Origin of the sequence: Methylobacterium sp. 391_Methyba4, from assembly GCF_029691625.1 — a bacterium.
Classification (GTDB): domain Bacteria; phylum Pseudomonadota; class Alphaproteobacteria; order Rhizobiales; family Beijerinckiaceae; genus Methylobacterium; species Methylobacterium fujisawaense.
Genome location: NZ_CP121475.1, coordinates 4,599,577 through 4,654,694, shown reverse-complemented (window position 1 = coordinate 4,654,694; position 55,118 = coordinate 4,599,577). Strand labels below are relative to the sequence as shown.

The window sequence follows — 55,118 nt, the reverse complement described above, 5'->3', positions numbered from 1 at the left end:
GTCGATGGCGGCCGGGGCCGAGAAGGCCGTGACCGCCGGCAGCAGCATCGCGTTCGAGAGCCCGTGGGCCACGTGGAAATGCGCCCCGATCGGCCGGCTCATGCCGTGGACCAGCGCCACCGAGGCGTTCGAGAAGGCGATGCCCGCCTGGGTGGCCCCGAGCATCATCGCCTCCCGGGCCGCCCGATCGCCCGGATCGGTCCAGACCCGCCGCAGGTTCGGGGCGATCAGGCCCATCGCCTGAAGTGCCAGCCCGTCCGAGAACATGTTCGCCTTGCGCGAGACGTAGGCCTCGATGGCATGGGTCAGCGCGTCGATGCCGGTATCCGCCGTGAGCCGCTTGGGCTTGGTGAGCGTCAGCTCGTAATCCACCAGCGCCGCCACCGGCAGGTAGGCGAGCCCGATGCACAGCATCTTCTCGTCCGAGGCCTCGTCGGTCACGATGGTGAAGCGCGTCGCCTCCGAGCCGGTGCCCGCGGTGGTGGGGATCGCCACGATCGGCAGGCCGGGCTCGTCCTGCTGACGGGGCGCCTTGTAGTCGCGCATGTGGCCGCCGTGGCGGGCGAGCACCGCCACCGCCTTGGCGGTGTCCATCGGGCTGCCGCCGCCGAAGCCGACCACGCAGTCGAACTCGCCGGCCTTGAGCGCGGCGAGCGCCGCCTCCACGGAGGCGACGGTCGGGTCCGGCACGGTCTCGGAGAAGATCGTGGCCTTGGCGCCCGCCTTGGTCAGCCGTTCCAGCAGCGTGTCGGTGCGTCCGCTGCCGGCGAGGTAGGGGTCGGTGACCACGAAGGGCCGCGACAGGCCGAGCTGGCCGAGCACCTCCGGCAGGAGCCGCGAGGCGCCGGCGCCGACGCGCATCAGCCGGGGCAGGGCGATCGAGGCGACCATCTCTTGATCCTTCCACCCGGCGCGTGACCTGACCTGCCGGAGCCGGCCGATCTTACGGCGCCGGCGGATTCCGCGAAACCGTCCCGGCTTACACCGCCGGCCCGGCGAACAGCGCCCCCGCGGCCTTCACCTCTCCGGCGATGAACCCCGCCACGGCGCGGATATGGGCCGCCTTCCGGTGGTCCTCGTGGATGTGCATGTGGAACGAGCGCGTCAGCGAGACCGCCTCCGGCAGCACCGGCACGAGGCCGGGATGCGCCGCCGCGATGAAGGCCGGCAGGATGCACAGGCCGGCTCCGCCGAGCGTCGCGTGGACCTGGGCCAGGAGGTTGGTCGAGCGCAGCCGCGCCGAGACCGCGGGGCCGAGTGCCCCGAGGTAGTTCAACTCGCGGGTGAACAGCATGTCTTCAATGTAGCCGACGAACGGATGGGCCGGCAGGTCCGCGAGTTCGGCGATCGGGGGCGCGGCCGCGCGGTAGGATTCGGCCGCGTAGACGAACAGCCGGTAATCGGTGAGCCGGCGTGCCACCACCCGGGCCTGCTGCGGGCCGGAGAGGCTGATCACGATGTCGGCCTCGCGCTTGGACAGGCTGAAGATCCGGGCGGTGGCCATGATCTCCACCTCCAGCCCCGGATGGCGGGCGGTGAGCCGGTGCATCCGGGGGGCGAGGAACACGCTGCCGAAGCCGTCCGGCGCGCCGATCCGCACCGTGCCGGAGACCGTCTGGGCCGCCCCCGTGGCGGCGCTCGCCGACAGGAACGCGCTCTCCATGGCCTCGGCGACGCCCAGCAGGTTCGCCCCGTCCTCGGTGAGCGCGTAGCCGAGATTGCTGCGATGGAACAGGCGGGCGCCGAGACCCTCCTCCAGGGCGCGGATCCGCCGGCCGACCGTGGTGTGCTCGGTGCCGGTGCGAGCTCCGGCGGCGCTCAGGGTCCCGGTCCGCGCCACCGCGAGGAAGAAGCGCAGGTCGTCCCAGTTGGGCCCCGTCCTGGCCATGGCCGCACTCCCGCTGTGCATCGATGCACGACGGCTGTAAGCGCATCCGGCTTTATCGCTCAAGGGATCCTGTTAGGGTGCATCAAAATCAAACGCATCATCACAGGGAGGCGCGCATGCGCACGATCGGGCACTTCATCGGCGGCCGGGCTGTCGGCGGCGAGAGCGGGCGGTTCGCCGACGTGTTCCATCCCTCGACCGGCGAGGTCCAGGCCAAGGTGGCGCTGGCCAGCAAGGCCGAGATGCGCGCCGCCGTCGAGAACGCGGCAGCGGCCCAGCCGGCCTGGGCGGCCACCAACCCGCAGAAGCGCGCCCGGGTGATGATGCGCGCCGAGAACGATTCCCTGGCTGAGCTTCTCGCCTCCGAGCACGGCAAGACCGTGCCGGACGCCAAGGGCGACATCCAGCGCGGCGTCGAGGTGGTGGAGTTCGCCTGCGGGATCCCGCACCTGCTCAAGGGCGAGTACACGGAGGGCGCCGGGCCCGGCATCGACGTCTACTCCTTGCGCCAGCCGCTGGGCGTGGTCGCCGGCATCACGCCGTTCAACTTCCCGGCCATGATCCCGCTGTGGAAATGCGCCCCGGCGATCGCCTGCGGCAACGCCTTCATCCTGAAGCCGTCCGAGCGCGACCCGAGCGTGCCGATCCGCATCGCCGAGATCTTCCTGGAGGCGGGCCTGCCGCCCGGCATCCTCAACGTCGTGAACGGCGACAAGGAAGCGGTCGACGCGATCCTGGATGATGAGGACATCAAGGCGGTGGGCTTCGTCGGCTCGTCGCACATCGCCGAGTACATCTACGTGCGCGCCGCCGAGACCGGGAAGCGTGCGCAGTGCTTCGGCGGCGCCAAGAACCACATGATCATCATGCCGGACGCCGACATGGGCCAGGCGGTCGACGCGCTGATCGGCGCCGGCTACGGCTCGGCCGGCGAGCGCTGCATGGCGATCTCGGTGGCGGTGCCGGTGGGCGAGAAGACCGCCGACCGGCTGATGGAGAAGCTGATCCCGCGGGTCGAGTCGCTCAAGATCGGTCCGTCGCATGACGGCTCGGCCGATTACGGCCCCCTGGTCACCGCCGAGGCGGTCCGGAAGGTCGCGGGCTACATCGACCAGGGCGTCTCCGAGGGCGCCGAGCTCGTGGTCGACGGCCGCGGCTTCAAGCTCCAGGGCTACGAGAACGGCTTCTACATGGGCGGCTCGCTGTTCGACCGCGTGACCCCCGACATGACCATCTACAAGGAAGAGATCTTCGGCCCGGTGCTCTCGGTCGTGCGGGCGAAGGATTACGAGGAGGCGCTGGCCCTGCCCTCGACCCACCAGTACGGCAACGGCGTCGCGATCTTCACCCAGGACGGCGACGCGGCCCGGGACTTCACCGCTCGGGTCAATGTCGGCATGGTCGGCGTCAACGTGCCGATCCCGGTCCCGATCGCCTACCACACCTTCGGCGGCTGGAAGCGCTCGGGCTTCGGCGACCTGAACCAGCACGGGCCGGACTCGATCCGCTTCTATACGAAGACCAAGACCGTGACGCAGCGCTGGCCGAGCGGCATCAAGAGCGGGGCGGAATTCTCGATCCCGACGATGCGGTAGGCCGCGACGGTCCAAGGATGGGGCGCGGGTCCCTCTCCCGTGCGGGAGAGAGACAGGGTGAGGGGCGGGGACTCTCCGGAAAGACCTGATCCCTCACTCCAACCCTCTCCCGCACGGGAGAGGGGGCACGTCGCGCATCGTGGCAGCGGATGTGCGAGCCCCGTGCAGTTGGGTGGCGAACGAGAGGAAGTGCCCAATGAGTTTCGGGCTCGACGAGGACCGGATCGCGATCCGCGAGATGGCACAGGGCTTCGCAGCCGAGCACATCGCCCCCCACGCCCTCGACTGGGACCGCGACAAGACCTTCCCGGTCGAGACCCTGCGGGCGGCCGCCGCCCTCGGCATGGCGGGAATCTACGTCCGCGAGGATCTCGGCGGCTCCGGCCTCTCCCGCCTCGACGCGACCCTGATCTTCGAGGCGCTCAGCACCGGCTGCCCGACCGTGGCGGCGTTCCTGTCGATCCACAACATGTGCGCCTGGATGATCGACGCCTACGGCGACGATGACCAGCGCCGGCGCTGGATCCCGTCCCTGATGGGGATGGAGCGGATCGCCAGCTACTGCCTGACCGAGCCGGGCTCGGGCTCCGACGCGGCGGCGCTCCGCACCCGCGCCGAGCGCGACGGCGACCATTACGTCCTCACCGGCGAGAAGCAGTTCATCTCGGGGGCCGGTGCCAGCGACCTCTACGTCTGCATGGTCCGCACCGGCGAGGCCGGCCCGGCCGGCATCTCGGCCATCGTGGTGGAGAAGGGGACGCCCGGCCTCTCCTTCGGGGCCGACGAGCGCAAGATGGGCTGGAACGCCCAGCCGACCCGCGCCGTACGCTTCGACGGCTGCCGCGTGCCGGTGGCCAACCGCCTGGGCGCCGAGGGCCAGGGGTTCCGCATCGCCATGAGCGGCCTCGACGGCGGGCGGCTCAACATCGCCGCCTGCTCCCTCGGGGGCGCCCAGGCGGCCCTCGACAAGGCGCTCGCCTATATGGGCGACCGGCGCGCCTTCGGGGCGAAGCTCACCGATTTCCAGGCCCTGCAGTTCCGGCTTGCCGACATGGCGACCAGCCTGGAGGTCTCGCGCACCTTCCTGCGCCACGCGGCCTCCGCCCTCGACGCCAAGGATCCCGCCGCCACCCAGCTCTGCGCCATGGCCAAGCGCCACGTCACCGACGCGGCCTTCGCGGTGGCGAACGACGCGCTCCAGCTCCACGGCGGCTACGGCTACCTCGCCGAGTACGGGGTGGAGAAGATCGTCCGGGATCTGCGCGTGCACCAGATCCTCGAAGGCACCAACGAGATCATGCGGGTGATCATCGCCCGCGCGCTGACCGGAGACCGCCGATGACCGACGTGATCGTCGAGCGGGTCGGCGCCCTGGGGCGCCTGCGCCTCGACCGCCCGAAGGCCCTGAACGCTCTGACCCACGGCATGGTCGGCACGATCGATCGGGCCCTCGATGAGTTCTCCGCCGATCCCGGCATCGCGGCGGTGCTGCTCACCGGGGAGGGGGAGCGGGGGCTGTGCGCCGGCGGCGACCTGCGCGGCCTCTACGAGAGCGACGGCACGCCCTTCGCCGAATCCTTCTGGCGGGACGAGTACCGCCTCGACGCCCGCATCGCCCAGTACGAGAAGCCCTTCGTGGCGGTGATGGACGGCATCACCATGGGCGGCGGGGTCGGCCTGTCGGGTCATGCCGCCCACCGGATCGTCACCGAGCGCTCGCGCATCGCCATGCCGGAGACCGGGATCGGCTATCTGCCGGATGTCGGCGGCACGTGGCTCCTGCCCCGCGCGCCCGGCGAGCTCGGCACCTATCTCGGCCTGACCGGCGAGCCGGTCGGTGCCGCCGACGCGATCCTGTGCGGGTTGGCCGACGCGATGGTGCCGTCCCGGGCCCTTCCCGATCTCCTCGACGCGCTCTCGGCCCTGGCGCCGGATGCCGGCGACGCGGGCGTGCGGGACCTGATCGGGCGTCTCGCCCGGGAACCGGATCCGGCGCCCCTGGCCGCACACCGGAGCATGATCGACCGCTGCTTCGCCTTCGACATGGTCGACGAGATCCTGGCGGCGCTGGCGGCCGACGGCTCGGATTTCGCGGCGGCGACCCGCGACATCCTGCTGACGAAGTCGCCGTCGAGCCTCGTCCTGACGCTCTGCCTGCTGCGCCTCGGGCGCGGCGCGCCGAGCCTGGAGGCCTGCCTGGAACGCGAGTTCCACGCGTCCCTGGCGGTGCTGGACGAGGGCGATTTCCGCGAGGGCATCCGCGCCGCTGTGATCGACAAGGACAAGACCCCGCGCTGGAACCCGCCGAGCCTTGACGCGGTCGATCCGGCCCGGATCGCCCGCTGGCTGGAGAAGCGGGCGGCGCCGGTCTTTCCAGAATCGCGCACTGGGGCGGTGTGATGAAGCTTCGTCTTCTCCCACTCATCCCCTCATCCTGAGGCGCCGGAGCGCAGCGGAGGCCTCGAAGAAGGGCTCCAGGGATTGCGGCGTGTTCTGGAGCCCTCCTTCGAAGCCCGCTGACGCGGGCACCTCAGGATGAGGGCGAGGGTGGGACAGGCGATAAACAACTCAGAGAGGACGGGATGGCACAGACCATCGGGTTCATTGGTCTCGGCAACATGGGCGGACCCATGGCGGCCAACCTCGTGAAGGCGGGCCATACGGTGCGCGGCTTCGATCTGGTCCCGGCCTCGCTGGAGGCCGCCCGCGCCGAGGGGATTACCGTTGCGGGCTCGGCCCTGGCGGCGGCCGAGGGCGCGGACGTGGTCATCACCATGCTGCCCGCCGGACGGCACGTGGTCGAGGTCTGGACGCAGCTCGCCGCGGCACTGCCAGCCGGCACGCTGCTGATCGATTCCTCCACCGTCGACGTCGAGAGCGCCCGCAAGGCCCACGCCCTCGCGGAGGCGCGGGGCTGCCTGTCGGTGGACGCGCCGGTCTCCGGCGGGACCGGCGGCGCCAAGGCCGGGACGCTGACTTTCATGGCCGGCGGCGCCGAGGCCGCCTTCGCGAAGGCCGAGCCTCTGCTCAAGGCCATGGGCAAGAACGTGTTCCATTGCGGCGATGCCGGCGCCGGGCAGGCGGCCAAGATCTGCAACAACATGATCCTCGGCATCTCGATGATCGGCGTCAGCGAGGCTTTCGCGCTCGGCGAGAAGCTCGGCCTGTCGCACCAGGCGCTCTACGACGTGGCCTCGGTCTCCTCGGGCCAGTGCTGGTCGCTGACCACCTACTGCCCGGTTCCGGGCCCGGTGCCGACCTCGCCGGCCAACAACGGCTACAAACCGGGCTTTGCGGCGGCGCTGATGCTCAAGGATCTCCGGCTCGCCCAGGCCGCCGCCCTGGCCTCCGGCGCCGCGACACCCCTCGGCGCAGAGGCCGCGCAGGTCTACGGATTGTTCGAGGGCGCCGGTCACGGGGGAGAGGACTTTTCCGCGATCATCAATATGCTCCGCGGGCAGGGAGGCGAGTCGTGAGCGACGCGTACGAGACGATCCTGACGGAGACGCGCGGGCGCGTCCTTCTGATCACCCTCAACCGGCCGAAGGCGCTGAACGCCATCAACGCACAGCTCACCGGCGAGGTGATCCGGGCGGCCACCGAGGCCGATGCGGATCCGAATATCGGCTGCATCGTCATCACCGGTTCGGCCAAGGCCTTCGCGGCCGGGGCCGACATCAAGGAGATGCAGCACGCCACCTACGCGGAGATGTACGCGGGCGACCGGTTCGCCGACTGGGACCGCTTCATCGCCGTGCGCACGCCGATCATCGCCGCGGTGGCGGGGTACGCGCTGGGCGGTGGCTGCGAGCTCGCCATGATGTGCGACATCATCCTGGCCGCCGACACCGCACAGTTCGGTCAGCCCGAGATCAAGCTCGGGGTGATGCCGGGAATCGGCGGCAGCCAGCGGCTCACCCGCTTCGTCGGCAAGGCCAAGGCCATGGAGATGTGCCTGACCGGCCGGATGATGGATGCCGCCGAGGCGGAGCGTTCGGGCCTCGTCTCGCGGGTGATCGCCGCCGACCGGCTCCTCGACGAGGCCATGACGGCGGCCGCGACCATCGCGGCGATGTCGCTGCCGATCGCCATGATGACCAAGGAGGCGGTCAACCGCGCCTACGAGACCACGCTGACCGAGGGCATCCGCTTCGAGCGGCGGGTCTTCCATGCCATGTTCGCCACCAAGGACCAGAAGGAGGGCATGGCCGCCTTCGTGGAGAAGCGGCCGCCTCGGTTCGAGAATACCTGAGCGCAGCCCGCCCCGGCCGATGGGGTCGGGGCGCCAAGACCACAAGACGGGGAGGGGAACGACCATGCCGAGCTTCCGGGAGGCCCGCGACCTTCTGCTGGCCCATCGCACCGATTATGGCGCTGCCGTCTCGGCTTTCGCGTGGCCGGATCCGGTGCCGTTCAACTGGGCGCTCGACTGGTTCGACGCCGTCCTCGCCGGTCCCGAGAGCCGCGACCGGGCCGCCCTGCGGATCGTCGAGGCCGGCAGCGGGGCCGAGCAGAGCCTCACCTTCGGGGAGATCGCCCGCCGCTCCAACCAGGTGGCCAACCACCTGCGGCAGCTCGGCCTGAAGCGCGGCGACCATCTGCTCCTGCTGCTGGGTAACGTGCCGGCCCTGTGGGAGACCATGCTGGCGGCGATGAAGCTCGGCGCCGTTGTCATCCCGGCGACCACGCTGCTCACCGCCGACGAGCTGGCCGACCGCCTCGCCCGCGGGCGCCCGCGGGCGATCGTGGCCGGGCCGGAGCAGATCGCGCGGTTCGCCGGCCTCGACACGGGCGGCGCCATCCGCCTCGTCACCGGGGCTGCGACGGAAGGCTGGGCGGCCTACGACGACGCGTTCGGGGCCCCGGAGACCTTCGCGCCGGACGGGCCAACCGGGGCTGACGACCCGATGCTCCTCTACTTCACCTCCGGCACGACGGCGAAGCCGAAGCTGGTGCGTCACAGCCACCGTTCCTACCCGGTGGGAGCGCTCTCGACGATGTACTGGCTCGGGCTCCAGCCCGGCGACGTGCATTGCAACGTCTCCTCGCCGGGCTGGGCGAAGCACGCCTGGTCCTCGTTCTTCGCGCCCTGGAATGCCGGCGCGACGATCCTGGTGATCAATCAAGCGCCGTTCAACGCCGCCGCCCTGCTGGCGCAGCTGGAACGCACCGGTGCCACCACGCTGTGCGCGCCGCCGACCGTGTGGCGGATGATCATCCAGGAGGATCTGACCGGGAAGCGGCTCGCCCTGCGCGAGGTCTGCGCGGCGGGCGAGCCCCTGAATCCCGAAGTGATCGAGCGGGTGAAGAGCGCCTGGGGCCTCACGATCCGCGACGGCTACGGCCAGACCGAGACCACGGCGCTCATGGCCAACACGCCGGGGCAGCCGGTGGTGCCGGGCGCCCTGGGTCGGCCCCTGCCGGGCTACCGGGTGCGCGTCCTCGACCTCGACGGCCAGCCGGCCTCAGAGGGCGAGGTCTGCCTGGAACTCGGCGCGTACCGGCCCGCGGGCCTGATGCAGGGCTACGACGACGGCCAGGGCCATCTGTCGGGAGCCGACGGCGATCTCTACCATACCGGCGATGTCGCCTTCGTGGACGATCAGGGCTGTTACACCTTCGTGGGACGTGCCGACGACGTGTTCAAGTCGTCGGGCTACCGGATCAGCCCCTTCGAACTCGAGAGCGTGCTGATCGAGCATCCGGCCGTGGCCGAGGCGGCGGTGGTGCCGGTGCCCGATCCGATGCGCCACACCATCCCGAAGGCCTACGTGTCCCTGGTGGCGGGGGCCACGCCTGGGCCGGAGACGGCGCTCGACATCTTCCGCTTCACCAATGCCCGGCTCGCGACGTTCAAGCGCCTGCGCGGCCTCGAATTCGTCACCGACCTGCCCAAGACGATCTCGGGCAAGATCCGGCGGGTGCAACTGCGCCGCCTGGAGCACGAGGGCATCACCGAGGATCCGCACCGGGGCCGGGCCTACACGCAGGCGGACTTCCCGGAACTGAAGGGTGAGGCGGAGCGCAAGCTCGACCAGACCGCGGGCTGACCGCGTCCACGCCGTCGTCGCACGCCAGCGAAGCGATCCTGGGCAGCGCGACGCCGGCCGATGGGGCGCCAGGGGATTGGCGGGCTCCGCTCGCAACGACGATGGCGCCCCGCCAAGACTGCATGTTGGCGGGTGACAAACCCTCAAGGTTTCCGTTTCCCCAAACCGAAGCCCGCGATTTACAAGGCTTCTCAAGTCTCCCGTCGACGCTGCCGCATGTCAGCCGGCCCGCGCCGGCCGATCGATAAAATTGCGCGCATCCGCTTCAGCGGCGCGGAGGCTCTGCGGCGCAATCCTGTTCTCAACAACGGGGACGGGTTCGATGGGCGCGGGGCTTCTCAAGACGGTTCGGGGGATGCTGGTCGGAGCAGCGACGCTGCTCGGCCTCGCCGCCACGGCCCAGGCGCAGACGCTTGCGAGCCTGCCGACGGAAGACAATGCCCGGGTGCTGGGCGACGCCAAGCCGATCGCGGCCTGGGTGACCTTCTGCCAGACCTACGCGGCCGAATGCGCGCTCGACCGGGGCGAACCGGCCCGGATCAGCCTGACGCCCGCGACCTGGGCGACGATCGTGTCGGTGAATCGGCGGGTCAACAAGGCGGTCGAGCCGATGACCGATCAGGACCACCTGCACGTGGCCGACCGGTGGGATCTGGCCGAGGACGGCATCGGCGACTGCGAGGACTTCCAGCTGCTCAAGCGCCATCTGCTGGCCCAGGCCGGCCTGCCGCGGCGGGCGATGCGCATGACCGTGGTGATCGACGAGAAGGGCGAGGGCCACGCGGTGCTCACCCTGATCACCGACCGGGGCGACCTGGTGCTCGACAACAAGACCAACGCGATCCTGCCCTGGCACAAGACCGGCTACGTGTTCATCAAGCGCGAGAGCCAGGACGCCGTCGCCTGGGTCTCGCTCGGCGGCGTCACCTCCCCGGTCACCACCGCCAACCGCTGAGCCGTCTCAGGCCGCCCGGCTCAGCGACGGCTGGGCAAGGCTCGCCACATAGGCCTCGACCCGGCCGATGAAGGCAGCGAGATGGGGGGCGACGCCGCGAAGGCTGGCGAGATCCCGCACCAGAATGTCCCGCGACAGCGCCCTGTCGCCCTCGCTCGGCGCATCGGCGAGATAGGAATCCACCGCGTGCTCCGCGATATTGATCGCCCCGGCCCGACCATCCTCGGCGAGCGCTCTGATCACCTGCTGGATGGCGGGCTGCATTGCGGGTCCTTTCCTGAGGCGCAGTCCCGTCCGCGACGGGCTGGCTGGCTTCTTGCAATTCGATCGGGCCCGCCGCGAATCCTGCGCGTGAGCATCCCTGAGAAGCCGGCAAAACTGACCTGAATCAAGACCCTCGGAAGGGGCGCAGAGCGGCTATTCGCTCCGTGCATGTGTTTCGGGTCAGCTCTGCGGATGCAAACGTCTCTTAAATCGGAACCGATAGGGCTCGACGCGCGTTGTCAGTCTCGCCCTGACCCATTGTGCGTCGCACGTGGTCGTGTCACCCTTCCGTCATCATCGGGCGGCGGGGGCTTGGGCCATGCGGCACGCGGATGGCGGAATCTCGTGTCAGGTGTTCGGCGCCCTGCAATGGCGGGGCTGGGCTCATGCGGTGCGCCGGGCGCGCCAAGCCGCGAGCTTCGCGCTGGTGGGCGCGATCCTCACGATGGGCGGCGCGACGACCCATGCCCATGCCCGGCTCGTTCTTCCGGATCAGGTGACCGCCGTCGAACAGGCTGGGTCGGTGCGCGCCATCGCGGGCTGGACGGATTTCTGCGCGCGGACGCCCCAGGAATGCGTGGTCGACATTGCCGAGCCCAACGCGATCCCGCTCACCATGGCGGTGTGGCGGACCCTGCAGAGCGTCAACCGTCGGGTGAACGCCCGCATCAAGCCCATCACCGATCAGGCCCATTGGGGCGTCGTGGATCGCTGGGATTTTCCCGATGACGGCTTCGGTGACTGCGAGGATTATCAGTTGCTGAAACGGCGGATGCTGGTGGAGCGCGGCCTGCCGCGGCGTGCCCTGCTGATGACCGTGGTCATCGATGAGACCAACGAAGGCCACGCGGTGCTCACGGTTCGCACCGATCGCGGCGACTTCATTCTCGACAACAAGACCGACGCGATCCGCTCCTGGCGGCGTACCGGCTACAGCTTCATCAAGCAGGCCGGTCAGGACGGGCCGGCCTGGGTCTCCCTCGAGGGCAAGGACGGCACCGCACAGGTCGCCACCGCCGAGCCCTGAATCTGGTCAGACGCCGACCAGCATCGCGGCGAGGTCAAGGGCGACCCGGCCCGAGAGCAGGCTCCAGCCGCACGCGACGATGGTCGCCAGCATCACGAACGGCATCGGCCGGCCCTCGATCCGCCGGCCGCGCACCGTGTTGCGCAGGATGATGAACGGCGCCGAAAAGGCCAGCATCGGCAGGGCGGCCACCGCCGGGAGGCCGCCCCGCTCCAGCAGGCTGAAGCTCGCCCGCCGTGCTGCGAACAGCTCGAAGGCGCTGGCGATCAAGCCGGACAGTGCCAGTCCGATGCACAGGGTCCGGATCGACTCGATGGCGGCGGGCGTGAGGACCATTATTCGCGCTCCTGATACAGGTTGCGCGCACTGTACTCATGCCGTTTACCGCTTGTTAAGCACGAGTCTTGGGTAGCGTTAATCCGTGCACAGCTGTGGGCCGGCGCAGCCCCACCGGGGATGCGGGGTCAGCCGCGTCGTCGGCTAGGCCTCTTCCTCGAGATCGATGTCGAGGATTGCCATCCGGAAGACGAAGGAATCGTCGCCATCCTCCTTGTCGTCGGCGATCACGCCGATCGATTCCTCGCCGATGAATACCTCGGCGGAGTCGCCGGTCTTCATCGCCGTGAGGCGGATGTTGTTGTTCGCGAACTTGCGGCGCAGATAGTCCTGAAGCTTCGCGGTCTCGGCTTTGGTCACGCTGATCGATCTCCCCTGGCGGCGCTGGCGCCGCGGATGGGCCGAGGGCTTGCCACGCCTCGGGCGGAGCGGCAAGCGCGACGGCGTTGCGGTTCAGATCCCGTCGCCCAAGTGGATGAACTGGTCCAAGGCGACGAACTGGTCCATCGCCCGGGCGGGATCGTCGCAGCCTGCGGTGCCGACCACCCGCGCCGGCACGCCGACCACCGTGGTGTTGGGCGGTACCGGTCGCAGCACGACCGAGCCGGCCGCCACCCGGGCGCAGGCGCCGACCTCGATATTGCCCAGGATCTTCGCGCCGGCGCCAATCATCACGCCGCGGCGGATCTTGGGGTGGCGGTCGCCGCGCTGCTTGCCGGTGCCGCCCAGCGTCACGGCGTGGAGGATCGACACGTCGTCCTCGATCACCGCGGTCGAGCCGACCACAAGCCCCGTGGCGTGGTCGAGGAAGACGCCCCGCCCGATTCGCGCCGCCGGATGGATGTCGCACTGGAACACTTCCGAGACCCGGCTCTGGAGGTAGAGAGCGAGGTCGCGCCGGCCGCGGTTCCAGACATGATGGGCGAGGCGGTAAGCCTGGAGCGCGTGGAACCCCTTGAAATAGAGGACCGGTTCCAGCGCCCGGAGTGTCGCCGGATCCCGGTCGATCACCGCACCGATATCGGCGCGGAAGGCCTGCCCGATGTCCGGATCCACCGTGATCGCCTCATGGAAGGCGTGGGCAACGAGTTCTGCCGGCAGCGACGGATGCCCCAGCCGGGCGGCGACCCGGTGGGAGACCGCGCCCTCCAGCGTGGTGTGGTTCAGGATCGTCGCCACGATGAAGGAGGCGAGCTGCGGCTCGGTGCGCAGGACATCCTCCGCCTCGGCGCGCAGCCGCGACCAGACCGGGTCGAGGTGCGTGAGGTCGTGCGACTGGTGCGTGAAGGCAGGACTGGCGCTCATAGGCGGATGCTCATGTCCGGAACTTCGGATTCGCTGTCGGTCATGCCTGCGGCGGCGGACCCGTCGCCCGATCAAGCGGAAGGGGGCGCTGTCCGGGGCGGAAACGGGCCGGGCCATCGCTGGGCCGCATGTTCGGACCTAGCGTGGTGCGCTGCACCGCCGCGATCAAGGGCCGGCGCGACCCGAAAGCCGCATTGGCCGCATGGCTGTCAGCGAACGAGTGACGTTCAGTCCGCCAGCGGCGCAGCTTGGCCGAACCGCGCCTCGATAGCTGCTGTCAGGCGGTCCAGCATCGTCTGGACCGGGATGTTGGAGGTGTCCACCGTGGCGGGTGCCCGCGCGTAGAGCGGCTCGCGGCTCGCGAGGACGGCCCGCAGCTCCTGCATCGCAGAGGCATGGTCGCCCGTCGTGGCGAGGTGCCCCTGTTCGCGGACCCGGCTCATGTGCTCCTCCGGCCGCGCGCGCAGCCAGATCGTGTAGAAGGCTTGCAGCAGAAGGTCGTAGGTCAACGGCTCCGCAACGATCCCGCCGCTCGTGGCCAGAATCAGCGGCCCGGGATGCTCGGTGAGGCGACGCAAGGCCGCCTGCTCCAGCCGGCGGTAGCCCTCCTGGCCGTAGATCGCGAAGATCTCCTGGACCGAGAGGGCGTTCTCCCGTTCGATCTCGGCATTGAGTTCCACGAAGGTCCAGCCCAGGCGCTCGGCCGCGAGCTTGCCAAGGGTCGATTTGCCGGCGCCGCGCAGGCCGATCAGCGCTACCCGCGGGCGGTTGCTCGATTCCGGTCGGCTACCGCCGGATAGGGCGTTCTTGGCGGCGGCGATCTGGGCCGGGCTGGCCTGGGCGAGCAGGTCGCGCACCACCGGCCAATCGGGGAGCCCGTCATTGCCGGTGATCAGGTCGTCCAGTCGCACGCCCATGGCGTTGGCCACCCGCCGGAGCAGGATGATGGAGACGTTGCCCTGGCCGCCTTCCAGCTGCGCGATGTAGCGCTCGGACAGGCCGGAGGTCTGTGACAGAACCTTGCGCGACAGGCCGCGCACGGTGCGCGCGTGCCTGACGCGTCGCCCGAGGTCTGTGAGAAAAAGTGATTCCTGTTCCACCACGCCGCTCATGGCGCTGTTCGCTTTCCTGCCAGCTTGAGAGCAGGGTCGGTGCCCTGCATGCCTGCCGCTTCGAGATCGATCGCGCCCTACCGTACCGTCGGGCGATAGAATGCCCGACCTCGCGCGCCTGAACCGGCGTTCCTGCCCTGAGATCCGTCGCGCGCCATGCGCGCACGGCCGCTGTTTTGCGGCTTCGGTCCGTGCCGATCCAACCACGTTGCTGGCGTGGCGCCTATGTGTTGCGGAACGGTGCGATGGTCAAGCCTTGGGCATGATCCTTGTGTGGGCAGAGGGCCGATCCGCATCGGGTTCCCCGACGCGCGGCCGCTCCGGAATGGCGGGGCTACTCGACCGGGAGAGCGGTGGCCTCGCGCACGGGGGCCGCAGCCGGGGCGCGGCGCGGCGTGGCGGCGGCGAGCATCTGCAGGGACGGGCGACGCGGCGGCAGCGGCACCTCGATCGCCTCGACCGCCGCCTCGTTGGCCGGTGCCGAAGCGGCGGCCGGGGACATCGGAGCGGATGCTGCCGTGGCCTGTGGCGAGAGCCGGAGTTCCGCGATCTGCGCCGGCGCGGCCTCCGTCGCCGCCAGGGCGCTCCCGAGACCCGCGGGTCGACGCGGCGGCAGCGGCACCTCCACGGACGGAACCGCCGCCGCCTGCGCGGCGGCCGGAGTCGCCGCAGAATTCGCGGCCGAAGCCGCGGCGGGATCTAGGGACAGGCTGGCGAGCTCGATCGTGGTGCCGGCCAGGGCGGCCGGCCGACGCGGCGGCAGCGGCACCTCGACGGCCTCGGTCGGGACCTCCGCCACTGCGGCCGCGGTGGGCGCATAGGCCAGGGCTGAGGCCGCCGCGGTGTTCCGGGTCTCGGCGGCGCCGCCGCTGAACAGGCTCGCCAGGGCGCTGGCCGAGGCCGCGACGGGCGCCACCACCGCGGCGACTTCCGTGGAAATGCCCTGGCGCTTGGCTGCGTAGTAGTAGCCGCGATTATAGTATTGATACGCTTGGCCGAGATTGCCCTTGGCGGTCCGATAGGCGCCGGCAAGATAGGCCACGCCGTAGCGAAGGTTGGTTTCGGGATCGTACAGGCCGGCCGCATCGCCGGTGTAGCCGAGACTGCGGGCAGTCGCGTGCTTGATCTGCATCAGGCCGAGGGCGCTGCCGCCCTTGGCCCGCGGATTGTAGTTGCTCTCGCGCTTGACGACGGCGTGAACGAAGCTTGCCGGCACGCCGTTCGCCTTGGCCTGCTGCTCGATCAACGCGTCGATATTGTCGTGCGCGCTCTGCCCGAAGGCGGCTGCGGGCACGACCGCGAGGACGGCGGCCAGGATGAGGCGATGCATTCCGAGACCCGGTGCTGCTTGTTCTGTGGTCAAGCTAGGTCACGGGGAAATGAGGCCGGAAAGCGGCCCCGGTTCGGCAGCCTGTGGGCGGCCGGGGTGTCGGGAGCGTTTGTGATCCGCGGGCCACAGCGACGCAACACGCGGCGGCGCGGCGATCCAAAGGGATGCCCGGGGCGGCGGCCGGGCGGTCAGGGAAGGAGGAAGCGCTCGACCGCATGGGCGAAGCCGTCCGCGTCGTTGCTGTCGGTGACCGCGCGCGCAGCCGCCTTCACCGCCGCTTCGGCATTGCCCATCGCCACGGAGAATCCGCTTTGCGCGAACATCGGACGGTCGTTGCCGGCATCGCCGAAGGTGGCGATCCGCTCCGGCGGGATGGCGAGATGCGCGCTCATCCAGGTGACGAATCGCCCCTTGTCGAGATGGGGTGGCGTCACGTCGAGGTAGTATTTCTGCGAACGGTGGATGGTGGCTTGACCGGCCAGGGCCGCCCCGATCCGGGCTTCGCAGGCTGCCAGATGGGCGTGGTCGCGGCTGACGCCGACGATCTTGGCTGCGCTCCCCATGAGTGGGCCGAGATCGGCGACGACGCGGGGCTCCGCGCCGATCGTGCGGCGTTCGAGGTCGGCATAGGGACCCTCCGGGTCGCGCAGCCACCACGCCCCCTCGGCGAAGACCCAGACGTCCAGTCCCTCGGCCAACAGCCGGTCGAGGGCCGACCGGGCCGCCGCCTCGGGGATGGTCCGTTCCTCGATGGTCGAGAGGTCCGGCCGCACGACGCTCGCGCCGTTGAACGCCCCCATCGGCAGGTCGAGCTCGAGTTCGGCGACCAGGTTCCGCAGCCCGATCGGCGGCCGGGCCGAGGCGATGCTGAAGCCGATGCCTGCCGCTCTCAGCCGCCGGACGGCCGTGACCGTCGCCTCGGTCAGGCGCTTGTCGCCGGTCACCAGGGTTCCATCGACGTCCGAGATCACCAGGGCGATTCCCGAAGCCTTGCCGGATCCTGCAATCATCCGCTCACTTCCCAACCGTATCCCGGCGCATTTCGGCCGCGAGTTCCGCGACCACCCGGTCGGCAATGGCCTCGGGCGATTCGCGGATGCCGACCGTGATCGGGTGTTCATCGGCCCCCGGGATCTCCAGGGCCGCAAACTGGCTGTCCAAGAGACGCGGCGGCATGAAATGGCCCTGCCGCTCGGCGAGGCGCTGCGCGATCAGGGTCCGGTCGCCGTCCAGATAGACGAGGCGAACCCGCTGGCTCCCGCGGGTGAGAACGTCCCGGTACGCGCGGCGGAGGGCCGAACAGGCCACCACGCCCGACTCGCCAGCGTCGAGGCGCTGCTGGATCCAAGTCGCAATCCGGGCCAGCCAGGGCGCGCGATCCGCATCGTCGAGGGCGAGGCCCGCATGCATCTTCGCCACGTGCTCCGGCGTGTGAAAGCTGTCGCCGTCCGCGAAGATCCAGCCAAGCGTCTCGGCGATCAGCGCCGCCACGGTGCTCTTCCCGGAACCCGAGACGCCCATGACAACGAGCACCTGACCGGCGGCGGCCGTTCCGGCATCCGGCGCCGGCTCCGATTGGGACGTCATCCGGACCACCCTGGCTCCGAGGCGCGTCGGGGCGCTGCCCCTCACATCAATAGGAGCGGGTTTCCAGAAGGGAAGATCGCCGGGGATGCAAACGGGCTGCGGCGCCCGCAGGAACCGCGGCGCGGCCGGGCGCGTTCACCCCGCAGACGCCGAACATTTAGGGAACATGAGTCGCATGGCTAGCACAACCGCGAAGGCAACACCGAAGGCCGGCCGGGGTACCGGATCGAATCAGGACGCTACGGAGAACCCCAAGACCGACCCGAAGGACGTGTCGAACCAGATCAAGGACCCGGATCAGTGGACGACTGGCGGCGAGCCGATGACCGGCGCGCAGGCTTCCTATCTGAAGACGCTCTCGGAAGAGGCCAAGGAGCCGGCGGCGTTCGACCCTGACCTCGACAAGGCCGAAGCCTCGAAGCGGATCGACGACCTTCGCCATAAGGCCGGCCACGCCTGAGCCAAGCCGGGCGCGTTTCCCCCGGGCGCGCCCGTCGCCGTCTACGTCCGGGCGGCGTATCCCGGCCGGAATGGACAAGGTGGCCTGTTTCGAACACCTCGTTAAGCCGGCGGCAATGGCGAGAGGTTATCCCCCATGCAGCGCGTGAGGCCGCGCGGGCAGCGGGACTGAGAAGGCACGTTCGACCATGGATGAGCCGGGCGGCGGCGAAGCAGGACGGCGTGCGGTACAGGTGCGGACGGCGTTCGGCTTGACGGATCGGATTCGTGCCGAGGCCGTACGGTTCGCCCGCGACGTCCACGGATCCACGGCAATGGAATACGCCCTGCTCGGCGGCATGATCTTCCTCGTCGCCGTCGGCAGCATCCGGTACTACGTGTCCCGCGTCAGCGTCGTCTACGGCGACATCACCGCGGCAGTCACGCAGGGAAATTGAGCCGATCGGTCGCGGGATTGTCGGCCATTGGGCTGGAACGGCCAATGTGCGGCCGCTGATGACGTCCGGATTTGTATCTCGATATTGCGACCGCGGGCGAACGCCCGGCATTCGTCGTCTCTATGCCCCGAAAAAGCTGTGCTTAACGAGGATGACTTCGCAGTCTTGGCCGTGCCGGCCGGAGTGTGGCTCACCCGCTACGGACACCTGGGCCGCCATGGGCTAGGCACGGGCTCGGCAATACCGATGGGCAACATCTGGATGCGCAAACTTCCCCTTGTCCTGCTCGCCGTCACGGCGATGTCGGGCTGCACGTACCTGCCCGCGGCGGGTCCGACGGCGAGCGCGATCCAGGCGGGGGCGGAGGTGGCCACCGCCGACGGCGGCCTGCTCGCCCGCTACGAGATCATCGACGTCACGCCCTCGGTGGTCGAAGCCCTGCGCGGCCGGCCGCTGGACAGCCTGCTCGCCTCCTTCGGCGACCACCGTCCCTCCTCGGAGCCGGTGATCGGCGTCGGCGACATGGTCTCGGTCTCGATCTGGGAAGCCGGGTCGGGCGGCCTGTTCTCCGGGCCGCTGGTGGCCGACCGCTTCTCGGCGGGCTCCAAGTCCGCCCTCATCCCCGAGCAGCCCGTCGGGCGCGACGGCGCCATCTCGGTGCCCTATGCCGGCCGCATCAAGGTCGCCGGCCGCCGCACCCAGGACGTCCAGGCGCTCATCGAGAACGAACTCGCCGGCAAGGCCATCCAGCCGCAGGTGCTGGTCTCGGTCACCCGGCCGATCAGCCAGGCGGTGACCGTCACCGGCGAGGGCGCCGCCGGCGCCCGCCTGCCGCTCTCGGGCCACGGCGACCGCATCCTCGACGTCATCGCCGCCGCCGGCGGCAACCGCGCGCCGGTCAACGAGACCTTCGTGCGGCTCTCGCGCGGCCCGGTGACCGCGACCGTGCCGCTGACCACGGTGGTGTCGAACCCCAAGGAGAACATCTACCTGCGACCCAACGACGTACTCACCCTGGTGCGCGACCCGCAGACCTTCATCGCGGTGGGCGCGCTGGGCAACAGCACCGAGCTGCCGTTCCAGGCCGACGGCATCACCCTGGCCCAGGCGCTGGCCAAGGCGCGCGGCCTGTCGGACTTCGCCGCCGACCCGGCCGGGACGTTCATCTTCCGGTTCGAGCCGGCCAGCGTCGTGCGGCGCCTCAGCCCCAGCTCGCGGCTGCTCGGCACGCCGCTGGTGCCGGTGGTCTACCGGATCGACATGCGCGATCCCAACAGCCTGTTCGTCTCCCAGGCGTTCCGCATGCGCAACCGCGATCTGATCTACGTGTCGAACGCGCCGTTCACCGAGGTCCAGAAGGTGCTCACCGCCTTCAGCGGCGTCACCGGACCAGTCTCCTCCGCCGCCTTGGCCTACTCCTACGCCAAGTAGGGAGCGGCCCGCATACGGGACAGCGGCGGAAAAAAATCGCGTTTCTCCGCGTCCTCGCGTATGGGCACAGGGTGCGGGGCGGGATCGGGGCTACGGAGCCGCATCCGCCGTCGCGCTGACCCGCCGCGCAAGGATGCCCAGAAGAGCCCGATGAAGATCGGACGTTTCGTCCCCGCCCACGGGCCGCTCCGGCCCGCACTGATCGCCTTGAGCCTGTGTCTCGCGTTCCTGCCGGCCACTCCTGCGGCGGCCGACGTGGTGATCGGCGTGGCCGTCCCGCGGTCGGGGCCCTACGTGGCGGTCGGCGAGCAGGTGCTGCGGGGGGTCGAGGCTGCGGCCCGGGACGCCAACGCCATGGGGGGACTCGACGGCCAGCCCGTCACCCTCGACGTGCAGGACGATGCCTGCGATTCCAACACCGCCACGGCGGTGGCCAACCATTTCGTGCGCGGCAACGTCCGGCTCGTGGTCGGCCATGTCTGCTCCAACGCCTCGATCGCCGCCTCCGACATCTACGCTCAGAACGGCGTGGTGATGATTTCCGCGGCCTCGGTTGCGGCGCGGCTCACCGACAGGGGGCTGCCGACGATCTTCCGGGTGTGCGGGCGCGACGACGATCAGGCCCGCCTGTCCGCCGCCGTTCTGGCCGAGCGGTTCCGCGACCGGAAGATCGCTCTCATCCAGGACCAGACGCCCGCCGCCCGCAGCCTCGCCGCCGCCACGAAGGACAATCTCAACCGCATCGGCGTGAACGAGGCGCTGTTCCTGTCGTTCTCGCCCAGCGACGCCGACGATTCCGCCCTGGCCGACCGCCTCAAGGGCGCGGGGATCGAGGTCGTCTATTATGGCGGCGACGCCGCCGAGATGGGCCGCTTGGTGAAGATCGCCGCAGACCGGGGCTACCGGCCGCAATGGTTCGGCACCTCGGCCATCGCCACGCCGGATTTCGCCAAGACCGCCGGATCGGCGAGCAACGGCGTGCTGATGACCTTCTACCTCGACCCGAGCCGGCAGCCCGCCGCCGCGGCCGTCGTGAAGGCCTTCAAGGCTGAGGGCGTCGATCCCACCGGCTCGACGATCTACGGGTATGCGGCGATGCAGGCCCTGGTTGCGGCCGGCAACTTCGCCCATTCAACCGAGGCGCGCCCCATCGCGCAGGCGTTGCATACGGAGCGGTTCGATCTCGTGCTCGGCACGGTCGGCTTCGACGCCAAGGGCGACGTCACCGCGCAGGGCTACGTGCTCTATGTCTGGAAGGACGGGAGCTTCACGCCGGCCGGGAAGTGAGAGCCCCGCCGCTCACAGCGCCTGCGCGGCCTCGACCTCGGCGCCGCGGCCGAGACCGCGCAGCAGCTCAGCGAGATGCGGGCGGACCTGCAGTTGCAGAGCGTGCAGCCGCCGCACCGCGGCGCTGAGCTGTCCCTCCCGATTCAGCATCGTGTCGGCGAAGCCGATCATGCGCGCATTCGGCCAAGCGGGCTCGCGCAGGGCGTGGAGACGCTCGACCAGAGCGGCGGCGGGGGTGGCGGGCTCGGCCTGCGCGAACAACATCAGCAGCGCCGCGGTGGAGCGCGACAGGCCGTAATGGCAATGGACCAGGAGATGGCCGGCGCCGTCGAGGTGCCGCCCGAAATCGAGGATCGCCCCGACATGCTCGGGCTCCGGCGGGGTGAGGCCTTCGCCCGGGGCGAGGCAATCGTGGAACCGGAGGGTCGTGCGGGCATGGGCGCCGTAGGCGGTGAAGGCCTCGGGCTCCGGCGTTCCGGGATCGAGCAGCGACAGGACGTGGCTGACGCCGCGGGCGCCGTGGCCGGCCAGCTCCTCCAGGCCGCAGACGGTGTGCAGGGTGACGGCGGGCTCGGTTCGCATCCCCGGCGCCTAGCACGGGCGGAGGCCGGTTTCGAGGCGCGACGGAACCGCCCCGGCGCCCGCGGCTTTCGAGTACCGGCACGGACGTGCTACCTGCGACCTCCGATCCGGCCCCGGTCGGACCGGACCTGCTCGGACGAGATGCCGTTGGACGAACCTCACCTCGCGCGATCCCCCTCGGCCGGGACCCGGCGCCGGAGCGTGCTGACCGCCGGCCTCGGCGCGGCCGCGGCGCTCACCGGGCCGCTCGCCGCCCCGGCCCGGGCCCAGAGTGCCCCGGAATTGCGCTGGCGCCTGTCCTCCGCCTACGCCAAGACGCTCGACATCCTGTACGGCGCCCCCGAGGCGCTCAGCCGGATCGTCGCCGAGGCCACCGACGGGCGCTTCCAGATCCAGGTTCAGGGCCCCGGCGAGCCGGTGCCGGCCGATGGGCTGCTCGACGCCGTGGCCGCCGGCACCGTCGAGATGGGCCATGGGCCCGCGACTCTCGGCATGGCCAAGGATCCGACCTTCGCGCTGGCCACCGCGGTGCCGTTCGGCCTGAACGCCCGGGGCGCCGCCGCGTGGTGGCTGGCCGGGGGCGCGGCCGAGCTGTTCGGCGAGATCTTCGCCAAGGCCGGGCTGGTCTGCCTGCCGGGCGGCAATACCGGCGCGCAGATGGGCGGCTGGTTCCGCCGGGAGATCAAGAGTCTCGCGGACCTCCAGGGCCTCAAGTTCCGGATCAGCGGCATGGGCGGCCAGGTGCTGACCAAGTTCGGCGTCCAGCCGCAGGCGGTGCCGGGACCGGAGATCTACGCGGCGCTGGAGAGCAAGAAGCTCGACGCCGCCGAGTGGATCGGCCCCTACGACGACGAGCGGCTCGGCCTGCAGAAGGTCGCGCCGATCTACCACTATCCCGGCTTCTGGGAGGGCGGCGCCATGCTGCACTTCTGGTTCAACGCCGAGGCGTGGAAGGCGCTGCCGAAATCCTACCAGGCGATCCTCCGGGCCGCCGCCGCCGAGGTCGGCGCCGACGTGCAGGCCAAGTACGACGCCCGCAACCCGCAGGCCCTGCGCCGGCTGGTGGCCGGGGGTGCGCAGCTGAGGCCCTTCCCCCAGGACGTCATGGAAGCCGCCCTGAAGAACGCCAACGACGTCTACGCCGAGATCGCCGCCAAGAACGCCGATTTCCGTCGCGTCTACGAGGCGATGCGCACCTTCCGCAACGAGGAGTACCTCTGGTTCCAGGTGGCGGAATACACCTACGACAACTTCATGATCCGCGCCCGGGCGCGGGGCTGAAGCGCGCGCCGCCGCAGGGGATCCGGCTCCGGCCTCGGGGGCCCCGTCAAAGATGGGGATGCCGGGGCCGCGCGCGATTGCAACGCGAGGGCGGCCGGCTCTAGCGTCCGGCACGGCTTCGGCGAGGGAGACGGCTGCATGTTCGGGACGCTGCGGGTCGGATTGGCGCTGCTCGGGGCGGCCTTGCCCCTTCAGGCCGTCGCACAATCGGCCGCCAACCTGACGGCCCTGCGCGGGCTGGTCCCGGTGGCGCGGTTGCAGGCCTCGCCCGCGGGCAAGGCGGCGCTCGACGCGAACCTGCAGGTCACCGGCGACATCCAGACCGGCGACCTCAAGCAGCCGACGCTCCTGCCGTTCCCGGAACAGCAGCAGCTCGCCCTGCGGGACTGCTTCATCACCGACGGCAACGCCGCCGGCCTCGCGGACGGTCTGGGCACGACCCTCGCGCAGGCCTACCAGGCCAAGGCGACCTACAGCGACTACAAGACCTTCACGAGCATCGCGCCGGCGGTGGCCAACCTGATCGGCTACACCAACAACGTCACCAAGTCGGATTCGAATTCCGGCAAATACTTCTTCGCCAACGCCACCACCAACGGCAAGACTCCGGTCTCCGACGCGGCTGCCGCGATCCTGGCGGAAGGCGCCGTGACCGACGTGTTCGGCAAGGCCTATGACCGGCCCGCCGGCAGCCCCGGCGCCGACCGCTACGGCAATTCGCGCCCGTTCCAGACCCTGCCGCGCCTGCGGGCCTATCGCGGCCAGGATTACTTCGGCGCTCCGTCCCACAGCCTCGACTGGTTGCGCGGCCCCGCGCAGGATCTCGTCAACAGCCCGTCCTATCCGAGCGGCCACACCACCTACGGCTACACCGAGTCCATGGTGCTCGCGCTCCTCGTCCCCGAGCGCTACCAGCAGATGGTTGCCCGCGCCGCCGAGTACGGCAACGACCGGATCATCGTCGGGGCGCATTACGCCATGGACGTGCTGGGCGGCCGGGCGACCTCGCTGCACGCCCTGGCCCATCTGCTCGCCAACGATCCGGTCTATGTCGGCCAGATCCGGAAGAATCCGGCCGTCCTCGATCAGGCGACCGCCGAGGCCGACAGGACGGTGGGCGTGACCGATTACCGGGCGCTCCTGGCCGAGGCCCGCGCGGCGATGGCCGAGGCGCTGAAGGCCGGCTGCGGCGATACGGTGGCGGCCTGTGCCGCAAAGGATACGGGCCGCTTCAAGGACCCGGCCGCCAACGCGGCCTTCTACGCGGCGACCCAGACCTACGGCCTGCCGGTGGTGCACCCGGAGACCGCCGGCCGGCAGGAGGATGTCGCCAAGATCGCCCCGGAGGCCGGGCACCTGCTTACCGCGGCCTTCCCGGCGCTGACGCTGGACGAGGCCAACGCCATCCTCACCGAGACGCAGGGACCGGGCGGCGGCTTCCTCGACGACGGCTCGGAATTCGGCGTCTACGCCCGCCTCGACCTCTACACGGCGGCCGGCAAGGCCGCCGCGCTGGCGGCGCAACGGGCGGGGACCAGCGCGACGCGCTGAGGGGCCGGCGGTCGCGCCCGCTCCCTCCACCCGGGCCGGAACGACGGCACGCCGGCGCGGCCGGCGCCGTCGGGACAGGGCCGAGGGCGCCGCCGCGGATCCCGGCGCCGCCGCTTATGGCGTCCGCTTGCGCAGAACGAACTGTCCCAGGGCCAGGAACTTCTGCGCCCGCTTGCCCGTGTCGACCTCGGTGGTGAACACGTTGCCCTGCGAGTCGATCGCGAGGTTGTGGACCCAGTGGAACTGGCCTGCCATGCGCCCGTTCCGGCCGAAGGCGCCGACCACCTCACCCGTATCCCGCGCGAGCGTGCGCACCTCGTTGTTGGCCCCGTCGGCATTGAGCAGGTAGGTCTCGTCAGCGTCCGGCCAGAGGGCCAGTTCCCAGACCGAGCCGTTGGCCCGGGTGTTCTTCTCGACGAGGATCTCCTTCACGAAGGTCCCGTCCTTTTTGAAGACCTGGATGCGGTCGTTGGTCCGGTCGCAGACATAGACCAGCCCGTCCCGGGCGATCCGCACGCAATGGACCGGGTTGGCGAATTGCCGGGACGGGGCCGCCGCCGGATCGTAGGGGCCGAGCTTGTCGTCGGTCGGCGGCTTGCCGTAGGCGCCCCACATCCGCTTGAACGCGCCCGTGTCCCGGTCGAAGACGATGATGCGGTGATTGAAGTAGCCGTCCGCGACGTAGACCTCGTTGGCCGCCATGTCGAAATCGACGTTGGCGGGCTTGCCCAGGCGGGTCGTGTCCTGGCTGTCGGTCTGCGGACCGGACTTGCCGATCTGCAGGACGAACTTGCCCTCGGGGGTGAATTTCAGGAGCTGGCCGTCCTGCTCGCCGTTGCCGGCGATCCAGACGAAGCCCTGGCCGTCGATCTGGATCCCGTGCTCGTTGGACGGCCAGTCGTAGCCGGTCCCGGGGCCGCCCCAGCTCCGCAGCAGCGTCCCGTCCTGGGCGAATTCCAGAACCGGCGGGGCGGGCCTGCAGCACTTCGTGCGCGGCGGATCGAGGCTGGCCGCCTTCTCGTCGTCGGTGAGCGTCCGCGGCCGCTGGACCACCCAGACATGATCCTGGGCGTCGACGGCGACGCCGGCCGCCTGACCCATGATCCAGTCGTTCGGCAGCGGCTTCGGCCAGGACGGGTCGACCTGGAACCGCGGCGGCTCCGCGGTCGCAGGGCCCGCGAGGGCGAGCAGGCAGGCGAGCGCCGGCAGGGCGGTGACGATTCTCATGGCGTGTCCTCCGGCGCCTGTCCCGGCGCTCACCGCCAGCATGGCGGCCGGGTCCGGCGGGATCCAGCGGGACGCACGCGCTTCGGTGACAGAGGCTGCCCGACCACCATCCGGACAGAAAAAAGGCCACTCCCGAAGGAGCGGCCCGAAGTCTAGGGAGGAAACGCCCAAGAAGGGCTGCGAGAGGGCGACGCCATCGCCTTCCCGCGCTGCACAATCTGCGCCCCTGGACGGAAAATTCAAGGGCATTCAGGACAGCAGGGCTGTCCTTTGTGTGCCCGCGCACGCATCGCCGCAGGCCTGTGTTGAAAATGTCGCAGATCGGCCGGCCCGGTCGAAACCTGCTTTGTGTCCACGGAATCCGATCGATCAGTGCGCAAGTCGCTGATGAATCGCGATTTTGCAGGATCGAACCCGGGCCCGGCCCGAGGGTTCGACTGCGGCTTTTCATCCGCGCCGTCCGGACGGACGAATTGCCCGAACGCTCTACCTTCTCCAGCCAAGTTTCCGGCGCGGCGCGCCAAGCAAGGGGCAGGTCAGCATGGCGACCCAGGGTGAGCGGATCCGGATCCTCAACGATGTCGAGCCCCGCGGAGACGGCGCCTACGTCCTGTACCTGTTGCAGCAGGCCAACCGGGCGACGTTCAACCCGGCCCTCGAACTCGCCATCGAGGAGGCGAACCGCCTCGGCCTGCCGGTGGTCGCCTGCTTCGGCCTGCTCGACGGCGCCAGCGGCTTTCCCGAAGCCAATGCCCGGCACTACGCCTTCCTGCTGCAGGGTCTCGCGGATGCGAAGGCGGGCCTGGAGAAGCGCGGGATCGGCTTCGTCATGCGCAAGGTCTCGCCCGCGCAAATCGCCATCGACCTCGCCGCGGACGCGGCGCTCCTCGTCCTCGACCGCGGCTATCTCGCCATCCAGAAGGGCTGGTACCGGGAGATCGCCGAGGCGGTGACGACGCGGATCGTCCAGGTCGAGGGCGACGTCGTCGTGCCGGTCGAGACGGCCTCGGGAAAGCACGAATACGCCGCCCGGACGCTGCGGCCGAAGCTGAACCGGCTGTGGGACCCGTTCATCGCGGCGCTGAAGCCCCGCACGGTGAAGCACAAGGCCGATCGCCTGAAGCTGAAGAGCGCGGTCGACGTCTCCGATCCGGAGGCGGTGCTCGCCGGGATGAGCCTCGACCGGGCGGTCGGGCCGGTGAAGCGGTTCACCGGCGGCGAGACGCAGGCCCGCAAGCGCCTGAAGGCGTTCCTGAAGGATGGGTTTGCCGGCTACGGCGCGGGGCGCAACAGGCCGGAGGCGGCGGCCGCCTCGCACATGAGCCCGTACCTGCATTTCGGGCAGATCTCGCCGGTCGAGATCGCCCTGGCGGTCCGGGAGGCCGGGATCGGCGATTCCGACGACCGCGGTGCCTATCTGGAGGAGCTGATCGTCCGGCGCGAGCTCGCCATGAACCACGTCTTCTACACGGAGGGCTACGACGACTACGACAAGGCCGTGCCGGACTGGGCGCGCAAGACCCTGGCCGAGCACGCGACGGACGCGCGCCCGCACGCCTACTCGGAGAAGCAGCTCGCCGCCGGCGAGACCCACGACCGCTACTGGAACGCCGCGATGCGCGAGATGCGCGAGACCGGCTACATGCACAATCAGCTGCGGATGTACTGGGGCAAGAAGATCCTCGAATGGTCCCCGTCGCCGAAGGAAGGCTTCGCCCGGACGCTCCGGCTGAACAACCGCTACTTCCTCGACGGGCGCGATCCGAACTCCTTCACCAACGTCGCCTGGGTGTACGGCCTGCACGACCGGCCCTGGCAGAAGCGCAAGATCTTCGGCACCGTGCGGTATCAGAGCGAGAACTCGCTCAAGAAGTTCGACGCCAAGGCCTATGTGCGGGCCGTGGAGACGCTCTGCGCGGCCGAGGGGTGAGGGGGCGCGCCGCCCGTCCGGCATTTTCCGGGCGCAGGAGCATCGTCGCAATCATCGCGCGACGGCGCGCCCGGTCCGTGCGGTCCCCCACCGTATTGCAACGCTTTCTTCGGCCGGATCCCGGGTCTCAGCAGCACACAGGTTTGTGAAGAAACGCTGTCCCGGCTCCGGGTGTTTCGAGCGCACTTCCGGCTCCTCGCAAACGGCCGGACATCATCCGGTGACATCTCGGTCCGACCGAGACCGGATCATCGCTATAGCTTGCGACTGAAAGGAGGACGACGATGCGAATGAAGCTTGCAGGCGCAGCACTCCTCGCGCTCGGAACCTTGACCGCCACGGTCGGCACGGCGGACGCCGCCCAGGGCTGCGGCCCGGGCTTCCACCGGGGCTGGTCCGGCTGGTGCAAGCCGAACTGGCGTCCCTACGCCTACCGCCCGGTCTACTACGCGCGGCCGGTGGTCTACGGCTGGCACCGTCCCTGGGCTTGGCGCCGGGTCGGCTGGCACCGCCCCTGGGGCTGGCACCATCATGGGGGCTGGCGCCGGGCCGCGTGGCATTACCGCTGGTGAGCGGTGGGGCCGGCACGCGCGTGCCGGCCTCCCTTGAAACGGGTCTTTCCTCGACCGTTGCGCTATAGCGTCCGCTCCGGCTGCGCGGACGAGGTGCTCTTTCATGGTCGAGATGCGGGACGACGTTGGGGACACCAAGGATGCCCCGCCGCCGCAACGCTCGCGCTACCGCCGCTCGATCATGCGCCTGCGGTCGGCCTCGATGGAGGCCTTTCCCCTCTGGCGCGGTCGCCTGCTCTTCCTGGTCGGCGGCATCGGCGTGGGTCTCGCCGCCGTGCTGATGGCCAAGGGCGCCGACCTCGCGCAGGACGGGTTCCGGCGCCTCACCGCGCCCTCGCCGCTGATCGCCCTGGTGCTGACGCCGGCGGGCTTCGCCCTCGCGGCGCTCCTGGCCCGCACGGTCTTCCCGAATTCGCAAGGGTCGGGCATCCCGCAGGTGATCGCCGCCCGGCATGCCCGGGACGCGCGCTTCCGCTTCTCCCTGATCTCGCCGCGGGTGGCGGTGGGCAAGGTGCTGGTCCTGTTCCTGGGCCTGCTCTGCGGCGCCTCGGCGGGCCGCGAGGGGCCCACCGTGCAGGTGGGCGCGGCGATCATGGCGGCCTTCGGGCGCCTGACGCCAGAGCGCCTGCCCGGGCTGCTGCTCGCGGGCGGCGCGGCCGGCGTCGCGGCGGCCTTCAACACGCCGCTGGCCGGCATCGTGTTCGGCATCGAGGAGCTGGGCCGCGCCTACGAGGCGCGCTCCTCGGGCCTGATCGTCGCCGGGATCGTCGCGGCGGGCCTGACCTCCCTCGGGCTTCTGGGCAATTACACCTATTTCGGGACGACCGATGCCGCCCTGCCGCTGGCGGCGGCCTGGATCGTGCCGCTCGTCGCCGTGGTCGGCGGCCTCGCGGGCGGGCTGTTCAGCCGCGTCGTGATCCTGTTCGCCCGCGGCCTGCCCGGGGCGGCCGGGCGGCTGATCCGGCGGCGGCCCGTCGTGTTCGCCGCGGGCTGCGGGCTGTGCGTCGCCCTCTGCGGCCTCGCCTCCGGGGGCGCGGCCTACGGGACCGGCTACGAGGAGGCCCGGGCCATCCTCCACGGGGATGCGGCGGCCGGCTGGACCTACGCGCCCCTGAAATTCGGCGCCACCGTGCTGAGCTCGATCAGCGGCATCCCCGGCGGCCTGTTCGCGCCGTCCCTGGCGGTCGGCGCCGGCCTCGGCGGCACGGTCCACGGCCTCCTGCCGGACATGCCCGTGGGCGCCGTGGTGCTGATCGGGATGGTGGCCTACCTGACCGGCGTGCTGCAGGCGCCGATCACCAGCTTCGTCATCGTCACCGAGATGACCCAGAACCACGCGATGGTGATCCCGCTGATGGTCGCGGCCCTCCTGGCCGACGCCGCCTCCAAGGCGGTCTGCCGGGGCGGGCTCTACCACACCCTGGCGGAGATCATGCTGGAGCGCGCCGACGTGCCGGCGCAGCCCGTGGCGAAGACCGGTTGACCTCACGTAAGACTATAAGCGGCGCGGGCCGGAATCCGCGGAACGGTCTCGCTTGGCGTCGGTTGAGGCAGAAGCGACAGGCCCCGCGCCGGGCCGCAGCCGGAGTGACGTCATGACCCTTCTGAAATGGGCCCTCATCTGCTTCGTGATCTCGCTGATCGCCGGCGGTCTCGGCTTCACCGGAATCGCCTCGGGAGCCGGCTCGCTGGCCCGCATCCTGTTCGGGCTGTTCCTGGTCATCGCCATCGTGATCGTGGTCATCGCCTTCGCGGTCGGTCAGGCGGTCTTCTGAGGCCGGCACCGTGCGCGGCACGGTCTGCCTCGTCACCGGGGCGACCGGCGGCATCGGCTACGAGACGGCCCTCGGGCTCGCGCGCCTCGGCGCGCGGGTCGCGATCGTCGGCCGGGACGCCGGGAAGCTGCAGGCCTGCGCCGACCGGATGCGCGCCGCGGTGCCCGGTGCCGCCGTGGAGCCGCACTGCGCGGACCTGTCCGCGCAGGCCGAGATCCACCGGCTCGCCGAGACCCTGCGGGCCGCCTATCCGCGCCTCGACGTGCTGGTGAACAATGCCGGCGCGATCTTCGACCGGCGCACGCTGACCGCCGACGGCATCGAGCGCACCTGGGCGCTCGACCATCTGGGCTACGTGCTCCTGACCCTGGAACTCCTCGATCCCCTGAGGCAAGCGTCGGCGGCCGGCGGAAGGTCGCGGATCGTCAACGTCGCCTCGGCGGCCCATTACCGGGGGCATATCGACTTCGACGACATCGAGGGCGCCCGGCGCTACCGGGCGATGGGGGCGTATGCCCAGGCCAAGCTCGGCAACGTGCTGTTCACCTATGCCCTGGCCCGCCGGCTGCGCGACAGCGGCATCACGGTGAACGCCCTCCATCCGGGGGTGGTCAACACCGGCTTCGCCAAGAACACCGGCGGCCTGTTCGGCGCGGCCTGGGCCCTGATGCGGCCGTTCCTGATCACGCCCGAGAAGGGCGCACGGACCTCCCTCCGCGTGGCCAGCGCCCCTGACCTCGATGGCGTCACCGGCCGTTACTTCTCGCACGGGCAGCCGAAGGTCTCCTCGGCCGAGAGCCGCGACGAGGCCGTGCAGGAACGGCTCTGGGCGCTCAGCCTCCGTCAGGTCGGCCGGAGCGACTGAACGGCGCGCCCATCCCGATGGACGCGCCGGCTGGCGGCACTGGCCTCGTGGAGGCGGACGAGACCTTCAGAGGAGACCTTCATCGGCGTTGAGCCCGGCAAGCCGAAAACACGTCAGGTCGAAGCACGAACGACCGACGATCCGGCGGCACACCCGCAACGCATGGTCCGCCCTCGGCCTCCCTAATGGGGGGCCTCGCCAAGGATTTCCCCCGTCTTGGGATCTAGCTCGAACTTCATTTTCTGTCCGTTTTTGATCCCTTCGCCGTCCCAATGCCCATCGTCGGCCTCGATTTTCGTGATCGACGTGTAGCCCGACGACAGAAGCTTGGCTTTGACCTGTTCCACCGGCATCCAGTCCGGCCCCGGCTGATCGGCCATGGCGGTGACGGGCGCGCTTGCGCCGAGGGCAAGGGCGAGTGCGAGCATCGTTCGCTTGATCATTGTCTGTATCTCATGAGGTCACGCAGAGAATGATCTAGGGCGCCCCAGTCATCCGGGGGGTGTCGCATCGTCATTTTCTGCCGGCCGCTTCAGTCACCGGCCCTGGCGGACGGCCGAACGATAGAATTGCCGTTCCGAAAGACTGAGCCAATGTCGCGACGCCGCTCTCGTCGCGATGCAGGAGATGGCCGAACTCAGGTCTGTCTCGCAGACGCCGCGTCCCTCGAAGGGGGCAGCCGTGCAGGCGTGGAACAGGCCGTCATCGGGACGAGCCGGGCGACCCTGACCCTCGCCCGAGAGGGCACAAGGGACGCAGCGCCCCGCGGGCGATGACGTGGGTGGTCGCAAGCGCGGCGATCTCCGCCACGAGATCGGGGGCACCGCACGTTGTCATGGCCGTCCCGGCGAGGGGCCGACCCTCCTCGCCCGGATGCTCGACCGGCCGCCGTCTGATGCGTCCCCGCGTGAGGATGCGGGATCGACGCCGCGATCCGGCTTCGCCGCTTCAGATGCGAGACCTGCGGGCCGGGGGCCCAGCGAGTCCCGTTCAGGCCGCCCGCCGCACCGTGTGGTCGCCGTGGTGCTGGATCTCGATGAACACCCGGGTCACGTCGGGGCTGCGCGCCTTCAGCGCCCGGTCGAGGCGGGTGACGAGGCTCTCGACATCCCCGGCGCTGAGGTCGTCGGCCATGTCGATGCTGAGATTGACCAGGATGTCGGAGGGGCCGAGGTGCTGGGTCAGCACCTCGTTGATGTGGAGCACGCCCGGCTCGGCCCGGGCCAGCTCCGTGATCGCCGCGACGATCTCGGGATCGGCCGCCTCGCCGATCAGAAGGCCGTGGGTCTCGACCATGAGGAACACCGCCATGCCGACGAGCACGAGGCCGATGCCCACCGACGCCCAGCCATCGAGGCTCGGCATCTCCAGGATATGCGACAGGGCCACGCCCGCGAGCGCGATGACGAGGCCGATCAGGGCGGCGGTGTCCTCGGCGAGCACCGTGAACAGGGTCGGATCCTTGCTGCGCCGGATCGCCCGCACGGCCGAATGCTGGCCCTTCTCGGCCCAGAACTGGCGCATCGCCACGAAGAAGGAGGTGCCCTCCGCCGCGATGGCGAAGCCGAGGATCCCGACATTCACCCAGAGGCCCGGCAGCCGATAGCCGAACAACTCGGCATCGACGTCCGGCTCGGGATGGCGGATCCGCTCGATCCCCTCGTAGATCGCGAAGAGGCCGCCGCCGAGGAAGATCATCAGCGCCACCACGAAGGCGTAGAAGTAGATCTCGCGCCCGTAGCCGAACGGGTGGCGGGCATCGGCCGGGCGCCCGGCCCGCTTCATGCCGACGAGCAGCAGCACCTGATTGGCCGTGTCGACCACCGAGTGCACGCCCTCGGCGAGCATCGCCGTCGAGCCGGTCAGCGCACCGCCCACGAACTTCGCCGCCGCGATGGCGAGATTGGCCCCCGCGGCCGCGTAGATCGCCCCCGTGCTCTCGTGCGCCATCCGGAACTCCTTGCGCGCGCCGCGTGCCGACCTGCGCGCCTCGTTGGAAGCCGGACCGACGAAGCCCGGCACGGCGCTGCGGCCGCGGCGAGGCAAGCGTTGCGGCAGGCCGCTTGTTCCCGTGTGGACGCGGGTGGGTGGCCCGTGCAACCTGCAACCGCTCGACGACCGCTCACGGAGACCCGGAGGCAGCATGGCCGACGCCCCCTACGATCCCGACAACATCTTCGCCAAGATCCTGCGGGGCGAGATCCCCTGCCACCGCGTCTACGAGGACGACCATACGCTGGCCTTCATGGACGTGATGCCCCAGGGGGAAGGCCACACCCTGGTGATCCCGAAGGCGCCGGCGCGGGGCCTGCTCGATGCCGATCCGGAGTCGCTCGGCGTCCTGATGGCGCGCGTCCAGAAGGTCGCCCGCGCCGTGAAGGCGGCGTTCCAGGCCGAGGGGCTGACCCTCTTCCAGTTCAACGAGCCGGCCGGCGGCCAGACCGTCTTTCACCTGCACGTCCACATCATCCCGCGGCGTGAGGGCGTGCCGCTCAAGCGCCACGAGGGCGGGATGGCCGACAACGCGGTCCTGGCCGAGCATGCCGCACGCATCCGCGCGGCCCTGGAGGGGCAGGGCTGAGAATCAGGCCGCGCTCGCCGGATCGGCCGACTGGGCCATGCTGGCGAGCAGGCGGCGCAGGGCGGCGTTCTCGGTCTCGAGTTCGCTGACGCGCTTCAGCAGCAGGGTCACAGAGGCGTCCGTCGCGGCCGCAACGGGCGCCGCGGGCGCGGCGCTGGCCGGCTGCTCGAAGGTCACGCCGATGCCGTCCTCCCGGCGCCAGCGCAGGATGGCCCGGTAGGTCCGATCCTTCTGCGGAATGTAGAGATCGAAGGCCTCCGGGAGCGTGGTGGCGTCGCTCATGACGAGCCGCGCACCGGCGGAGGACATGTCGCGCACGAGGCAATCGAAGCTCGACGAGCCGTTGTTGAAGACGATGCGACCCTTGAGGAAGACCCTCTGGCGCGCCTCTCTGCGATGCTCCGACATGCGGCCGGCTCCGAAGCTGACGATGCCGCCAGTCCTGCACGCCAGCCCTTAAGGAATCTTCGTTGCGATCGCAGAGTCGGAGCCCGCCGCGCGGCGGGATCCCTGCCGACGGGGGTCCCATCGCCGGGTCCCGGCTCGGCGCGCGGGGCGATCCGGTTTCAAGCCGGCGCGGCTGGCGCCGCCGGGCGGACGGCGTTCTTCGTGCTGCGTTGCGGAACGCCGGCGGGCGGCTCGGCCCGCGCGCCGCATGGGCGCGCTCAGTCCTTCCCGATGCCCCCGCTCACGCGATGAAGCGCCGGTCCACCGTCTGGAACAGGTAGAATCCGTTGAAGCGCACGGCGGTGTCGGCGGCTCGGTCGTCGAAGTCGAGGGGTTGCCGGCTGCCGTCGCAGAGCTTGCCGCCGAAGGTCCAGCGGCCGGCGCCGATGAAAGGCGGGACGGTGCTGGCCTCAGGCACCGCGCAGCAGAGACCCTCGACGCTCTTGAGCTGGAACAGGTTGTAGCTTCGCATCCGAAGTCCTCCGCCTGGCCGCCCTCAAAGCCAAATTTTCCCAATACGGTATTTTGCATTGCGAAGAATCGGCTTGACCGTGCTCATAATGGCACAATCGGTCGAGTTTGTGTCGGTCAAGTTTCGGGGACGTTTCGGTTCAACTCCGCGATCCAGATGCGCGCCGACCCGTCGGAGGGCGCGCGCCAGTCGCCCCGGGGCGAGAGGGAGCCGCCGGCCGAGACCTTCGGCCCGTTGGGGAGCGCCGAGCGCTTGAACTGGCTGAAGCCGAAAAAGCGGGTGAGGAACACGCCGAGCCAGCGGCGGATCTCGGGCAGGTCGTAGGCGACCCGCTTGGCCTCGGGGAAGTCCGGCGCCCAGAAGCCGCTGTCCCTGTCGCCCCAGGCGTGGAGCGCCAGGAAGGCGATTTTCGAGGGTCGGAACCCGTAGCGCAGCGTGTAGAACAGGTTGAAGTCCTGCAGCGCATAGGGGCCGATCGTGGCCTCCGTGCTCTGCGGGCTGTCATCCTGGTCCACCGGCACAAGCTCGGGGGAGATCTCGGTGTCGAGGACCGCCTGGAGGGTGCGCGCCTCGTCCGGCCCGACCTCGCCGTGGCCGATCACCCAGCGGATCAGGTGCTGGATCAGCGTCTTCGGCACGCCGGCATTGACCGCGTAGTGGCTCATCTGGTCGCCGACGCCATAGGTGCACCAGCCGAGCGCCAGCTCCGAGAGGTCGCCGGTGCCGACCACGATGCCGCCCGCCTGGTTGGCCAGCCGGAACAGGTAATCGGTGCGCAGGCCCGCCTGCACGTTCTCGAAGGTCACGTCGTAGACCGCCTCGCCCCTGGCGAAGGGGTGGTTCATGTCGGCGAGCATCTGCCGGGCGGCCGGGCGGATATCGATCTCGGCGGCCGTGCAGCCCAGGGCCTTCATGAGGGCGTGGGCATTGGTCTTGGTGGCGTTCGAGGTGGCGAAGCCCGGCAGCGTGTAGGCCAGGATGTCCGAGCGCGGATAACCGAGGCGGTCGAAGGCCTTGGCGATCACGATGAGCGCGTGGGTCGAATCGAGGCCGCCCGAGACGCCGATCACGGCCCGGCGGGTGCCGGTGGCCTCCAGGCGCTGGGCGAGGCCGGCGACCTGGATGTTGTAGGCCTCGTAGCAATCCTGGGCGAGGCGCGTCGGGTCGGCGGGCACGAAGGGAAAGCGCTCGATCCGCCGGATCAGCCCAAGATCGGCCTCCGGCGGGTCGAGCCGGAACGGGACCCGGCGATAGGGCAGGGCCTGGCGCCGGGCGTCGTCGTCGAAGCTGCCGGCCTGGAGGCGCTCCTGGGCGATCAGGTCGAGGTCGATGTCGGCGAGCGTCGTCACCGGGCCCGCGGGGAAGCGCTCGCCCTCGGCCAGCCGCACGCCCAGCTCGTCGATGCTGGTCTGGCCGTCCCAGGACAGGTCGGTGGTCGATTCGCCCTGGCCGGCGGCGGCATAGACATACGCGCAGGCGCCGCGCATCGCGGCCGCCCGCGAGAGGAGCGCCCGCGACTCGGCCCGGCCGACGGTGATCGGGCTGCCCGAGAGGTTGGCCAGCACCGTGGCGCCGGCGAGGGCCGCGCGCATGCCCGGGGGCTCCGGAACCCACAGATCCTCGCAGATCTCCACCCCGACCACGAGGCCCGGCAGGTCCTCGGCCGGGAACAGCAGGTCGGTGCCGAACGGCGCCTCGCGGCCGGCGACCCGGATGGTCTCGCCGGTGATCCCGGCGCCGGAGGCGAAGTGGCGCTTCTCGTAGAACTCCCGGTAGTTCGGCAGGAAGGTCTTCGGCACGACGCCGAGCAGGCGGCCGCCCTGGATGGCGAGCGCGGTATTGTAGACGCGGTGGCGCCAGCGGAGCGGCGCGCCGACCAGCAGCAGCGGCCGGAGATTGGCCGATTCGGCGATCACCCGGGCGGCGGCGGCCTCGACCGCGTCCAGCAGGGTCTGCTGGAGCAGCAGGTCCTCGATCGCGTAGGCCGAGAGGCCGAGTTCGGTGAAGACCGCCAGCGCGGCCCCCGAATCGTGGCACCTCCGGGCGAGGTCGAGGATCGCGTCGGCGTTGCGCTCGGGCTCGGCCGGGTGGCTCCGGCCTGTGCAGGCCGCAACCCGGGCGAAGCCGTGGCGGTAGAGGGAGCGGAAGCGCGCCGGCGATTCGGAGGTGGCTGGAGACACGGGCACCTGTCCGGATGAGGAATGGCTGCGGGTATCATATGGCATGCGGCCCGGCACGGGCGATCGGACGCGGTCGGCGCCCGCGGCGGGTTGGCTGCACGGCGCACGAACCGCTCTGTTCCCGGCATGGTTTCCGCAGCGCGGCCCGTGGCAAGCCTCCATTAACGACGAATGGCCTAACTCAGGAACAGCCGCCGCGCGTCGGCGGATCCCTGTTTCGAGTATCGTCTGAGAACCCATGCGCGCATCGGGACGGCCTCCGTACTCCCACCGTGACCCCGCCCGCCCCGTCCGCGGCGGCGACCGCTCGGGCCTCTCCCTGGGAGCCCTGGCGCACCGGCTGATGGCGCTCCGCGCGAGCCTCACCCGCCGCCTGTCCGGCTCCCCGGTCGGACTCCCCGCCCGCCCGTCCTACGGTGCCCCCGGGCGCCGGGCGGAGCCGAGCTGGCTCACGCCGCCGGGCGCGATGGTCGGCCGCGAGGCCGCCGAGCGCGTCCCGCGCGCGGCCGCGCCCGAACCGCATTGGCCGGACCAGGTCTTCGACGACCGGGCGAGCCTCGACGCCCTGGATGCGCCGGCCTTCGAGAGCCGGATCGACCGCAGCGCGTCCTCGCCGGGCGTGCTGGTGCGCCAGCCGCGCCGCCCCGCCGCCATCGCCCCCGAGGGCGTGCCGGCCGGTGCGCCGGTCGCCGCGCCGGTCCAGGCCGCCGCCCCCTCGGCCGTGCGCTACACCCGCACCCCCGATTCGGTCCTGCAGGAGCGCCGCCAGCGCGCCCTGGAGGCCGAGCGCGTCGCCCTGGAGCGCGCCCGCGCCGAGGCGCAGGCGGCCGCCCTCGCCCTGGAGACCGAGCGGGCCGCCCGCGAGGAGGCCGAGCGGGAGCGCATCGCGCACGAGCGGACCGCCGCCGAGGCGGCGGAGCGCGTCGCCGTCATGCCGGTCCCGCCCGAAGCCGCCGCGCTGGACGCGGATCCGGTGCCCCTGTGGCGCCAGCCCTTCGTCGCCCCGCCGGGCGTCCGCTTCTTCCGCACGCCGGATCGCCGCCCGGTCCGGCCCGCCGTCGAGCTGGCCGCGTCCACGGCGGTGATCGCCCCCGTCGCGGCGGCGCCTTTCGTCGCCGAGAGCGTCGAAACCGTCGCCGAGGCCCCGGCCCGCGACTGGTCCGACCTGCCCGACTGGTCCGAGGTCCAGCCCTGGTTCGACGGCGGCGACTGGTCGTCCGTCGAGGCCTGGTCGGCCCTGGAGGCGCAGTCCGCCGAGGCGCCCCCGGCCCCGGAGGCCGTCACCGCGCCGGCGGCGTCCGACGAGCGCTTCGTCTCGATGCCCCTCGACATCTCGCACCTGCGCTCGCTGCCGCCGCGGCCGGTCTACGTGCTCGACCGGCTCGTGCGGTTCGACCAGCCGCCGCGCCCCGCCGACGGGCAGGATAACGGCACGGATTCCGGCCCGCGGACCGAGGAGGCCGCCGCGATCCGGAGCGCCTTCCTGCCCCCCGCCGCGGCCCCGGCCTCCGGCCTGTCGCTGGTCTTCGGTCCCGGCAGCGCCGTAGCCGAGCCTCCGGCCGCGCCGGTCTCCGAGGCTCCGCGCCGGGTCCCGGCGCTCAGCGCCATGGCGGCCCGGGCGGCGATCCGCGCGGCCGGCCAGCCGAGCACCCTACCGCCGGCGCCCCCGGCCCAGCCCGAGGCCGTCCCGGTCCCGGTTGTGGCCCCGGTTGCGGCCGCGCCGGCCGCCGCGCGCGCTGAAGCCGAGCGCGTGGTGATCCCGATGACCCCGCGCCCGGTCCTGCTCCGGGGCAAGCTGGCGCCGCAGCCCGAGCCGGTCGAAGCCGAGGTTGAGAGCGAGGCCGAGCCCGTCGCGGACGAGCCGTCCGAGCCGGTCGCCGCCCTGCCGGCCCCCGCGCCGGTTGCGGTCCCGCTCGTCGCGCCCCGCGCCCACCTGATCCCGGCCGGCCGCCATCTCGAGATCGCGCCGATCGAGAACGCCGATTACGAGCTGCCGTCCCTCGAACTGCTCGCCCTGCCGGCGCCGGGCGGCAGCGAGGAGGTCGATGCCGACGTGCTGGAGCAGAACGCCCTCAACCTGCAGCAGACGGTCCAGGATTTCGGCGTGCGCGGCGACATCCTGGCGGTGCGGCCGGGCCCGGTCGTCACCCTCTACGAGCTGGAGCCGGCACCGGGCACCAAGTCCAGCCGCGTCATCGGCCTGTCGGACGACATCGCCCGGTCGATGTCGGCGGTCTCGGCCCGCGTCGCGGTGGTGCCCGGCCGGAACGTCATCGGCATCGAGCTGCCGAACGAGACCCGCGAGACGGTGTATCTGCGCGAGCTCCTCTCGTCGGCCGACTTCGCCGAGAGCAAGCACAAGCTGGCCCTGTGCCTGGGCAAGAACATCGGCGGCGAGCCGATCATCGCCGACCTCGCGCGCATGCCGCACCTGCTGGTGGCCGGCACCACCGGCTCGGGCAAGTCGGTGGCGATCAACACCATGATCCTGTCGCTGCTCTACCGGCTGAAGCCGGAGGAGTGCCGGCTGATCATGGTCGATCCGAAGATGCTGGAACTGTCGGTCTACGACGGCATCCCGCACCTGCTCTCCCCCGTGGTCATCGACCCCAAGAAGGCGGTCATCGCCCTCAAATGGGCCGTGCGCGAGATGGAGGAGCGCTACAAGAAAATGGCCAAGATCGCCGTCCGGAACATCGACGGCTACAACGCCCGCATGAAGGAGGCCCGCGACAAGGGCGAGACCATCACGCGCACGATCCAGACCGGCTTCGACCGCCACACCGGCGAGGCGGTCTACGAGGACGAGGCGATGGATCTGGCGCCGCTGCCGTACATCGTGATCGTGGTCGACGAGATGGCCGACCTGATGATGGTGGCCGGCAAGGACATCGAGGGGGCGATCCAGCGTCTGGCGCAGATGGCGCGGGCGGCGGGCATCCACCTGATCATGGCGACGCAACGGCCTTCGGTGGACGTGATCACCGGGACGATCAAGGCGAACTTCCCGACCCGGATCAGCTTCCAGGTGACGAGCAAGATCGACTCGCGCACGATCCTGGGCGAGATGGGCGCGGAGCAGCTTCTGGGCCAGGGCGACATGCTGTTCATGGCCGGCGGCGGGCGCACGACCCGGGTGCACGGACCGTTCTGCTCGGACAGCGAGGTCGAGACCGTCGTGGCGCACCTCAAGCGCCAGGGCCGCCCCAGCTACCTCGACGCCGTCACGGCGGACGATTCGCCCGAGGAGCCCGCCAAGGAGGGCGGCCGGTCCGGCCGGGGCAAGGCCGCCGCGGCCGACAAGGCCGAGCGCGGCGACGAGCCCGAGGAGGAGGCCCCCGTCTTCGACATCGGCGCCTTCGCGGCGGCGACCGGCGGCGAGTCCGACGACCTCTACAAGCAGGCGATCGAGGTGGTGCTGCGCGACCAGAAGGCGTCGACGAGCTACATCCAGCGCCGTCTGCAGATCGGCTACAACCGCGCCGCCTCGATCATGGAGCGGATGGAGATCGAGGGGATCGTCGGCCCGGCCAACCATGCCGGCAAGCGCGAGATCCTGGTCGCCGGCGCAGCCCACATGTCGAGCGGCGTGTACGACGACGAGTGAGACGCGGCGCCCCGGGCCGATCCCCCATGGGGGCGGCCCGGACGTCGCATCTTCGCCACAGGGCGGGGTTCTAACGGGCCGCTGCGAAACCCGTCCCGTCCGTGAGAGCGGAGCGAAGCAGCCCAGGGCAGCGCGCCGTCCGGCACCGTGGAGCTCCTGGGTTGCCGCGCGCCGCTCGCGCAGACGACGGGGGGCGCGACGTCTTCACCCGCTCGCTGACGTCACGTTCCGCTTTCCCTTTGCCGCCGGAGCCCACGCCGTGGTTCCCCAGGAGACTCTGCCGATGATCGGCCGCCGCATCCGCACAGCCGGCTCCCTGATCGCCGCCGGGCTGTGGCTCGCGACCGCCAACCCGGCCGAGGCGCAGGTGGGCGCCTTCATCGACAGCCTGTTCGGCCACAAGGAGGAGCCCGCGCCGCAGCCCGAGGCTGCCCCGCCGGCCCCCGCGCCGGCCAAGAAGCCCGCGCCCAAGGCCAAGGAGGCGAGCAAGGATTCCGGCAAGGACCCGGCGGGCAAGGACACGAAGGCGGCCAATGCCAAGTCCGGCAAGGCCGAGCACAAGGCCGCCGAGCCCAAGGTCGCGGCGGTGGGCGCGCCGACGGCGATCGCCCCCGGCGAGCCCGCGGATGCCGCGACGCTGCTCGCCCAGGCCAACGCCTACTTCAACGGGATCAACACCCTGACGGGCAACTTCATGCAGATCGGCGCCGATGGGCGCCGGATCGGCGGCAAGCTGACGCTGGCCAAGCCCGGCCGCCTGCGCTTCGACTACGACCAGCCCTCGCCGCTCGAGGTGATCGCCGACGGCACCTCGGTGGCGGTGCGCGACCGCAAGCTCAACACGCAGGACCTCTACTTCATCGCCCAGACGCCGCTGAAATTCCTGCTGCGCGAGAAGATCGACCTCGCCCGCGACCTCACCGTCACCGACGTGGCCAACGATCCGGGCGGCGTCCGCATCAGCCTGGAGGACCGCGCCACCCTCGGCGGCACCTCGAAGATCCAGCTGTTCTTCGATGCCGACGTGAAGACCCTCTCGCAGTGGCGGATCACCGATCCGCAGGGCTACATCACGACGGTGACGCTCTCGAACCTCCAGAAGGGCAAGAGCGTCGACGGCAACCTGTTCTTCATCAATTACGGGCGTGCCGAGGACAAGGCCGTGCAGCAGCAGATCCAGCAAGCGCAGCCCTAGGGGGCGCCCTCAGGCCGCCTTCGCGCCGAGGCCGTCGAGGCCGATGGGGCGCCAGCGGTCGAGCTCCCGGTCGATCGCCCCCTCGGTGCCGCGCAGGAACTCCGCGGCCGTCAGGCCCGGCGCGACGGCCGTGAGGTAGCTCACCACCACGGTCCCGGCCCGGGTCGCCATGCCCCCCGGCCAGAACACCCCGGAATTCAGCGCCACCGGCACCACCGGCAGGCCGAGCCGTCCGTAGAGCAGCTCGACGCCGCGCTTGAAGCGCAGCGGCGCGTCGATGCCGCCGCGGGTGCCTTCCGGAAAGATCAGCACCGACCGGCCCGCCGCGACAGCGGCGCGGCCCTCGTCGATCATGGTGCGCAAGGCCTGCGTGCCGTTGCCGCGGTCGATGACGATCATCGGCGAGCGTCGCAGGAACCAGCCGACCACCGGGATCGCCAGCAGCTCCCGCTTGGCGACGATCGCCACGTCCGGCACCAGCACCAGGAAGGCGAGGGTCTCCCAGGTCGACTGGTGGTTGGCGACGATCAGGCAGGGCTTGGCCGGCAGGTGCTGGCGGCCCTCCTCCACGTAGCGCAGGCCGACGATGTGCCGGAGCCCGGCCAGGATGCCGCGCGCCCAAAGGCGCGTCGCCCGTCGGATCGGCCGCTCGGGGGACCCCGACAGGAGGAAGACCGCGAGCGGCGCGAGGAACAGGGTGGTCCAGGCGGCCCAGTAGGCGGCGAACAGGAGCGAGCGGGCATGTGCCATGGCGGCGCCTCGACGAGGGGCCCGGGACAGGGCAGGGCACGGGCATAGCGCCTGCCGGGCACCGACGCACGGCATTTCGCGCCGCCGGCGTCGAGCGGACTGTCGCGGCCCGCGAAATCGGCTATCGGAGCGCACCTCCGACCGAACCCCGGCGCCGCCCGTGCAGCTCACCGTCACCACCTGGAACATCAACTCGGTGCGCCTGCGCATCGACCTCGTGCTGCGCTTCCTGGCCGAGCACAAGCCGGACGTGCTCTGCCTCCAGGAGACCAAGTGCCCGGACGACGCCTTCCCGCTGAAGGCCCTGCGCGGCTCGGGCTACGAGCACGTGATGTTCGCCGGCCAGAAGGGCTACAACGGCGTCGCGATCCTCTCCCGCTTCCCCCTGCACACCCGCGCCGTGATGGGGTTCTGCGAGCGCCAGGACGCCCGCCACATCTCGGCGGTGCTGGGGCCGGAAGCGGGGGCCGCCGCCGGCATCGTGCTGCACGATTTCTACGTCCCGGCCGGCGGCGACGTGCCGGACCGCGACCTCAACCCGAAATTCGCCCACAAGCTCGACTTCCTGTCCGAACTGCGGGCCTGGGGCGGCAAGCGCGTCTCCGGGCCGGCGATCCTCGTGGGCGACCTCAACGTCGCGCCCCTGGAGCACGACGTCTGGTCGCACAAGCAGCTCCTCGACGTGGTGAGCCACACGCCCGTGGAGACCGAGGCGCTGGAGGTCCTGCGCGGGGAGGCGGGCTGGATCGACGCGGCGCGCCACCTCACCCCGGAGCCCGAGAAGATCTACACGTGGTGGAGCTACCGCTCCCCCGACTGGTCGGCGGCCAACAAGGGGCGGCGCCTGGACCACGCCTGGGTGTCCCCGGACCTCGCCGGGACGGTCCGCAAGGTGGAGGTGCTGCGCGAGGCCCGCGCCTGGGAGCGTCCCTCCGACCACGCGCCGGTCACCCTGACCCTCGAACTCTGATCCGGCGCCCGCACGGAACCGGGGTGCGGTCCGAGCATTGCCCGCTCACGAACCCGTGACGTGAGCGAGCCCCGATGCGCAAGATCCTGATCGCCTTCCTCCTCCCCAAGGTCGTCTCCTTCCTGCGCCGCCGCTACGGCGGCCCGCATTCCGGGCGCACCCGCGCCTTCTGAGACGGTTCGGTACCCTCGCCCGGCCTGTGACGGCCGGGCGCAGGCGGCGGCCCTGGAGGCAGCCCTAGATCCCGTGGATCGCCCACGACCCGGAGCCTCCCCGATGACCGACGATCCGCGCGAGGCCGGGCCGCAGCCGCCCTTTCCCGGCGACCAGCAGCAGCCCCGGCCGGGCCTGACCTCCAAGATGACGCCGCGGCCCGACCACGGCGAGGACAGCTATGTCGGCAAGGGGCTCCTCACGGGCCACGCGGCGCTGATCACCGGCGGCGATTCCGGCATCGGTCGGGCGGTGGCCATCGCGTATGCCCGCGAAGGCGCCGACGTGGCGATCTCCTATCTCGACGTCGAGCAGGAGGATGCCGAGGACACGAAGGCCTGGGTCGAGAAGGCCGGCCGGCGCTGCCTGCTCCTTCCCGGCGACATCCGCGACGAGGACCATTGTCGCGACCTCGTGGCGAGGACCGTGGCGGCGTTCGGGCGCCTCGATGTCCTCGTGAACAATGCCGCCGCCCAGGTGGTGAACGACAGCCTCGACGACGTGAAGGCTCCCGACATCGAGGGCTCGTTCCGCGCCAACGTCTTTGCCATGTACCACCTCGCCCAGGCCGCGGTGCCGCACATGAAGCCCGGGGGGGCGATCGTGAACAGCACGAGCGTGCAGGCCAAGGTCGCCGATCCCAGCATGCTGATCTACGCCGCCACCAAGGGCGCGATCGCGAGCCTGACCATCGGCTTGTCGAACCTGCTGGCGCCGAAGGGGATCCGGGTGAACTGCGTCGCCCCGGGGCCGGTCTGGACGCCGATCCAGCCGATCGTGAAGAGTCCGGAGCAGATCGAGCAGCTCGGCGCGCAGACCCCGCTTGGCCGCGCCGGCCAGCCCGCGGAACTCGCTCCGGCCTACGTGCTGCTCGCCTCCCGCGAGGGCAGCTACATGTCCGGGGCGCTGGTGCCGGTCACCGGCGGCATCCCGATGCTCTGAGCGCCGGGTCCGCGCGGAGGCTCGAGCCCATCTTCGCATCCCGAGAGGAGGGGAGCCGCCTCGGTCGTGTCGGCGCGCCTGGCGGCCGCCGCGGACCGGCCGGCGGCCGACAGGCGCGACGGCGCCCGCGCGATGCATCGGACATTGACGGCGGATCGGTTTTCAACGGCGGGAGGGACCTGTAGGTGTCCCGGGCTTGGCCTGCGGCGGTCGCACCGCTGCGGACCCGAACGCCGCGTCGCGCCATCCGGGTGCGGCCGCCCCCGACGGAGACGACGATGAGCGATGCCCAGACCCGGACCGCACTGGTGACGGGGGCTGCCCGCGGCATCGGGCTCGCCACCGCGACCCGCTTCCTCGCGGACGGCTGGAACGTCGCCCTGCTCGATATCGACGGTCCGGGCGTGGCCGCGGCGACGGAGCGGCTCGGCCGTCCGGAGGCCGCGCTGGCGGTGACGGCCGACGTCTCCGAGCCCGAGGCGGTCGCGGCGGCGATCCGGCAGGTCGGCGACCGGTTCGGGCGGCTCGACGCCCTGGTCAACAATGCCGGCATCGCGATCTTCAAGCCGCTGATGGAGACCACCTTTGCGGACTGGTCGCGGGTGCTCGCGGTCAACCTGTCCGGTCCTTTCCTGTGCACGCAGGCCGCCGTGCCGCTCCTGTCCGAGCGCGGCGGGGCGATCGTGAACGTCACCTCGATCTCGGGCCTGCGCGCCTCGACCCTGCGGACGGCCTACGGCACCAGCAAGGCGGCGCTGGCGCAGCTCACCCAGCAGCAGGCCGTCGAGTTGGCGCGCTGGGGCATCCGCGTGAACGCCGTCGCCCCCGGCCCGGTGGATACCGCGATGGCCAAGGCGGTCCACAGCCCCGAGATCCGGGCGGATTACCACGACACCGTCCCGCTCGGCCGCTACGGGCTGGAGACGGAACTCGCGGAGGCGATCGTCTTCCTCTGCTCGGAGCGCGCCTCCTACATCACCGGCCAGCAACTCGCCGTCGACGGCGGTTTCGAGGCGACGGGCATCGGCCTGAAGACCCTGCGCGGCGGACGGAACGCCTGAGCCCGCCGCAGGGCCGGATCTCCCGGTTTCGGACAGGGTTCGTTAACCCTGCCGCCGTAGCCCCGAAGCTTGGTCAACAGGCGCGGGTGCCATGCCGAGACTCGGCTCCATGATCCTCGACGGTCTAGCGTTCCTCCTGGCCGCGATCGCCCTCACGGCGGTCGTCGTCGGCTACGAGCGCAATCTGCCGGATCCGGGCGCGTCACTCGCCGAAGGCCCGCCTGCCTGGATCGATCCGGTCACGACGGGGGCGATCACACCGGCGGCGCCGGGCGCGGCGTCTCGCTGGGCGGACGCGCAGCTCCTGATCCCGGCCGCGGACACGGATCGGCCGCACCACGCCGACGGCGGCGCCTGGGTGAACCCGCCGCGCCGCTGAGACATCCGCCTCGGGTCGGCGACCATCACAACTGATCGTTAACTATGGTTGCCGAACCTTCCACCGCACAGCGAAGCGGAGAGGCATCCATGACGCGCGACGGAAACCGCCCCCATCCCAGCGCCCTGGCGCGGTACCCGGTTCCGATCGAGCTGATCTCGGCGCTGTTCCGCGCCGACGACGCGGAGCGCGACCGGCTGCTCGCCCCGATGCCGGCCTATGGGCGAGCCCGGATCGCGGCCTATTGCGCCGACAACGCGCGGCTCGCGGCGCTCGGCCTGAAGGTGGCGCGGTCCTGCGACGAGGCCACGCTCGTCAAGGCGGCGGGCCAAGCCGTCGGCGCCGACCTCTACGCGCGCTCACGGGCCGCCGCGCCGACCCCGGTCCGGCTTCAGGCCGCCTGACCGATCCGTCGCGCGTGGGCCCGTCCGGCCGATCCCGTCGGGTTGATGAATGGCCGGACCTGTCCCGGTTCACGGCGACCGGCGCATCCTCCTGCCATCGGTCCGGTGCGTCCGGCCCGCTGGTTCAGGAGATCGTGTCATGATGCGCTCCAAGATGCTCGGCCTGGTCGCGGTGGTCACGGCGGGGCTCGCCACCGCCACGGCGGCGAACGCGGCACCGTTCGGCTACGGCCCCCCCGATGCCGGGGTTGTGATCGAGCGCGTGGCGGGCGGCTGCGGTCCCGGCTTCCACCCCAATCCCTGGGGCCATTGCCGGCCCAACGAGCGCGGCTGGGGCTGGGGCGGTCCCCGCGGGCCCTACGGGCGGCCGGGCTACGGCGGCTACGAGCGCGGCTATGGCGGCTATGACGGCCCGCGCCGGTTCCACGGCGGCTGGTAGCCCGCGCGGCCGGCTCGGGACCATACCCCGGATCCGGGCCTGGTTGCCGACTTGTCCCGCCGGAACGGACACCCGCATATTCACGACGGGATAGAGCCGTATTAGTCTCTTCCGGGACGACACATAGTGTCCCGGAGATTTTTCGATATGCGCCGCTATGTATTTGCATCCCTGATGATTGCCGGCGTGGCGGCCGGTGCCTCGCCGGCCGCTGCCCTGTCGACCAAGGAGTGTTCGGCAAAGTATCAGGCCGCCAAGCAGGCGGGGACGCTCAACGGGCAGAAGTGGAACGACTTCCGCAAGGCCGAGTGCGGCGCGGCGGCCGATACCGCCCCGACGACCGCCCCCAACCCGGTCTCGCCGACCGCGACGACCGCCGCGCCCGCGGCCCCGCCGGCGGCCGGTTCGCGCGCCGGAACGACACCGGCCGCCGCCGCCGGATCGGCCGCCTTCCCCCGCGCCATCGATCCGAAATACGCCAAGGAATCGGCCGGCAAGGCCCGCATGCACACCTGTCTCGACAGCTACAACGCGGCCAAGGCCGCCGGCACGTTGGGCGGCATGAAGTGGATCGAGAAGGGCGGCGGCTACTATTCGGCCTGCAACAAGCAGCTCAAGGGCTGAGCCGCTTCGCGGCCGCGGCCCGAGCGGATCCCGATCCCGCTCGGACTTGGCGCCCGACAAGACAGGCCCCGACGGTCGAAGCGATGCGACCGGCCCCCTCATTCTGGCGGGGAGGGGGGCCGGGTTGGGATTGGTGGAGAGGGCACCGGATCGCGCGACCCGGCGTCGCCCCCACCTTCGGTTCCTCACCGCGAGGGGAGGCGAGCATGCAGCGGCCCGAGATGGGGAAGCATCCGAGCCCGCAGAGACGCCGCCGGCGCCACGACCGGCGCCGGCGGCGCTGTCCCGACCGGACCGACGGTGCCTAGTAACTGAAACCCTTGCATACCCTGACACTGTGTGTGTTAGCGCCCTGCAAACGCTCATTGAATCGAGTTAGAGACATGCTACGCATCCATTGAGGCATAAAACAGTCACTCTGACTGGTTCCGCGTGGCAAGGGCGAGACCGAGGCCAACTTCCCGATCGGCAGAAATCGGCTGCTTTTCCACAGCTAAGCGTAGCATTTCACGGCTCCCGACCAGGACGACCCGCGCGATCGCGCGGGTGACGGCGGTGTAGATCAACGAGCGGTCCAGCAGGCGAGACGATACAATCGGGATCACGACGTTCTCGAAGGCCGTGCCCTGCGCCTTGTGGACCGTGACCGCATAGGCGTGGTCGAGATCGTCGAGGTCGCGTCCGGCCAACCGCTGCTCATTGCCATCGAAGTTCACGGCCACCCCATCATCGTCGATTTCCGTAACGGTGCCCAGGCTGCCGTTGCGTAGGTCCCGACGGTAGTCGTTCCTCAAGAACAGCACTGGCTCTCCGGCAATGAACCGGCCGCGCTCCCCAGGTGGGCATCCGAGGGCCACCAGATGGTGGAGCTCAGCATTAAGAGCGACCGTTCCGCTCGCACCGGTTTTGAGAGCCGAGAGTATCGTGGCCCCTTCGACCCCGCCGAGCTCGGCGAGGGCGTCCTTCACGTGGTCCGCAATTGCGTGGGGCTCGCATTCGAGCAGCGTGACGCCGCCGACGTCAGGGGAGAAAGGCTGAAGCCAAGGGAGCCGTCCGTCGCGTATGGCAGCCGCGACGGCAGGGATGCCGGAGGCGGCGGTCTGCCGCCGAATGGTCCGTAGTTCGACCTTCGGGATCTCCGGGATGCCGACGAGCGCATGCAGCGTCAGGCCGAACCCGATCGGCGCCAACTGTGCCTCGTCGCCGACCAGCAGGAGACGGCCGCTTGGCGGCATGACCCGCAGGATCCGGTAGAGCGTCGGAAGGTCGAGCATCGAGCTTTCGTCGATCACGACCAAGGCTTCGGGCCCGACGGCGATCTGCTTGGCCTCGACGGCCTTCAGAAAGGCTGCGATCGTCGAGGCCTTCCTACCCGTCGCCTCCGTCATCCGGACGGCGGCACGGCCGGCGAGCGCCATCATGTGGATTGCTCGCCCGAACCGCTCGGAGGCGGCTACGATCGCCTTGAGCACGGTCGTCTTGCCGACGCCGGCGCCACCGACGACGAGACCGAAACGGCTTCTCAGGGCGAGGTGGACGGCATCCCGTTGCTCGCAGCCCAGATCGACGCCGATGGCGCCTGCCGCCTCGTCCAGCCAAACGTCGAGTTCCGGAGCGGGGACCTCGCGGGCGATCAAATCCTCGCTCACCTGCCCCTCGATCATCCGGGCGATCGCGCCGGCGACGTAGGCCTCCATCATGGCCGCGCCGGCCGGCTGCAGGCCTTCGCCCATCCGAACGGCGACGCCGAGGGCTACCGCCTTGGATACGGCCTCGGAGGCGCGCGACGCCGAACATCGCAGGAGTCGAGCGACTAGGCGCACGACCTCGGCGTGGCGGGTCAAGGTGTGATGCTCGTCGAGCCGCCGGTAGAGGGCAGCCTCCACGGCCGCGATGCTCCGATCGTCGGCGTCGAGCGGCAGACCGAGCCGATGCGCCACGGCGTCGACTTTCTCGAAGTCGGCCACGGCCATCATAAGCCACGGGTTCTCCCGGAGGCGGAGCGGAGCCTCGAGGCCCCAAAGGGCGACGATCTTGCGGGCGAGGCGTCAGTCGAATCCGTTCTCCCCGAGCCAGACGACGACGTCGCCTTCGGCTTGCCGATCGCGCCACGCCACTACGAGGTCGTGGGCCCGCTCGATCCCGAGGATCGGCTCAAGGGCGACGAGGTCGCCGTCGGTCAGTGCGCGGCCGAGATCGTCGCCGAGAGCAGCCTGGAGCTTGCCGGCGGTCGCGTAGCCAATCCCTACGAAAGCTGGATCCTCCGCGAGGTGGCGGACGAGAGCCGTACGATCGCGCTCCGGATCCACCCACGATCTCCACTTCGAGACCGTGCAGCAGGGTGCTGCACAATTCGGCATATCGAGGACGAGCCCCCGATCCGACCGCGCCACGATACCACCGTGCTCGTTCCGGCGAAGGGGCAAGCGCAAGCGTCGCTTCGCGACCCCTTCACCTCCACTGCGCGCGGTGGTCTTCGGGGCCCAGGTCGGCTCCGAGGGACGGTCTCTTTCCGATCCCACCAAGGGACTGCTTCAGACTGATGTTGACCTTGGCGCAGAATCGATCCGGCCGCGGCATGCTCCGATTGGGCCAGCAATCTAGTGGGCCAAATCTGACGCTTGATACTTGGTCGCGGCGTCCGCAACGGGTGGGTTGCAGATGGTCCGCTTTCAGACGACGAACGGCCCGGAGCGGACCTATTTGAGAGGACGGTCGCCGACTCTTTTCAGAAGCCCGAAACGGCGGCGTTTAGGCTGCACATTGAGGAATTGCTCCACAATCGATACTTAATCTCAGATGTGCGCAAGAGCGCTCTAACGATCATTGCCGCTTGCCACGATTAGACCAAGGCTTGGTATTACATATAGGTTTCTTGCGCCGACACCATCGAGATAGTAGCTGCCTGTCCTTTTGACCGCATCCTCTATTCCTTTTGGCCAAAAAAGGGCATTTTCAGCACCGCAGTACAAGTTAGGTATAGCCCCTTCCGAGTACCAAGCCCTTGGAACTGGCGTGGGCTTCCATTCGCCTCTATAATAGTTTGTCTTCGCTGCATTTGCGGGATCGCGTATATCGGAGAAAAATTTGAGACCCTGTTCTTCGATCTGCCTTATTGTATCGTCGCGCAGTCCTATTGCATAAGCGCCCTGGTAGCTAAGGAAGCGATTGCAGGCTCCTTCTACGAAATACCAAGTCTGGTGAAACTTCTTAGGAATAGATCGTCTTAGATAAAGCTCTCTTTGTATGGTAGAGCAGCCGATTGGCAGGGTAATTATAAGCGCCATGCCCAACATGGCTGCGCGAAGCGATAGCATGAACTTGCCTACAGCAAAAACGTTCAAGTCGGCAAACGAAACCTAGCCGAATTTGAACGGCACTCGCTACAGGGGTAAATTCACGGCTGCTTACTGGGAACGTCGTTGGTCTTTCGAACGGCCGGGCTGGGTCGGAAGCGGGAGGGCTTCTCAGGGTGGGTTTCTGCCGGTCTGCCAACGGACGATAAGGTAAGGAAGCGGACGTGGTTGCTCCGCCTGCTCCAAACCCATTGCAGACTCTTCGTGGCCATGGCTGAATGTCCTACATGGCGGCTGAACAGTACGAAACGATCTACCATGAGGTGTCCGGTGGCGCGGAGCTTCTGCGTTGGTTCGGTCGCGTGCCGAGCTTCCACGACGCTGAGATTTTGAGCCTCGATCTTCGACGCAAAGGGCAGAGCACGCTACGCCTTCATGGTTGGATCACAACGGACAAGGTCGGCGAAGGTGGCTTCCTTGTGCTCGAACGGCAGGCCATCGTGTCGTTTGCCCTCGAAGGGATCATGGACCTGCAACTCGATGGTTTCAGCCAACAGAACGTCATCGGTGGGCTGATCCTGCGCCGCGCGCCTGACCGCCCAGAGCGGCGGGGCTATCTTGCTCTCGATCCGCTACCAGGAGACATCGAGATCGAGCTTGAGCCCTGCTACGGCTTGGATGGTTTGATCCGTGCGCGCTCTGTCTCAATCACCCTCCAGCCGGGCGCGCCAAATACCATGGACGCATAAAGCTCATTTTTCAACTTTAGCTAGCTTCAGTGGGTGGATGAGACACTGGAATTGGCCGAACGTAAGATAGATCGCGGTCTCGGAGCGGCGCGATGTATGAAGCTTTGCTGATAGTTATTGGCGTCGCGGTGGCTCTGGTTGTTTTAGCCGCAGTTTTCTACCTTTCTCAGAAGCCGCGCCGTCTTGGTGGAAGGCGATGGCTGGCAAGCGCGTCAGGCGAACGCGACGACCCTACGAAGCATTGGCCCGGCGACCCTAACTCGATGCCGTAATACTGCGAAGAGCGCTGCCGAACCGACCGCTTCCCGCCCCGAGCCGTAGCCGCCGAAGGGTTGACGAATGACCGTTCTGGAGAAGTGCTGTCGGCGGTCCCAGCGGCCGAGTTGGGTCGCGAGCAGGAGGGCAGCTCCGGGTGGTTTTCGGCTAGTCCGCTTGCGGGCGAGAAATACTCTTAGCAGACGTCACTTTTCCTTCCCCTCGCTAATCATGAGCGAGCCATTGGCTGCGGTCGGTATCGCCTTCTGAACGAGAGCCACTTCCAAAGCACGTCAGCTAGACTGCCAGTTGCTCCGATCGCTAGTAGGGCGGCCATTGCGGGTGCCCCTGCGAACCAAACTCCAACGCTGGCCGAAATCAGCGTGATGAAAGCGAAAGCGTTGCTGATGACAAGATAAGTCCGTGCGACATCAGATGTGCTTGGATCCCAAGCGACGTAGCCCATCGCAACACGTGCCTGTTCTTCAGTGACGAAGCTTGAATTTGCGGAACGCATATTGGTTCGCGCAGCCTGCCAGAACCATCCGGCGAGGATGAGCGAAATGAAGGACACTACCCAGATCGCTACCCCCACGACGGTCTCTCCTGTTCGGGACACAGAGTGACGGATCTGCCCTTACGATTTCACGACGTGACTGCGATGGATGATCACCATTCGGCCAAGCCGGTTTTATCCGGGGACCGATGAGTGTCCGCTTCTGAAGGGTTTCAACGGAGATCGTAGCGGCCGAGTTGGGTCGCATGCGGAATGGCTGCTCGGGGTGGTTTCGCGCCGGTCTGCGTTCGGGCAGTGATTGATGGAAGCGGACATCGCCTACGCGCCCGCTCACGACGCCTAACAGACGCGAGCGCTGCTGCTGGCCTGGATCGCGCATGGTAGGTCGAGCTGATCAGCGATCTCGACATCCACGCCCTCTCGCGATGCTATGGGCGCGTGTTCGCCAGCTGCGCGCTGGTGGTCCCCGGCGCGAACCGAACCTACCGTCTCACCGCGGACGACGCCGCCTACTACTTGCGCCTCTACCGGCCTACCGGTCGATCCGCAGCCGAGATCGCGTTCGAGATGTGCTTGCTGAACGAGGTCCGGCCAACGCCGGGCATCGACGTGGCGCGACCGGTCCCGACCGCCGATGGTACGGATTGCGCGCGCGTCCCGTTCGAGGGCGTGGACCGTGTTGCTGGCCTGTTCCACGCTCTCGACGGTCGGCCGCTCGCCGACGACCCGGAGGATGTAGCGCTGTTCGGCTCGGCGCTGGCGCGGCTGCACGGGGCTCTCGCCGGGATCGAGGCCGGCGGTGCGCGTCCGCTTGATCCGGCAACGCTGTGCGCGCACCCCGTGGCAGTGCTGGCGCACATCCCCGGTGGCGAGGCCGTACGGCGCGCCGTGGACCGATGCCGGGCGGAGATGCTGGCCGATCCTGCTACGCATGATCTACCGGTGGGAAACTGTCACGGGGACGCCCGGCTGGCCAACGCCGTCGCCCAGGACGGCACGATTGGCTTCTTCGATTTCGACGATTGCGGCTACGGTCCCTACGTGGTGGATCTTGGGACTGCGACTTGGCATTTCGTGCGCGGTGATCCGGCGAAGACGGCGGCACTCGTCGCCGCGCTTTTGGCGGGCTACGAACGCGTACGCCCGCTGTCCAGGATGGAGCGGCGAGCCCTGCCGCACTTCGTCAAGCTTGCCGAGATCCGCGCGCTGCTGTTCCTCGCGGGGTTCTGTATCCTCGCGGAGGATCTCTGGCCGCGCGTCCTCGACCAAGCGACGACCATACTGGATCGGAGAGTGACGCTCTGACGCCGCGTCGCGCGCGACCGTCCGCTTCCCACTCCGAAGTGAAGTTTCTGAGCGTCTAACGAACGTCCGCTTCCTGGGAACGCGGCCAGCACCTCCGGCGACCGGGATGGGTCGATCTCCGACAGCCTTGGTCGAGAGGCTGCACGGACTCATGGGAGGGACAGGCGCAGCACCACGCTGACGGGCCGAGAGGTGGAAATCCCTTTCCGTCCCTTTTATCCTAGAGTCGTGCGACCTCATCGTCGGAGACAACGTTGAAGCCAGGAGGCTCCATGACACGGGCTGGGAACGATGCACGGCTGTCCCTCGACTATGTGTCCGTCGAGGATCTGAACGCAGCTCTACGCGTGTTCCGCCGGCTGCCGTTGGAGCTGCTGGGCTTTCTGGTCCTGTTGCCGATCGTCCTCATCGGACTGTCTCGGCTCGGTACGGCCCTCAATCCACCCTACGGTCTTTACATCTTCGGGTGGGATCTCGTGACCTGGGGCCTGCTCCTGATGCTCGCCCTGCTGTTCGGCCTGCTCTGGTGGCGGGGACGACAGGTCGGGCGCCTCTTGAACGACCGGGACATCCTCGCTTCGCCAGTGATGAGCCTGCTGTCGGTGCCCGGTATCTTGGCCCGGCGAGCCCAGACACTCGGCATGGAATGGACCGGCTTCTACGGACCGCTCCGTCCAACACGGAAGTGAACCAGCGCCAGCACTGACCGGGTCCACGCCTATGGGCACGGATTGGGACCGGTCGACGTGGTTTCCGTGTGGCCCGCCGCCTCCGCGAGCCGCACCGGTATGATCCGCACCAGACCGCGCCAGACCACGACGATCAGACCGAGGCAGACGAGCCACGACAGCAGCCAAATTTCGTATAGATCGGCCTCCATCGCGAATTCCCCATCGAGTCCGAGCCACACAGCGAGCCTGTGTGGAAACGGCAGGCTCGACATGAGCGCCAGGCGCAAGGCAGGAACCGACAGGAGCGACGCTCCAAAGATGAGCGCGGCAGCGCGGTACAGGGGTCGGGCCGCGCCGTTGAGGGTGCCCACGAGGCCACCGAGCAAGGCCGCACCGGCCCAGAACGCGAAGGGCTGTGAGGTCGGGTCATGCGCTGGGCCGACCTCCGGCCCGCCGGGTAGGCGAGGAAAGAGGATGAAGAACGGGGCGAGACCGAGGCCGATGAGCAACGCGAGGGGAGGCGCGTGGAGCAGACGCCTCACTCGGCGGCTGACGGGCTCGTTCACCGGCCGTCCCGCGCCGCGCTCAGCCACTTTCGCCGTCCGCTCTGTCGAGGGCCTTCAGGACCGCTGGATCCTTTCCGTAGCGGCGGCGCAAGCGTGCCTCGTCCGCGTCGATGGCGTCGCAGCGCAGCGCCTTCGCCGCGGCGGCGATCTCCCGACCGCGAGCCTCGTCGTAGGCGTCCTCGCCACCCCAGTGATTGCAGCCTCTTCGCCGCGTCACGTAGGCCTGAGCGTCGGCCGGGAGCCTCGGCGCGGCTCCGGCCGGCTTCACCGGTGCGGCCGACAGCGGCTGAGCCATGAGGGCAGCGGCCGCAAAGGCGACAGAAGCGACGCTTCGCGCATGGGCGGACGGTCGTCCTGGCATGTCATCCCTCTTCTTGCTGGGCTGTTCCTGCGTGTGCGCCACCGTGACAAAGCGCTGCGCGATGCGGATAGCATCGTCTTCTTCCCTGCGCGCGTCCCCGTGGCCAGCACCCGCGCCGTCGAGGCGACCGGCCCGGTTCGGTGGCGCCCGACGCCGCGGCGGCATCCACCATCTCATCCGTTCCATCACCCCGCGCCCGATGTCCGGGCCGGCATACCAGAGGGAAATCGACCGCATGCTCTCACGCCGCGACGCGCTCGCTTCCGCCACGCTCCTGCTCTGCGTGTC

General features: G+C 69.9%; 55 protein-coding genes (2 of these 55 only partly in view). 33 read left to right on the top strand and 22 right to left on the bottom strand.

The genetic code is table 11. The annotated features are described in order from the left end of the window. Together P9K36_RS21845 and P9K36_RS21840 are read right to left on the bottom strand one after the other, a co-directional pair. Positions 1-891 carry the 5' portion of an iron-containing alcohol dehydrogenase gene (locus P9K36_RS21845; protein WP_278305983.1) on the bottom strand. It extends 273 nt beyond the left edge of the window, so the window shows 891 of its 1,164 coding nt (coding positions 1-891); it begins with the start codon at positions 889-891; its stop codon lies beyond the left edge, outside the window. Between the two features lie 88 nt (positions 892-979). Continuing rightward, positions 980-1,888: a LysR family transcriptional regulator gene (locus P9K36_RS21840; RefSeq protein ID WP_043759090.1), complete on the bottom strand. Its 909-nt coding sequence runs from the start codon at positions 1,886-1,888 to the stop codon at positions 980-982. 116 nt (positions 1,889-2,004) lie between these two features. Between P9K36_RS21840 and P9K36_RS21835 the strand changes: the two genes are divergently transcribed. From P9K36_RS21835 to P9K36_RS21805, 7 genes are all read left to right on the top strand, one after another. Next, positions 2,005-3,483 (top strand): CoA-acylating methylmalonate-semialdehyde dehydrogenase, encoded by a 1,479-nt coding sequence (locus P9K36_RS21835; RefSeq protein ID WP_278305982.1) that lies wholly within the window; start codon positions 2,005-2,007, stop codon positions 3,481-3,483. 196 nt (positions 3,484-3,679) lie between these two features. After that, positions 3,680-4,825: an isobutyryl-CoA dehydrogenase gene (locus P9K36_RS21830; RefSeq protein ID WP_043759088.1), complete on the top strand. Its 1,146-nt coding sequence runs from the start codon at positions 3,680-3,682 to the stop codon at positions 4,823-4,825. Then, positions 4,822-5,883 (top strand): enoyl-CoA hydratase/isomerase family protein, encoded by a 1,062-nt coding sequence (locus P9K36_RS21825; RefSeq protein ID WP_053609918.1) that lies wholly within the window; start codon positions 4,822-4,824, stop codon positions 5,881-5,883. Before P9K36_RS21830 ends, P9K36_RS21825 begins: the two co-directional genes overlap by 4 nt. A gap of 182 nt (positions 5,884-6,065) precedes the next feature. Then, the gene (gene mmsB / locus P9K36_RS21820) at positions 6,066-6,959 is read left to right on the top strand and encodes a 3-hydroxyisobutyrate dehydrogenase (protein ID WP_278305981.1); all 894 of its coding nucleotides are present in this window, start codon (positions 6,066-6,068) and stop codon (positions 6,957-6,959) included. Beyond that, positions 6,956-7,735, top strand: coding sequence for an enoyl-CoA hydratase (locus P9K36_RS21815; RefSeq protein WP_043385729.1), 780 nt, complete (start codon positions 6,956-6,958; stop codon positions 7,733-7,735). Before mmsB ends, P9K36_RS21815 begins: the two co-directional genes overlap by 4 nt. A 64-nt stretch (positions 7,736-7,799) precedes the next feature. Further along, entirely contained in the window at positions 7,800-9,533 is a 1,734-nt protein-coding gene (locus tag P9K36_RS21810) for an AMP-binding protein (protein ID WP_278305980.1), read from the top strand. A 322-nt stretch (positions 9,534-9,855) separates the two neighbouring features. Further along, positions 9,856-10,488: a transglutaminase-like cysteine peptidase gene (locus P9K36_RS21805; RefSeq protein WP_274926765.1), complete on the top strand. Its 633-nt coding sequence runs from the start codon at positions 9,856-9,858 to the stop codon at positions 10,486-10,488. A 6-nt stretch (positions 10,489-10,494) separates the two neighbouring features. Here the strand turns inward: P9K36_RS21805 and P9K36_RS21800 are convergent, their stop codons facing one another. Beyond that, positions 10,495-10,752, bottom strand: coding sequence for a hypothetical protein (locus P9K36_RS21800; RefSeq protein WP_043358027.1), 258 nt, complete (start codon positions 10,750-10,752; stop codon positions 10,495-10,497). Positions 10,753-11,071: 319 nt separating this feature from the next. Between P9K36_RS21800 and P9K36_RS21795 the strand changes: the two genes are divergently transcribed. Continuing rightward, a complete protein-coding gene (locus tag P9K36_RS21795) occupies positions 11,072-11,779 on the top strand; it encodes a transglutaminase-like cysteine peptidase (protein ID WP_051976324.1) in 708 nt (235 codons plus the stop codon). A 6-nt stretch (positions 11,780-11,785) separates the two neighbouring features. On the opposite strand, the gene P9K36_RS21790 is transcribed toward P9K36_RS21795, so the two are convergent. The 7 genes from P9K36_RS21790 to P9K36_RS21760 all read right to left on the bottom strand — a co-directional run bounded on the left by P9K36_RS21790 (position 11,786) and on the right by P9K36_RS21760 (position 17,449). Next, on the bottom strand, positions 11,786-12,115 hold the full coding sequence (locus P9K36_RS21790; protein ID WP_043358025.1) for a hypothetical protein: 330 nt from the start codon (positions 12,113-12,115) through the stop codon (positions 11,786-11,788). 144 nt (positions 12,116-12,259) lie between these two features. Beyond that, the gene (locus tag P9K36_RS21785) at positions 12,260-12,475 is read right to left on the bottom strand and encodes a DUF3126 family protein (RefSeq protein ID WP_007565940.1); all 216 of its coding nucleotides are present in this window, start codon (positions 12,473-12,475) and stop codon (positions 12,260-12,262) included. 93 nt (positions 12,476-12,568) lie between these two features. After that, a complete protein-coding gene (gene cysE, locus P9K36_RS21780; protein ID WP_043388169.1) occupies positions 12,569-13,420 on the bottom strand; it encodes a serine O-acetyltransferase in 852 nt (283 codons plus the stop codon). A 227-nt stretch (positions 13,421-13,647) separates the two neighbouring features. Beyond that, complete coding sequence (locus tag P9K36_RS21775; protein WP_278305979.1) at positions 13,648-14,532, bottom strand: helix-turn-helix transcriptional regulator; 885 nt, start codon at positions 14,530-14,532, stop codon at positions 13,648-13,650. 334 nt (positions 14,533-14,866) lie between these two features. Further along, positions 14,867-15,862 (bottom strand): transglycosylase SLT domain-containing protein, encoded by a 996-nt coding sequence (locus tag P9K36_RS21770; RefSeq protein WP_043759076.1) that lies wholly within the window; start codon positions 15,860-15,862, stop codon positions 14,867-14,869. A gap of 188 nt (positions 15,863-16,050) precedes the next feature. Further along, the gene (locus P9K36_RS21765; RefSeq protein WP_179697169.1) at positions 16,051-16,872 is read right to left on the bottom strand and encodes a Cof-type HAD-IIB family hydrolase; all 822 of its coding nucleotides are present in this window, start codon (positions 16,870-16,872) and stop codon (positions 16,051-16,053) included. Positions 16,873-16,876: 4 nt separating this feature from the next. Next, entirely contained in the window at positions 16,877-17,449 is a 573-nt protein-coding gene (locus P9K36_RS21760) for a gluconokinase (RefSeq protein WP_278305978.1), read from the bottom strand. 175 nt (positions 17,450-17,624) lie between these two features. On the opposite strand from P9K36_RS21760, the gene P9K36_RS21755 reads away from it, so the two are divergent. The 4 genes from P9K36_RS21755 (at position 17,625) to P9K36_RS21740 (ending at position 21,063) form a co-directional block, all read left to right on the top strand. After that, the gene (locus P9K36_RS21755; RefSeq protein WP_043388174.1) at positions 17,625-17,909 is read left to right on the top strand and encodes a DUF3072 domain-containing protein; all 285 of its coding nucleotides are present in this window, start codon (positions 17,625-17,627) and stop codon (positions 17,907-17,909) included. Positions 17,910-18,096: 187 nt separating this feature from the next. After that, the gene (locus P9K36_RS21750) at positions 18,097-18,345 is read left to right on the top strand and encodes a hypothetical protein (protein WP_278305977.1); all 249 of its coding nucleotides are present in this window, start codon (positions 18,097-18,099) and stop codon (positions 18,343-18,345) included. A 261-nt stretch (positions 18,346-18,606) separates the two neighbouring features. Continuing rightward, positions 18,607-19,776, top strand: coding sequence for a polysaccharide biosynthesis/export family protein (locus P9K36_RS21745; protein ID WP_075381991.1), 1,170 nt, complete (start codon positions 18,607-18,609; stop codon positions 19,774-19,776). 150 nt (positions 19,777-19,926) lie between these two features. Then, complete coding sequence (locus tag P9K36_RS21740; protein ID WP_043387790.1) at positions 19,927-21,063, top strand: branched-chain amino acid ABC transporter substrate-binding protein; 1,137 nt, start codon at positions 19,927-19,929, stop codon at positions 21,061-21,063. 12 nt (positions 21,064-21,075) lie between these two features. Here P9K36_RS21740 and P9K36_RS21735 read toward each other — a convergent pair whose 3' ends face one another. Continuing rightward, entirely contained in the window at positions 21,076-21,645 is a 570-nt protein-coding gene (locus P9K36_RS21735) for a protein-tyrosine-phosphatase (protein WP_043387791.1), read from the bottom strand. 147 nt (positions 21,646-21,792) lie between these two features. Here P9K36_RS21735 and dctP point away from each other — a divergent pair, with 147 nt between their 5' ends. Beyond that, positions 21,793-22,926 carry a TRAP transporter substrate-binding protein DctP gene (gene dctP / locus P9K36_RS21730; protein ID WP_236952723.1) on the top strand — a complete coding sequence of 378 codons (1,134 nt, stop codon included), beginning with the start codon at positions 21,793-21,795 and terminating at the stop codon, positions 22,924-22,926. Between the two features lie 138 nt (positions 22,927-23,064). Beyond that, entirely contained in the window at positions 23,065-24,477 is a 1,413-nt protein-coding gene (locus P9K36_RS21725) for a phosphatase PAP2 family protein (protein WP_278305976.1), read from the top strand. A 114-nt stretch (positions 24,478-24,591) separates the two neighbouring features. Here the strand turns inward: P9K36_RS21725 and P9K36_RS21720 are convergent, their stop codons facing one another. Beyond that, the gene (locus P9K36_RS21720; protein WP_043387796.1) at positions 24,592-25,704 is read right to left on the bottom strand and encodes a hypothetical protein; all 1,113 of its coding nucleotides are present in this window, start codon (positions 25,702-25,704) and stop codon (positions 24,592-24,594) included. 541 nt (positions 25,705-26,245) lie between these two features. Here P9K36_RS21720 and P9K36_RS21715 point away from each other — a divergent pair. The 5 genes from P9K36_RS21715 to P9K36_RS21695 all read left to right on the top strand — a co-directional run bounded on the left by P9K36_RS21715 (position 26,246) and on the right by P9K36_RS21695 (position 30,846). Then, positions 26,246-27,634: a deoxyribodipyrimidine photo-lyase gene (locus P9K36_RS21715; RefSeq protein ID WP_278305975.1), complete on the top strand. Its 1,389-nt coding sequence runs from the start codon at positions 26,246-26,248 to the stop codon at positions 27,632-27,634. Between the two features lie 284 nt (positions 27,635-27,918). Beyond that, positions 27,919-28,206, top strand: coding sequence for a hypothetical protein (locus P9K36_RS21710; RefSeq protein ID WP_043351140.1), 288 nt, complete (start codon positions 27,919-27,921; stop codon positions 28,204-28,206). A gap of 112 nt (positions 28,207-28,318) precedes the next feature. Continuing rightward, positions 28,319-29,689 (top strand): chloride channel protein, encoded by a 1,371-nt coding sequence (locus tag P9K36_RS21705; RefSeq protein WP_274927715.1) that lies wholly within the window; start codon positions 28,319-28,321, stop codon positions 29,687-29,689. Between the two features lie 112 nt (positions 29,690-29,801). Continuing rightward, positions 29,802-29,981 carry a DUF1328 domain-containing protein gene (locus P9K36_RS21700; RefSeq protein ID WP_043351142.1) on the top strand — a complete coding sequence of 60 codons (180 nt, stop codon included), beginning with the start codon at positions 29,802-29,804 and terminating at the stop codon, positions 29,979-29,981. Between the two features lie 10 nt (positions 29,982-29,991). Then, positions 29,992-30,846: an SDR family oxidoreductase gene (locus P9K36_RS21695; RefSeq protein ID WP_278305974.1), complete on the top strand. Its 855-nt coding sequence runs from the start codon at positions 29,992-29,994 to the stop codon at positions 30,844-30,846. 182 nt (positions 30,847-31,028) lie between these two features. Here the strand turns inward: P9K36_RS21695 and P9K36_RS21690 are convergent, their stop codons facing one another. Both P9K36_RS21690 and P9K36_RS21685 read right to left on the bottom strand, forming a co-directional pair. Further along, a complete protein-coding gene (locus P9K36_RS21690) occupies positions 31,029-31,289 on the bottom strand; it encodes a PepSY domain-containing protein (protein WP_078947335.1) in 261 nt (86 codons plus the stop codon). Between the two features lie 547 nt (positions 31,290-31,836). Continuing rightward, positions 31,837-32,796, bottom strand: coding sequence for a cation diffusion facilitator family transporter (locus P9K36_RS21685; RefSeq protein ID WP_043351145.1), 960 nt, complete (start codon positions 32,794-32,796; stop codon positions 31,837-31,839). Between the two features lie 193 nt (positions 32,797-32,989). Here P9K36_RS21685 and P9K36_RS21680 point away from each other — a divergent pair, with 193 nt between their 5' ends. Further along, entirely contained in the window at positions 32,990-33,427 is a 438-nt protein-coding gene (locus tag P9K36_RS21680; RefSeq protein ID WP_043387800.1) for an HIT family protein, read from the top strand. A gap of 3 nt (positions 33,428-33,430) precedes the next feature. On the opposite strand, the gene P9K36_RS21675 is transcribed toward P9K36_RS21680, so the two are convergent. The 3 genes from P9K36_RS21675 to P9K36_RS21665 form a co-directional block, all read right to left on the bottom strand. Further along, a complete protein-coding gene (locus P9K36_RS21675; RefSeq protein ID WP_043351152.1) occupies positions 33,431-33,835 on the bottom strand; it encodes a PilZ domain-containing protein in 405 nt (134 codons plus the stop codon). Positions 33,836-34,115: 280 nt separating this feature from the next. Then, entirely contained in the window at positions 34,116-34,346 is a 231-nt protein-coding gene (locus tag P9K36_RS21670) for a hypothetical protein (protein ID WP_043351157.1), read from the bottom strand. 116 nt (positions 34,347-34,462) lie between these two features. Next, positions 34,463-36,526, bottom strand: a complete 2,064-nt coding sequence (locus tag P9K36_RS21665; RefSeq protein WP_278305973.1) for an NAD(+) synthase — start codon at positions 36,524-36,526, stop codon at positions 34,463-34,465. A 343-nt stretch (positions 36,527-36,869) separates the two neighbouring features. On the opposite strand from P9K36_RS21665, the gene P9K36_RS21660 reads away from it, so the two are divergent. Both P9K36_RS21660 and P9K36_RS21655 read left to right on the top strand, forming a co-directional pair. Continuing rightward, entirely contained in the window at positions 36,870-40,133 is a 3,264-nt protein-coding gene (locus P9K36_RS21660; RefSeq protein WP_278307319.1) for a DNA translocase FtsK, read from the top strand. A gap of 283 nt (positions 40,134-40,416) precedes the next feature. After that, a complete protein-coding gene (locus tag P9K36_RS21655) occupies positions 40,417-41,328 on the top strand; it encodes an outer-membrane lipoprotein carrier protein LolA (RefSeq protein ID WP_278305972.1) in 912 nt (303 codons plus the stop codon). Between the two features lie 9 nt (positions 41,329-41,337). Here the strand turns inward: P9K36_RS21655 and P9K36_RS21650 are convergent, their stop codons facing one another. Next, on the bottom strand, positions 41,338-42,078 hold the full coding sequence (locus tag P9K36_RS21650; protein WP_278305971.1) for a lysophospholipid acyltransferase family protein: 741 nt from the start codon (positions 42,076-42,078) through the stop codon (positions 41,338-41,340). Positions 42,079-42,238: 160 nt separating this feature from the next. Here P9K36_RS21650 and xth point away from each other — a divergent pair, with 160 nt between their 5' ends. The 7 genes from xth (at position 42,239) to P9K36_RS21615 (ending at position 47,110) form a co-directional block, all read left to right on the top strand. Next, on the top strand, positions 42,239-43,048 hold the full coding sequence (gene xth / locus P9K36_RS21645) for an exodeoxyribonuclease III (protein WP_043354519.1): 810 nt from the start codon (positions 42,239-42,241) through the stop codon (positions 43,046-43,048). Positions 43,049-43,324: 276 nt separating this feature from the next. Further along, on the top strand, positions 43,325-44,203 hold the full coding sequence (locus tag P9K36_RS21640; RefSeq protein ID WP_043354517.1) for an SDR family oxidoreductase: 879 nt from the start codon (positions 43,325-43,327) through the stop codon (positions 44,201-44,203). Between the two features lie 278 nt (positions 44,204-44,481). After that, positions 44,482-45,264 (top strand): SDR family oxidoreductase, encoded by a 783-nt coding sequence (locus P9K36_RS21635; protein WP_043385070.1) that lies wholly within the window; start codon positions 44,482-44,484, stop codon positions 45,262-45,264. Between the two features lie 109 nt (positions 45,265-45,373). Then, positions 45,374-45,643: a hypothetical protein gene (locus P9K36_RS21630; RefSeq protein ID WP_053610099.1), complete on the top strand. Its 270-nt coding sequence runs from the start codon at positions 45,374-45,376 to the stop codon at positions 45,641-45,643. 89 nt (positions 45,644-45,732) lie between these two features. Further along, on the top strand, positions 45,733-46,047 hold the full coding sequence (locus P9K36_RS21625) for a hypothetical protein (protein ID WP_043354509.1): 315 nt from the start codon (positions 45,733-45,735) through the stop codon (positions 46,045-46,047). 139 nt (positions 46,048-46,186) lie between these two features. After that, positions 46,187-46,486 carry a hypothetical protein gene (locus P9K36_RS21620; RefSeq protein ID WP_043385077.1) on the top strand — a complete coding sequence of 100 codons (300 nt, stop codon included), beginning with the start codon at positions 46,187-46,189 and terminating at the stop codon, positions 46,484-46,486. A gap of 147 nt (positions 46,487-46,633) precedes the next feature. Then, entirely contained in the window at positions 46,634-47,110 is a 477-nt protein-coding gene (locus P9K36_RS21615; RefSeq protein ID WP_043354504.1) for a hypothetical protein, read from the top strand. A 413-nt stretch (positions 47,111-47,523) separates the two neighbouring features. Here the strand turns inward: P9K36_RS21615 and P9K36_RS21610 are convergent, their stop codons facing one another. Both P9K36_RS21610 and P9K36_RS21605 read right to left on the bottom strand, forming a co-directional pair. Continuing rightward, a complete protein-coding gene (locus tag P9K36_RS21610) occupies positions 47,524-49,143 on the bottom strand; it encodes an AAA family ATPase (RefSeq protein ID WP_278307318.1) in 1,620 nt (539 codons plus the stop codon). Between the two features lie 15 nt (positions 49,144-49,158). After that, positions 49,159-49,419, bottom strand: coding sequence for a hypothetical protein (locus P9K36_RS21605; protein WP_278305970.1), 261 nt, complete (start codon positions 49,417-49,419; stop codon positions 49,159-49,161). A 1,274-nt stretch (positions 49,420-50,693) separates the two neighbouring features. Here P9K36_RS21605 and P9K36_RS21600 point away from each other — a divergent pair. The 3 genes from P9K36_RS21600 to P9K36_RS21590 all read left to right on the top strand — a co-directional run bounded on the left by P9K36_RS21600 (position 50,694) and on the right by P9K36_RS21590 (position 53,921). After that, positions 50,694-51,155 (top strand): hypothetical protein, encoded by a 462-nt coding sequence (locus P9K36_RS21600; RefSeq protein WP_278305969.1) that lies wholly within the window; start codon positions 50,694-50,696, stop codon positions 51,153-51,155. A gap of 1,210 nt (positions 51,156-52,365) precedes the next feature. Then, entirely contained in the window at positions 52,366-53,232 is an 867-nt protein-coding gene (locus P9K36_RS21595) for a phosphotransferase (RefSeq protein ID WP_278305967.1), read from the top strand. Positions 53,233-53,504: 272 nt separating this feature from the next. Beyond that, the gene (locus P9K36_RS21590; protein WP_043759045.1) at positions 53,505-53,921 is read left to right on the top strand and encodes a hypothetical protein; all 417 of its coding nucleotides are present in this window, start codon (positions 53,505-53,507) and stop codon (positions 53,919-53,921) included. 29 nt (positions 53,922-53,950) lie between these two features. Here P9K36_RS21590 and P9K36_RS21585 read toward each other — a convergent pair whose 3' ends face one another. Beyond that, positions 53,951-54,412: a hypothetical protein gene (locus P9K36_RS21585; RefSeq protein WP_278305966.1), complete on the bottom strand. Its 462-nt coding sequence runs from the start codon at positions 54,410-54,412 to the stop codon at positions 53,951-53,953. Positions 54,413-54,488: 76 nt separating this feature from the next. Then, positions 54,489-55,067, bottom strand: coding sequence for a hypothetical protein (locus tag P9K36_RS21580; RefSeq protein ID WP_236953043.1), 579 nt, complete (start codon positions 55,065-55,067; stop codon positions 54,489-54,491). Here P9K36_RS21580 and P9K36_RS21575 point away from each other — a divergent pair. Beyond that, positions 55,066-55,118, top strand: the 5' end (the start) of a protein-coding gene (locus P9K36_RS21575; protein ID WP_043759044.1) for a hypothetical protein. 448 nt of this gene lie beyond the right edge of the window; the window shows 53 of its 501 coding nt (coding positions 1-53); it begins with the start codon at positions 55,066-55,068; its stop codon lies off the right edge, out of view. The genes P9K36_RS21580 and P9K36_RS21575 overlap by 2 nt on opposite strands.

Excerpts from the sequence above, each read along its gene's own strand:
- P9K36_RS21635 (WP_043385070.1), top strand. The coding sequence starts at position 44,482 with ATGAGCGATGCCCAGACCCGGACCGCACTGGTGACGGGGGCTGCCCGC.
- P9K36_RS21795 (WP_051976324.1), top strand. The coding sequence starts at position 11,072 with ATGCGGCACGCGGATGGCGGAATCTCGTGTCAGGTGTTCGGCGCCCTG.
- P9K36_RS21810 (WP_278305980.1), top strand. The coding sequence starts at position 7,800 with ATGCCGAGCTTCCGGGAGGCCCGCGACCTTCTGCTGGCCCATCGCACC.
- P9K36_RS21830 (WP_043759088.1), top strand. The coding sequence starts at position 3,680 with ATGAGTTTCGGGCTCGACGAGGACCGGATCGCGATCCGCGAGATGGCA.
- P9K36_RS21735 (WP_043387791.1), bottom strand. The coding sequence starts at position 21,645 with ATGCGAACCGAGCCCGCCGTCACCCTGCACACCGTCTGCGGCCTGGAG.
- P9K36_RS21640 (WP_043354517.1), top strand. The coding sequence starts at position 43,325 with ATGACCGACGATCCGCGCGAGGCCGGGCCGCAGCCGCCCTTTCCCGGC.
- P9K36_RS21580 (WP_236953043.1), bottom strand. The coding sequence starts at position 55,067 with ATGCGGTCGATTTCCCTCTGGTATGCCGGCCCGGACATCGGGCGCGGG.
- P9K36_RS21675 (WP_043351152.1), bottom strand. The coding sequence starts at position 33,835 with ATGTCGGAGCATCGCAGAGAGGCGCGCCAGAGGGTCTTCCTCAAGGGT.
- P9K36_RS21725 (WP_278305976.1), top strand. The coding sequence starts at position 23,065 with ATGTTCGGGACGCTGCGGGTCGGATTGGCGCTGCTCGGGGCGGCCTTG.
- P9K36_RS21840 (WP_043759090.1), bottom strand. The coding sequence starts at position 1,888 with ATGGCCAGGACGGGGCCCAACTGGGACGACCTGCGCTTCTTCCTCGCG.
- P9K36_RS21700 (WP_043351142.1), top strand. The coding sequence starts at position 29,802 with ATGACCCTTCTGAAATGGGCCCTCATCTGCTTCGTGATCTCGCTGATC.
- P9K36_RS21690 (WP_078947335.1), bottom strand. The coding sequence starts at position 31,289 with ATGATCAAGCGAACGATGCTCGCACTCGCCCTTGCCCTCGGCGCAAGC.
- P9K36_RS21745 (WP_075381991.1), top strand. The coding sequence starts at position 18,607 with ATGCGCAAACTTCCCCTTGTCCTGCTCGCCGTCACGGCGATGTCGGGC.
- mmsB (WP_278305981.1), top strand. The coding sequence starts at position 6,066 with ATGGCACAGACCATCGGGTTCATTGGTCTCGGCAACATGGGCGGACCC.
- P9K36_RS21680 (WP_043387800.1), top strand. The coding sequence starts at position 32,990 with ATGGCCGACGCCCCCTACGATCCCGACAACATCTTCGCCAAGATCCTG.
- P9K36_RS21750 (WP_278305977.1), top strand. The coding sequence starts at position 18,097 with ATGGATGAGCCGGGCGGCGGCGAAGCAGGACGGCGTGCGGTACAGGTG.
- cysE (WP_043388169.1), bottom strand. The coding sequence starts at position 13,420 with ATGAGCGCCAGTCCTGCCTTCACGCACCAGTCGCACGACCTCACGCAC.
- P9K36_RS21760 (WP_278305978.1), bottom strand. The coding sequence starts at position 17,449 with ATGACGTCCCAATCGGAGCCGGCGCCGGATGCCGGAACGGCCGCCGCC.
- P9K36_RS21770 (WP_043759076.1), bottom strand. The coding sequence starts at position 15,862 with ATGCATCGCCTCATCCTGGCCGCCGTCCTCGCGGTCGTGCCCGCAGCC.
- P9K36_RS21740 (WP_043387790.1), top strand. The coding sequence starts at position 19,927 with ATGAAGATCGGACGTTTCGTCCCCGCCCACGGGCCGCTCCGGCCCGCA.
- P9K36_RS21765 (WP_179697169.1), bottom strand. The coding sequence starts at position 16,872 with ATGATTGCAGGATCCGGCAAGGCTTCGGGAATCGCCCTGGTGATCTCG.
- P9K36_RS21705 (WP_274927715.1), top strand. The coding sequence starts at position 28,319 with ATGCGGGACGACGTTGGGGACACCAAGGATGCCCCGCCGCCGCAACGC.
- P9K36_RS21800 (WP_043358027.1), bottom strand. The coding sequence starts at position 10,752 with ATGCAGCCCGCCATCCAGCAGGTGATCAGAGCGCTCGCCGAGGATGGT.
- P9K36_RS21775 (WP_278305979.1), bottom strand. The coding sequence starts at position 14,532 with ATGAGCGGCGTGGTGGAACAGGAATCACTTTTTCTCACAGACCTCGGG.
- P9K36_RS21755 (WP_043388174.1), top strand. The coding sequence starts at position 17,625 with ATGGCTAGCACAACCGCGAAGGCAACACCGAAGGCCGGCCGGGGTACC.
- P9K36_RS21620 (WP_043385077.1), top strand. The coding sequence starts at position 46,187 with ATGATGCGCTCCAAGATGCTCGGCCTGGTCGCGGTGGTCACGGCGGGG.
- P9K36_RS21670 (WP_043351157.1), bottom strand. The coding sequence starts at position 34,346 with ATGCGAAGCTACAACCTGTTCCAGCTCAAGAGCGTCGAGGGTCTCTGC.
- P9K36_RS21650 (WP_278305971.1), bottom strand. The coding sequence starts at position 42,078 with ATGGCACATGCCCGCTCGCTCCTGTTCGCCGCCTACTGGGCCGCCTGG.
- P9K36_RS21660 (WP_278307319.1), top strand. The coding sequence starts at position 36,870 with ATGGCGCTCCGCGCGAGCCTCACCCGCCGCCTGTCCGGCTCCCCGGTC.
- P9K36_RS21835 (WP_278305982.1), top strand. The coding sequence starts at position 2,005 with ATGCGCACGATCGGGCACTTCATCGGCGGCCGGGCTGTCGGCGGCGAG.
- P9K36_RS21655 (WP_278305972.1), top strand. The coding sequence starts at position 40,417 with ATGATCGGCCGCCGCATCCGCACAGCCGGCTCCCTGATCGCCGCCGGG.
- P9K36_RS21625 (WP_043354509.1), top strand. The coding sequence starts at position 45,733 with ATGACGCGCGACGGAAACCGCCCCCATCCCAGCGCCCTGGCGCGGTAC.
- P9K36_RS21720 (WP_043387796.1), bottom strand. The coding sequence starts at position 25,704 with ATGAGAATCGTCACCGCCCTGCCGGCGCTCGCCTGCCTGCTCGCCCTC.
- P9K36_RS21590 (WP_043759045.1), top strand. The coding sequence starts at position 53,505 with ATGACACGGGCTGGGAACGATGCACGGCTGTCCCTCGACTATGTGTCC.
- P9K36_RS21630 (WP_053610099.1), top strand. The coding sequence starts at position 45,374 with ATGATCCTCGACGGTCTAGCGTTCCTCCTGGCCGCGATCGCCCTCACG.
- P9K36_RS21615 (WP_043354504.1), top strand. The coding sequence starts at position 46,634 with ATGCGCCGCTATGTATTTGCATCCCTGATGATTGCCGGCGTGGCGGCC.
- P9K36_RS21825 (WP_053609918.1), top strand. The coding sequence starts at position 4,822 with ATGACCGACGTGATCGTCGAGCGGGTCGGCGCCCTGGGGCGCCTGCGC.
- P9K36_RS21600 (WP_278305969.1), top strand. The coding sequence starts at position 50,694 with ATGGCGGCTGAACAGTACGAAACGATCTACCATGAGGTGTCCGGTGGC.
- P9K36_RS21790 (WP_043358025.1), bottom strand. The coding sequence starts at position 12,115 with ATGGTCCTCACGCCCGCCGCCATCGAGTCGATCCGGACCCTGTGCATC.
- P9K36_RS21715 (WP_278305975.1), top strand. The coding sequence starts at position 26,246 with ATGGCGACCCAGGGTGAGCGGATCCGGATCCTCAACGATGTCGAGCCC.
- P9K36_RS21710 (WP_043351140.1), top strand. The coding sequence starts at position 27,919 with ATGCGAATGAAGCTTGCAGGCGCAGCACTCCTCGCGCTCGGAACCTTG.
- P9K36_RS21685 (WP_043351145.1), bottom strand. The coding sequence starts at position 32,796 with ATGGCGCACGAGAGCACGGGGGCGATCTACGCGGCCGCGGGGGCCAAT.
- P9K36_RS21805 (WP_274926765.1), top strand. The coding sequence starts at position 9,856 with ATGGGCGCGGGGCTTCTCAAGACGGTTCGGGGGATGCTGGTCGGAGCA.